Annotated in this window: 55 protein-coding genes and 1 other RNA gene (2 of these 56 running past the window's edge); 35 read left to right on the top strand and 21 right to left on the bottom strand. The window is 55.1% G+C overall.

Features of this window, described 5'->3' with window-relative positions; translation table 11 throughout:
• On the top strand, positions 1–782 hold the 3' portion of the coding sequence (locus AAC060_RS11190) for a HAMP domain-containing sensor histidine kinase (protein WP_339826158.1). 538 nt of this gene lie to the left of the window's left edge; 782 of the gene's 1,320 nt are visible here — the last part of the coding sequence; the start codon falls outside the window, past its left edge; the stop codon is at positions 780–782.
• Here the strand turns inward: AAC060_RS11190 and AAC060_RS11185 are convergent.
• Positions 779–1,063, bottom strand: a complete 285-nt coding sequence (locus AAC060_RS11185) for a chorismate mutase (protein ID WP_339826156.1) — start codon at positions 1,061–1,063, stop codon at positions 779–781. The two genes, AAC060_RS11190 and AAC060_RS11185, sit on opposite strands and share 4 nt — an antisense overlap.
• A gap of 115 nt (positions 1,064–1,178) precedes the next feature.
• Between AAC060_RS11185 and AAC060_RS11180 the strand changes: the two genes are divergently transcribed.
• Positions 1,179–2,192 (top strand): polyprenyl synthetase family protein, encoded by a 1,014-nt coding sequence (locus tag AAC060_RS11180; protein ID WP_339826153.1) that lies wholly within the window; start codon positions 1,179–1,181, stop codon positions 2,190–2,192.
• A 24-nt stretch (positions 2,193–2,216) separates the two neighbouring features.
• Entirely contained in the window at positions 2,217–2,495 is a 279-nt protein-coding gene (locus AAC060_RS11175) for an ETC complex I subunit (protein WP_339826150.1), read from the top strand.
• A gap of 27 nt (positions 2,496–2,522) precedes the next feature.
• On the opposite strand, the gene AAC060_RS11170 is transcribed toward AAC060_RS11175, so the two are convergent.
• The 4 genes from AAC060_RS11170 to AAC060_RS11155 are packed head-to-tail and all read right to left on the bottom strand — an operon-like array spanning position 2,523 to position 5,126.
• On the bottom strand, positions 2,523–3,014 hold the full coding sequence (locus AAC060_RS11170; protein WP_339826353.1) for an NUDIX hydrolase: 492 nt from the start codon (positions 3,012–3,014) through the stop codon (positions 2,523–2,525).
• A gap of 29 nt (positions 3,015–3,043) precedes the next feature.
• Positions 3,044–3,721, bottom strand: a complete 678-nt coding sequence (locus AAC060_RS11165; RefSeq protein WP_339826148.1) for a hypothetical protein — start codon at positions 3,719–3,721, stop codon at positions 3,044–3,046.
• Positions 3,721–4,506, bottom strand: a complete 786-nt coding sequence (locus AAC060_RS11160; protein ID WP_339826351.1) for a TPM domain-containing protein — start codon at positions 4,504–4,506, stop codon at positions 3,721–3,723. Before AAC060_RS11160 ends, AAC060_RS11165 begins: the two co-directional genes overlap by 1 nt.
• A gap of 29 nt (positions 4,507–4,535) precedes the next feature.
• Positions 4,536–5,126 carry a LemA family protein gene (locus tag AAC060_RS11155; protein WP_339826146.1) on the bottom strand — a complete coding sequence of 197 codons (591 nt, stop codon included), beginning with the start codon at positions 5,124–5,126 and terminating at the stop codon, positions 4,536–4,538.
• A gap of 144 nt (positions 5,127–5,270) precedes the next feature.
• On the opposite strand from AAC060_RS11155, the gene mscL reads away from it, so the two are divergent.
• From mscL to ssrA, 4 genes are all read left to right on the top strand, one after another.
• Positions 5,271–5,696 carry a large conductance mechanosensitive channel protein MscL gene (gene mscL, locus AAC060_RS11150; protein WP_339826143.1) on the top strand — a complete coding sequence of 142 codons (426 nt, stop codon included), beginning with the start codon at positions 5,271–5,273 and terminating at the stop codon, positions 5,694–5,696.
• Positions 5,697–5,969: 273 nt separating this feature from the next.
• A complete protein-coding gene (locus AAC060_RS11145; RefSeq protein ID WP_339826141.1) occupies positions 5,970–6,200 on the top strand; it encodes a hypothetical protein in 231 nt (76 codons plus the stop codon).
• Positions 6,201–6,364: 164 nt separating this feature from the next.
• On the top strand, positions 6,365–6,631 hold the full coding sequence (locus tag AAC060_RS11140; RefSeq protein ID WP_339826139.1) for a hypothetical protein: 267 nt from the start codon (positions 6,365–6,367) through the stop codon (positions 6,629–6,631).
• A gap of 69 nt (positions 6,632–6,700) precedes the next feature.
• Positions 6,701–7,091, top strand: a transfer-messenger RNA (tmRNA) gene (ssrA, locus tag AAC060_RS11135).
• 91 nt (positions 7,092–7,182) lie between these two features.
• Here the strand turns inward: ssrA and AAC060_RS11130 are convergent.
• The 5 genes from AAC060_RS11130 to AAC060_RS11110 all read right to left on the bottom strand — a co-directional run bounded on the left by AAC060_RS11130 (position 7,183) and on the right by AAC060_RS11110 (position 11,478).
• The gene (locus AAC060_RS11130; RefSeq protein WP_339826137.1) at positions 7,183–7,413 is read right to left on the bottom strand and encodes a hypothetical protein; all 231 of its coding nucleotides are present in this window, start codon (positions 7,411–7,413) and stop codon (positions 7,183–7,185) included.
• Positions 7,414–7,511: 98 nt separating this feature from the next.
• Entirely contained in the window at positions 7,512–8,774 is a 1,263-nt protein-coding gene (locus AAC060_RS11125; protein ID WP_339826135.1) for an N-succinylarginine dihydrolase, read from the bottom strand.
• The gene (locus tag AAC060_RS11120; protein ID WP_339826133.1) at positions 8,771–9,781 is read right to left on the bottom strand and encodes an arginine N-succinyltransferase; all 1,011 of its coding nucleotides are present in this window, start codon (positions 9,779–9,781) and stop codon (positions 8,771–8,773) included. The genes AAC060_RS11125 and AAC060_RS11120 overlap by 4 nt, the downstream gene beginning before the upstream one ends.
• The gene (locus AAC060_RS11115) at positions 9,778–10,986 is read right to left on the bottom strand and encodes a hydrolase (protein ID WP_339826131.1); all 1,209 of its coding nucleotides are present in this window, start codon (positions 10,984–10,986) and stop codon (positions 9,778–9,780) included. Before AAC060_RS11115 ends, AAC060_RS11120 begins: the two co-directional genes overlap by 4 nt.
• A gap of 69 nt (positions 10,987–11,055) precedes the next feature.
• A complete protein-coding gene (locus tag AAC060_RS11110; RefSeq protein ID WP_339826129.1) occupies positions 11,056–11,478 on the bottom strand; it encodes a hypothetical protein in 423 nt (140 codons plus the stop codon).
• Positions 11,479–11,652: 174 nt separating this feature from the next.
• Between AAC060_RS11110 and AAC060_RS11105 the strand changes: the two genes are divergently transcribed.
• Positions 11,653–13,758 carry a malate synthase G gene (locus AAC060_RS11105; protein ID WP_339826127.1) on the top strand — a complete coding sequence of 702 codons (2,106 nt, stop codon included), beginning with the start codon at positions 11,653–11,655 and terminating at the stop codon, positions 13,756–13,758.
• On the opposite strand, the gene rsmA is transcribed toward AAC060_RS11105, so the two are convergent.
• From rsmA to lptD, 4 genes are all read right to left on the bottom strand, one after another.
• Positions 13,755–14,582: a 16S rRNA (adenine(1518)-N(6)/adenine(1519)-N(6))-dimethyltransferase RsmA gene (gene rsmA / locus AAC060_RS11100; protein WP_339826125.1), complete on the bottom strand. Its 828-nt coding sequence runs from the start codon at positions 14,580–14,582 to the stop codon at positions 13,755–13,757. The genes AAC060_RS11105 and rsmA overlap by 4 nt on opposite strands.
• Positions 14,579–15,586, bottom strand: coding sequence for a 4-hydroxythreonine-4-phosphate dehydrogenase PdxA (gene pdxA / locus AAC060_RS11095; RefSeq protein WP_339826123.1), 1,008 nt, complete (start codon positions 15,584–15,586; stop codon positions 14,579–14,581). Before pdxA ends, rsmA begins: the two co-directional genes overlap by 4 nt.
• Entirely contained in the window at positions 15,586–16,950 is a 1,365-nt protein-coding gene (locus AAC060_RS11090; RefSeq protein WP_339826121.1) for a peptidylprolyl isomerase, read from the bottom strand. The genes pdxA and AAC060_RS11090 overlap by 1 nt, the downstream gene beginning before the upstream one ends.
• Before the next feature lie 98 nt (positions 16,951–17,048).
• Entirely contained in the window at positions 17,049–19,262 is a 2,214-nt protein-coding gene (gene lptD / locus AAC060_RS11085) for an LPS assembly protein LptD (protein ID WP_339826119.1), read from the bottom strand.
• Between the two features lie 268 nt (positions 19,263–19,530).
• Here lptD and AAC060_RS11080 point away from each other — a divergent pair, with 268 nt between their 5' ends.
• The 5 genes from AAC060_RS11080 (at position 19,531) to AAC060_RS11060 (ending at position 23,595) form a co-directional block, all read left to right on the top strand.
• Positions 19,531–20,988, top strand: coding sequence for a leucyl aminopeptidase (locus tag AAC060_RS11080; protein WP_339826117.1), 1,458 nt, complete (start codon positions 19,531–19,533; stop codon positions 20,986–20,988).
• A 44-nt stretch (positions 20,989–21,032) separates the two neighbouring features.
• Positions 21,033–21,470 (top strand): DNA polymerase III subunit chi, encoded by a 438-nt coding sequence (locus AAC060_RS11075; RefSeq protein WP_339826115.1) that lies wholly within the window; start codon positions 21,033–21,035, stop codon positions 21,468–21,470.
• Between the two features lie 106 nt (positions 21,471–21,576).
• Complete coding sequence (locus AAC060_RS11070) at positions 21,577–22,083, top strand: hypothetical protein (protein WP_339826112.1); 507 nt, start codon at positions 21,577–21,579, stop codon at positions 22,081–22,083.
• Between the two features lie 86 nt (positions 22,084–22,169).
• Positions 22,170–22,592, top strand: a complete 423-nt coding sequence (gene ndk / locus AAC060_RS11065; RefSeq protein WP_339826110.1) for a nucleoside-diphosphate kinase — start codon at positions 22,170–22,172, stop codon at positions 22,590–22,592.
• Positions 22,593–22,827: 235 nt separating this feature from the next.
• Positions 22,828–23,595 (top strand): SDR family oxidoreductase, encoded by a 768-nt coding sequence (locus AAC060_RS11060; RefSeq protein WP_339826349.1) that lies wholly within the window; start codon positions 22,828–22,830, stop codon positions 23,593–23,595.
• An 81-nt stretch (positions 23,596–23,676) separates the two neighbouring features.
• On the opposite strand, the gene AAC060_RS11055 is transcribed toward AAC060_RS11060, so the two are convergent.
• Entirely contained in the window at positions 23,677–24,174 is a 498-nt protein-coding gene (locus tag AAC060_RS11055; RefSeq protein ID WP_339826107.1) for a nuclear transport factor 2 family protein, read from the bottom strand.
• 83 nt (positions 24,175–24,257) lie between these two features.
• Here AAC060_RS11055 and AAC060_RS11050 point away from each other — a divergent pair, with 83 nt between their 5' ends.
• From AAC060_RS11050 to AAC060_RS11040, 3 genes are all read left to right on the top strand, one after another.
• On the top strand, positions 24,258–25,031 hold the full coding sequence (locus AAC060_RS11050; protein ID WP_339826104.1) for an SDR family oxidoreductase: 774 nt from the start codon (positions 24,258–24,260) through the stop codon (positions 25,029–25,031).
• Positions 25,032–25,362: 331 nt separating this feature from the next.
• Complete coding sequence (locus AAC060_RS11045; RefSeq protein ID WP_339826102.1) at positions 25,363–27,108, top strand: diguanylate cyclase; 1,746 nt, start codon at positions 25,363–25,365, stop codon at positions 27,106–27,108.
• A gap of 302 nt (positions 27,109–27,410) precedes the next feature.
• The gene (locus tag AAC060_RS11040) at positions 27,411–27,992 is read left to right on the top strand and encodes a LuxR C-terminal-related transcriptional regulator (RefSeq protein ID WP_339826099.1); all 582 of its coding nucleotides are present in this window, start codon (positions 27,411–27,413) and stop codon (positions 27,990–27,992) included.
• A 177-nt stretch (positions 27,993–28,169) separates the two neighbouring features.
• Here AAC060_RS11040 and purN read toward each other — a convergent pair whose 3' ends face one another.
• On the bottom strand, positions 28,170–29,135 hold the full coding sequence (purN, locus tag AAC060_RS11035; RefSeq protein WP_339826096.1) for a phosphoribosylglycinamide formyltransferase: 966 nt from the start codon (positions 29,133–29,135) through the stop codon (positions 28,170–28,172).
• Complete coding sequence (gene purM / locus AAC060_RS11030) at positions 29,128–30,234, bottom strand: phosphoribosylformylglycinamidine cyclo-ligase (RefSeq protein ID WP_339826093.1); 1,107 nt, start codon at positions 30,232–30,234, stop codon at positions 29,128–29,130. The genes purN and purM overlap by 8 nt, the downstream gene beginning before the upstream one ends.
• A gap of 62 nt (positions 30,235–30,296) precedes the next feature.
• Here purM and AAC060_RS11025 point away from each other — a divergent pair, with 62 nt between their 5' ends.
• The 4 genes from AAC060_RS11025 to AAC060_RS11010 are packed head-to-tail and all read left to right on the top strand — an operon-like array spanning position 30,297 to position 35,917.
• Positions 30,297–31,583, top strand: a complete 1,287-nt coding sequence (locus AAC060_RS11025) for a heavy-metal-associated domain-containing protein (RefSeq protein WP_339826091.1) — start codon at positions 30,297–30,299, stop codon at positions 31,581–31,583.
• 12 nt (positions 31,584–31,595) lie between these two features.
• Positions 31,596–32,213 carry an ATPase gene (locus AAC060_RS11020; protein ID WP_339826089.1) on the top strand — a complete coding sequence of 206 codons (618 nt, stop codon included), beginning with the start codon at positions 31,596–31,598 and terminating at the stop codon, positions 32,211–32,213.
• A 39-nt stretch (positions 32,214–32,252) separates the two neighbouring features.
• Entirely contained in the window at positions 32,253–34,400 is a 2,148-nt protein-coding gene (locus AAC060_RS11015; protein ID WP_339826347.1) for an RNA degradosome polyphosphate kinase, read from the top strand.
• A 26-nt stretch (positions 34,401–34,426) separates the two neighbouring features.
• Positions 34,427–35,917 (top strand): Ppx/GppA family phosphatase, encoded by a 1,491-nt coding sequence (locus tag AAC060_RS11010; protein WP_339826087.1) that lies wholly within the window; start codon positions 34,427–34,429, stop codon positions 35,915–35,917.
• A gap of 13 nt (positions 35,918–35,930) precedes the next feature.
• Here AAC060_RS11010 and rnd read toward each other — a convergent pair whose 3' ends face one another.
• Positions 35,931–37,121 (bottom strand): ribonuclease D, encoded by a 1,191-nt coding sequence (gene rnd, locus AAC060_RS11005; protein ID WP_339826084.1) that lies wholly within the window; start codon positions 37,119–37,121, stop codon positions 35,931–35,933.
• Between the two features lie 73 nt (positions 37,122–37,194).
• Between rnd and AAC060_RS11000 the strand changes: the two genes are divergently transcribed.
• Both AAC060_RS11000 and AAC060_RS10995 read left to right on the top strand, forming a co-directional pair.
• Entirely contained in the window at positions 37,195–37,527 is a 333-nt protein-coding gene (locus AAC060_RS11000) for a hypothetical protein (RefSeq protein WP_339826081.1), read from the top strand.
• Positions 37,527–39,041, top strand: coding sequence for an FAD-binding protein (locus AAC060_RS10995; protein ID WP_339826079.1), 1,515 nt, complete (start codon positions 37,527–37,529; stop codon positions 39,039–39,041). Before AAC060_RS11000 ends, AAC060_RS10995 begins: the two co-directional genes overlap by 1 nt.
• Positions 39,042–39,070: 29 nt before the next feature.
• Here the strand turns inward: AAC060_RS10995 and AAC060_RS10990 are convergent, their stop codons facing one another.
• Positions 39,071–39,967 carry a metallophosphoesterase gene (locus AAC060_RS10990; protein WP_339826077.1) on the bottom strand — a complete coding sequence of 299 codons (897 nt, stop codon included), beginning with the start codon at positions 39,965–39,967 and terminating at the stop codon, positions 39,071–39,073.
• A gap of 71 nt (positions 39,968–40,038) precedes the next feature.
• On the opposite strand from AAC060_RS10990, the gene AAC060_RS10985 reads away from it, so the two are divergent.
• The 6 genes from AAC060_RS10985 (at position 40,039) to AAC060_RS10960 (ending at position 46,155) form a co-directional block, all read left to right on the top strand.
• Positions 40,039–40,923 (top strand): diacylglycerol kinase family protein, encoded by an 885-nt coding sequence (locus tag AAC060_RS10985; protein WP_339826072.1) that lies wholly within the window; start codon positions 40,039–40,041, stop codon positions 40,921–40,923.
• A gap of 65 nt (positions 40,924–40,988) precedes the next feature.
• Positions 40,989–41,270 carry a hypothetical protein gene (locus tag AAC060_RS10980; RefSeq protein ID WP_339826069.1) on the top strand — a complete coding sequence of 94 codons (282 nt, stop codon included), beginning with the start codon at positions 40,989–40,991 and terminating at the stop codon, positions 41,268–41,270.
• A gap of 194 nt (positions 41,271–41,464) precedes the next feature.
• On the top strand, positions 41,465–43,249 hold the full coding sequence (gene aspS / locus AAC060_RS10975) for an aspartate--tRNA ligase (protein WP_339826067.1): 1,785 nt from the start codon (positions 41,465–41,467) through the stop codon (positions 43,247–43,249).
• A gap of 102 nt (positions 43,250–43,351) precedes the next feature.
• A complete protein-coding gene (locus AAC060_RS10970) occupies positions 43,352–44,212 on the top strand; it encodes an alpha/beta hydrolase (protein WP_339826065.1) in 861 nt (286 codons plus the stop codon).
• A 58-nt stretch (positions 44,213–44,270) separates the two neighbouring features.
• Positions 44,271–45,218, top strand: coding sequence for a hypothetical protein (locus AAC060_RS10965; RefSeq protein WP_339826063.1), 948 nt, complete (start codon positions 44,271–44,273; stop codon positions 45,216–45,218).
• A gap of 151 nt (positions 45,219–45,369) precedes the next feature.
• Positions 45,370–46,155: a polyphosphate kinase gene (locus AAC060_RS10960; protein ID WP_339826061.1), complete on the top strand. Its 786-nt coding sequence runs from the start codon at positions 45,370–45,372 to the stop codon at positions 46,153–46,155.
• 120 nt (positions 46,156–46,275) lie between these two features.
• Here AAC060_RS10960 and AAC060_RS10955 read toward each other — a convergent pair whose 3' ends face one another.
• A complete protein-coding gene (locus AAC060_RS10955; protein WP_339826059.1) occupies positions 46,276–46,881 on the bottom strand; it encodes a hypothetical protein in 606 nt (201 codons plus the stop codon).
• Positions 46,882–47,036: 155 nt separating this feature from the next.
• Here AAC060_RS10955 and AAC060_RS10950 point away from each other — a divergent pair, with 155 nt between their 5' ends.
• Both AAC060_RS10950 and AAC060_RS10945 read left to right on the top strand, forming a co-directional pair.
• Positions 47,037–48,332, top strand: a complete 1,296-nt coding sequence (locus AAC060_RS10950; RefSeq protein ID WP_339826057.1) for an HD-GYP domain-containing protein — start codon at positions 47,037–47,039, stop codon at positions 48,330–48,332.
• 151 nt (positions 48,333–48,483) lie between these two features.
• Entirely contained in the window at positions 48,484–49,212 is a 729-nt protein-coding gene (locus AAC060_RS10945) for a CPBP family intramembrane glutamic endopeptidase (RefSeq protein ID WP_339826055.1), read from the top strand.
• 65 nt (positions 49,213–49,277) lie between these two features.
• Here the strand turns inward: AAC060_RS10945 and AAC060_RS10940 are convergent, their stop codons facing one another.
• Entirely contained in the window at positions 49,278–51,257 is a 1,980-nt protein-coding gene (locus tag AAC060_RS10940) for a lytic transglycosylase domain-containing protein (RefSeq protein WP_339826052.1), read from the bottom strand.
• 114 nt (positions 51,258–51,371) lie between these two features.
• Here AAC060_RS10940 and dapA point away from each other — a divergent pair, with 114 nt between their 5' ends.
• From dapA to recA, 5 genes are all read left to right on the top strand, one after another.
• Positions 51,372–52,247 carry a 4-hydroxy-tetrahydrodipicolinate synthase gene (gene dapA, locus AAC060_RS10935; RefSeq protein WP_339826050.1) on the top strand — a complete coding sequence of 292 codons (876 nt, stop codon included), beginning with the start codon at positions 51,372–51,374 and terminating at the stop codon, positions 52,245–52,247.
• A complete protein-coding gene (gene smpB, locus AAC060_RS10930; RefSeq protein WP_339689488.1) occupies positions 52,247–52,729 on the top strand; it encodes an SsrA-binding protein SmpB in 483 nt (160 codons plus the stop codon). The genes dapA and smpB overlap by 1 nt, the downstream gene beginning before the upstream one ends.
• Entirely contained in the window at positions 52,722–53,351 is a 630-nt protein-coding gene (locus AAC060_RS10925) for a DUF2062 domain-containing protein (protein ID WP_339826047.1), read from the top strand. The genes smpB and AAC060_RS10925 overlap by 8 nt, the downstream gene beginning before the upstream one ends.
• The gene (locus AAC060_RS10920; RefSeq protein WP_339826044.1) at positions 53,341–55,782 is read left to right on the top strand and encodes a response regulator; all 2,442 of its coding nucleotides are present in this window, start codon (positions 53,341–53,343) and stop codon (positions 55,780–55,782) included. Before AAC060_RS10925 ends, AAC060_RS10920 begins: the two co-directional genes overlap by 11 nt.
• 147 nt (positions 55,783–55,929) lie before the next feature.
• Positions 55,930–56,701, top strand: partial view of a recombinase RecA gene (gene recA / locus AAC060_RS10915; protein ID WP_339826041.1) — the 5' portion only. Its footprint extends 320 nt past the window's final position; 772 of the gene's 1,092 nt are visible here — the first part of the coding sequence; the start codon lies at positions 55,930–55,932; the stop codon falls past the right edge of the window.

Genomic DNA, 56,701 nt, shown 5'->3' with positions numbered 1-56,701 from the left:
TGTGGCCGCTGCGCAAGATCCGCATTGCCATCGCAGCGATGCGGACCGGGCAACAGCGTCGGGTGGTCGAACCGATGCCGAATGAAGTGACGCCCATGGTCGATGAACTCAACGCTTTGCTCGACCATAATGAAAAGCAGGCAGAGGAGGCGCGGCGGCACGCCGGTAATCTGGCGCATGCGCTGAAAACCCCGCTCACCGTGATCATGAACAGTGCCACCGCCAAAGCCGACGATCTGGCTGATACAGTGATTCGCGAAGCGGGCGTGATGCGGCGGCAGGTCGACCACCATCTGGCGCGCGCGCGGGCTGTGGGCAGGCGGGGCCATGCTCACAGCCGGGCCAAGGTCTGGCAAAGCCTGCAAGCCGTAGAACGCGCGGTCGGACGTCTCTACCCGCATGTCCGAATCGATATTGATGGCGACAAGGATGCGGTTGCCTCGGTCGAACGTCAGGATCTTGACGAGATGATTGGCAATCTCGTCGAGAATGCCGCCAAATATGGCGGCGGGAGTGTATTTATCACCGTCGAAACCACCAAGAAATTTGTCGAGTTGCTGATCGAGGATGACGGGCATGGGATTCCCGAGAAAGATCGCCAGCGCATATTCGATCGCGGTGCCCGGCTCGACAGCGGCAAGCCCGGCACGGGGCTCGGCCTCGCCATTGTCCGGGATGTCGCAGAAATTTACGAGGGTTCGGTATCGCTGGAGGAGAGCGAGGATCTCGGCGGTTTGCTGGTACGCTTGCGACTGCCCAAGTGCGAGATCGTCGAGGGTTAGTCGGTTTCGCCGCGGATCCGTTCGTGGTGGCGAATTACTTCATCGATGATGAAACGCAGGAATTTTTCCGAAAATTCGGGATCAAGATTGGCGTCGCTGGCCAGCTGGCGCAGACGGGCAATTTGTTCCTGCTCTCGACCCGCGTCGGCCGGCGGCAGATCATTTTTGGCTTTATATTCGCCAACCGCCTGGGTCACCTTGAACCGTTCGGCGAGCATGAACACCAGCGCCGCGTCGATATTGTTGATGCTTTCGCGAAATTGTTGCAGCTTTTCGTCCATGTTTCGTCGCCCGATTATCACCACTTCGGATTTTGTCCCAGATGAGCGGGGCGCAACCGAACCGGTCCTGATTTCACTTGCCTTATCCCTAGTGACTTGCCACATCCGGTGCAACATGTCAGCAACGGTCCATCATCTCGGGCGGGATTCCGCACCATCGCTTGAACCCCTCATGTCACTGGTCGCCAGCGATATGAATCAGGTCAACAGCGTGATTCTCGATCGAATGCAGTCCGAAATTCCCCTTATTCCGAAACTTGCGGGTCATCTGATTGCCGGTGGTGGCAAGCGCATGCGCCCGATGCTGACCCTCGCGGCGGCAAAGCTGATCGGATATCCGGGCGACCGTCATTTTAAACTGGCCGCCGCGGTCGAGTTTATTCATACTGCTACTTTGTTGCATGATGATGTTGTCGATGGTTCCGACCTGCGGCGCGGAAAAGCAGCTGCAAATCTGATTTTTGGCAATCCGGCCACCGTATTGGTGGGCGATTTCCTGTTCAGCCGGGCTTTCGAACTGATGGTCGAAGACGGATCGCTGAAGGTTCTCAAGATTCTTTCCAACGCCTCGGCCGTGATCGCCGAAGGCGAGGTCAATCAGCTGACCGCCCAGCGCAAGATTGATACCAGCGAAGATCGTTACCTCGATATCATTGGGGCAAAAACAGCTGCATTATTTGCCGCTGCCAGCCGGATATCTGCGGTTGTGGCCGAATGTGACGAAGAAGCCGAACTGGCGCTCGACAGCTACGGCCGCAATCTCGGCATTGCATTCCAGCTGGTCGATGACGCGATCGATTATAGTTCTGATCGCGAAACCATGGGCAAGGACGCCGGTGATGATTTCCGCGAAGGCAAGGTGACCCTTCCGGTTATATTGGCTTATGCACGGGGCAGCGAGGAAGATCGCAAATTCTGGAAAGATGCCATCATCGGCCATAAATCCTCGGATGAGGATCTTGCGCGCGCAACCGACCTGCTGCGTTCGACCGGCGCGATTGATGACACGATGTCGCGAGCGCGCCATTATGGTCAGCGCGCGATCGATGCACTGGGTATATTCACTTCCGGAAAAGCCCGTGAAGCGATGACCGAAGCAGTTGAATTTGCTATTTCCCGCGCTTATTGAGCCGGTTCAGGACAGGAACAGAAAATGGCCGCAAGAATTTATCAAATCCCCAGAAATGCGATGCAGTCCGGCAGGGCTTTGACCGACAAGTGGGTGCTGCAATTTGAGCCGTCAGAAGCGCGCAAACCCGATCCCCTGACCGGTTGGGCAGGCTCTGGTGATACTCAGCGGCAGGTGGAACTGAGCTTTGATAGTTGCGATGCCGCTAAAGCCTATGCCGACAAACATGCGATTGATTATGCGGTAATTCCGACACCGCATAAGACCCTGAAAATTCAGGCTTACGCTGATAATTTCCGCTAAATCGCGCTTTATTTTGCACGGTTCTGTCTAAGAAAACGGGAAGAACAGCAAAAGTTTTACGTCGATCGCAAGGCCGGCCTGGCGTTTTGTTTCAATAAAATCATTGAGCGCGGTCAGCGCAACCCGGTGGACAATGATATCCTCTCCGTCCACTCCGCCACCGTCGCTGACTTTGGTCAGTCCGCTCGCCTTGAACAGCGAGAAACTCTCGGACACCATTCCCGGCGAGGAATAAAACTCGCCGCAATCCTCTATTGTCGCAGCACGATAGCCGGTCTCTTCTTCCAGTTCGCGGATCGCCGCTATCGACCCGTCTTCTTCGCTATTGTCATCATGATCGCCAACCAGCCCGGCAGGAAGCTCGATACAGGATTTCCCCAGCGGAACGCGATATTGCTCGACGAGGAGGACATGGCCGTCGTCAATCGCGAGAATTACGGCGGCGCGGATGCCGCGGCTGCGCGAGACATATTCCCATTTGCCTTCGCGCTTTGCCGTGATGAACCGGCCTTCCCACATGATCTCGGTTTTTGCGCCGTTGTCGGTGCTCAAAGTTCGATCAATCTGTCGGGCAGTTCATTCGGGTTCTGATCGGTCTTGGGGAAATGTTCGGACAAGACAACGCCCATCTGGCGGACGGCTTCGGCCATGCCTTCGCCCGGTGTGCCGGCGCGTACCAGATCGATCATCGCAACCATTGCGTCGCCCCAAATGGCGGGTTCTACCTTTGCGACAATGGCTTCGTCGGCCACGATTTCCGCGCGATGTTCGCGCATCGACAGATAGAGCAATATGCCGGTGCGCCCAACCGTCCGGTGATCGGTAGAAACCCGGAACAGTGATATCGCCCGTTTGCGCACACGCGCTTTTTTTATCGGTGCCGGGATCAGGATGAAAAGTAACGGCTTCCAGATCAGGATAAGGCGCGTCCCGAAGAACTTCAGCGCGGTGAAAACGAACAAAGCCCAATAGGGCAGGGCGGATATTCCGCTCCAGCCGCCGGTAAACCAGTCGATGATGTTCAAATAGATTTGCGGGAACAGGCTGACCACGAGCAACGCGGTAAGCGCGACCAGTCCTGATATAACCCAGGTTACATCACCATAATGGTCGGATTCGCCGGTCACGATGGTGACGATTTCGCCATCGGTCGATTTCTCGGCCAGCGAGACTGCGGACGTGACGGCCTTATGGTCGTCGGGTGTAAACTGGTTCACTTTGCTCATTACCAGCCCCCCGATGCGCCGCCGCCGCCAAAACCGCCGCCGCCTCCGCCAAAACCGCCGCCACCGAAGCCGCCGCCGCTACTGCCGCCACCACCCCAATGTGATCCACCCCCCCATATGACCACCGGACCGGCTCCATGACGATAACGTTTACCACCGCGATTGGAGAACATTGGAATGATCACAAAGAAGATAAGAATGAAGATCCAGAAAATCCCGAGGCCGATATTCTCGCCATCGCCCTTGCCAGCTTGCTGTTCGGCCTGTTGTGCGAAGGCGCGGGCTTCTTCCTCTGGAAGAGCCAGTTGGGTCGATATGCGATCGACCCCTGCGATTATGCCTGCGGCCATATCACCGCTGCGAAATTGCGGAAGAATATCATTCTGTATGATGATGCTCGACAACGCATCGGTCATGATGCCTTCCAGACCGTAGCCCACTTCGACGCGAACCTTGCGCTCATCGGGTGCGACCAGCAGGATCAGGCCATTATCCTTTTCGGTCTCGCCTTCGCCATCCTGACCGATGCCCCAGGTTCGCCCGAGCTGATAGCCATAGTCGGCGATATCATAACCTTCGAGACTGTTGACCGTCGCGACAACCAGTTGCCGATTGGACTCGGTTTCCAGCGCAGCCAGCTTTGCCGTGAGTGCAGCTTCTTGCGCAGGATCGAGCAAATTAGCCTGATCGACAACGCGACCAGTGAGTTCAGGGAAGCTTTGGGCAAAGGCGGGGCTGGCGATCGCCAAAAAGGCAATCACCAGACCGAAAAGGACCGTCTTCAATGGCAGAATGGACCGAAGTGCAATCACCCTTAAAAGCTAACTTTAGGCGCTTCGTCAGCGCCTTCTGTGGTTGCTGCAAAGGGTTCCATTGGCTTGGCGCCGTGGATAATTTTCGCGCCGATAATATCCGGGAAGGTCCGGATCGTGGTATTATACTCACGAACCGCTTCGTTATAATCGCGGCGAGCGACATTAATCCGGTTTTCCGTGCCTTCCAGCTGGCTTTGCAGCGCGAGGAAATTCTGGTTGGACTTGAGGTCGGGATAGGCTTCGACGGTCGCCATCAGGCGCCCTAGCCCTTGAGACAGTGCGCCTTGTGCTGCGGCAAATTCCTGAACCTTCGCGGCGTCGCCAAGATCATCGGCGCTGAGCTGAATGGAAGATGCCTTCGCCCGGGCTTCAACAACGGCTGTCAGGGTGTCCTGCTCTTGCGTCGCAAAGCCTTTCACGGTTTCCACCAGATTGGGAATCAGGTCGGCACGGCGCTGATAGGTGCTTTCGACATCGGCCCATTTGGCTTTTGCATTTTCTTCCGCCGTCGGCACGCTGTTGATTCCGCAGGCGCTTAGCGACAAGGCCACGGCAGGAACCACCAGAAATTTGATCAGTTTATTCAGCATGTTTGAAATCCCTCCATCCACACGGCGATACGCCGCACCACTTTGTAAAAATAGGTATCTACTGCCACTTTTGCAACGACTTCCCTCGACTATTTTGGGTTTTTCATGCATTTACACGCCTTTAGAAATTGGAAGGTAAGTCATATGTTAAACGAGTTTAAGGCCTTTATTATGAAGGGCAATGTGCTCGATCTGGCGGTAGCCGTCATTATCGGTGCGGCTTTTGCGACGATTACCACTTCATTGACCGAAGATGTAATCATGCCGATTGTCAGCGCCATATTCGGCGTACCCGATTTCTCCGGAATGTTCATTCTGCTCGGATCGCCACCCGCCGATTATGCCGGTGCTATGACCGATTATGCCGCGCTGAAGGAAGCGGGTGTTCCGATGCTCGGCTGGGGCCAGTTCCTGACCGTCGTGATTAATTTCGTCATTCTGGCGTTCATCATCTTCATGATCGTTCGCTATGCCAATAAGATGATGAAGAAGGCGGAAGAGGAAGCCGCTGACCCTGGACCAAGCGAAATTGATCTGCTGACCGAAATCCGGGACAGCCTGAAAAAATAGCAATTCAGAATCTCCAATATCGCCCCTTTTGCTGCGTGGTTTGTGTAACACAAAACATGCATCGCAAAAGGGGCGATATTTGTTTCTGAAGCCTGCAGATTTACGTGGCGCGTGCCATAAATGCACACCGAAATATGAATAATATTGTTTATCTTACAATGAGATAAATGATGATCGCATTTTTTGAGATACATTCGGATTTTTCGATCCTATAGGCTCGCTCGGCTGGATTGATTCTCAGCCAATTTGAACGACTATAGGGGACTAATTATTATGCGTAAATTCGCTGTTCTGGCTGCATCAGCAGCCGTATTCGCTTTGAGTGCCTGCAATGCTCCAGCTGAAGACGCTGTAGTAACTGACGAAGTTGCAACCGAAGAAGTTGCACCTGCTGAAGACGCTATGGTTACTGAAGAAGTTGCTCCGGTTACTGAAGAAGCAACTGCTGAAGCTGCTCCTACCGACGCTGAAGCTGCGCCTGCAGACGCAGCCGTTACCGAGTAAGCTACACTAGCCGAAATTCCCTTGGGGGAACTAGAGGAGGGTCAACCGGGCAACTGGTTGGCCCTTTTTTTGTTTTTTTATATGATCGGGAACCATTCTTTCCTCGACAGGTTGATATCGCCGAGGAGACATTTTTTGCTCCTTCTAATTGACGAGGGATTATTATGCGTAAATTGATGATTTTGACCGCTTCTACTGCTGCATTGGCGCTAAGCGCCTGTGCACAGGAAGATACCAGCGGTGCAGAAACCGAAACCGAAATGCAGGCTCAGGAAGCCGAAATGGAAGCAGATCGGTTGGACGAAGCTGCTGATGCGGCTCCGACTGAAGCCGGCGAAGAAATGATGGAAGATAAAGCCGCCGCAATGGAAGATAAGGCTGACGTCCTGGAAGACAAAGCCGATGCGGAAGAAGGCGCTCTCGCCCAGTAATTACGAATTCCCTTTGGGGAACTAGAGGAGGGTCAACCGGGAGACCGGTTGGCCCTTTTTCTTGTCTGTGCACTGTTCATTCAGATTTATATCCCTATATAGGGACTGTCCGTTTCGGCGGACTATGGTGATAAATGATGGCGTGTAATAGACACTACGGACCCGGGGGCAGTACCCGGCGGCTCCACCATTTCAGGTGATTTGCAGCAATGCAGGACGCCTTTGTTGATGGGGCCGAATTAGGATCGACGGGTGTTCAAAAACGTTATTTTTGCCCGGCCTGAGTATGCCGTGATTGCTCAAAACCTATAAGTGCAAATGATAATGAAGCACTCGCTATCGCTGCCTAACCCATTGACCTCACGGTCATAAGTTAGAAAGCTACGCGCGGTTGAACCCACCGGGCAACAGAAGGGAATTCAGCGGTTTGGAAGGCACCGGGCAACAGAAGCCTTCCACTTTATCCAATATGACAGCAGAATCGCAGGGATCGTTCGAGAAGTGGAGGGTCGGGAGATAGCCATGTCGTTATCGTGGGGCAGCGGGATGATTTAATATTCGGACCCGTAAGTTCTGTGCAACTCGATCGCTTCGATCATCTTGGCGCCGGCCATGAAAACCGCGCCGGTCGTTGCCAGAAACAGCATTTTTCCACCCCATCCGGGATATTGGGCCAGATAGATCTGGCCACGCGCTACCGCACCAGTGGCAAGGGCATAGGTGATCAGAAAAACCTCAAATTTCGTTTTGATAATGAACAAACGTCTGATTTTTCTCCACATGTAATTCTAGTAGCAAGCCCCGTGCCAATCCCAGAAATGCGACGTTTCCTGCCGTAAAATATAGTAAACTGTAAGTTAATCCGACATTAGGGCAGCGGTTAGCCAGCCAGTTCGGATAATCCGCAAACTTCGAGCAGTCGGCTTCTGGCCTTGCCAATGGCAGCGGCAAGGTCCGGGGCGGAGAGCTGATCCGGATGGATCGCTTCCGGCCAAGATTCAGCTATCACTTTTTCAATTTGGTCGAGTTTCTGCGGCGTGGCCATGAAGCGCTCGTCAACCGTCAAGGGGTCGGCAACGACACGCAAGCGCAAACAGGCGGGGCCACCGCCGTTTGCCATCGATTGCCGGACGTTGACCGGGCAGAGCGTGCGGATGGGGCCGTTGCCTGACACGAGCTCGGTCAGATAGTTCCAGACGGCATCATTCTCTCGTGCTTCGGTCGGCAGGATCAGGGCCATGCCAGCAGCCTCGGGAAGTGTCACCAATTGGGCGTTGAAAAGATAGGATTTAATTGCATCTTCCAGACTGACCTTGTCGGCGGGAACGATGACAATCTCAGCGTCCGGCATTTTGCTCCGGATTGCGTCATAGAGCGCCTCGGGCCGTTCGAAGGCCTGTTCATGGGTGAACAACACCCGCTCGTTGGCCACTGCCACGACATCATTGTGGAACGCACCCGCTGCGATGGCGGTTTCCGCTTGCTGCGCGAAGATTACGCGCTCCTGGCCCAAGCCATGTATCCGCGCCACCGCCTTGCTCGCCTCGATATGCTGGCGGGCAGGAAAAGGTCCGCCGCTTTTGCCATAGACATATATCTCGATACCGGCAGCATCATGGGTGGAGCATAAGCGCATATGGTTGGCGGCGCCTTCGTCTCCGAACGGGGATGGGACGGGAGCGTGAACCGAAAAATACTCGTCGTTGGCAAAAGCCAGTTTCAGCTGTGCCAGCGTTCCCGGCCATTCATGGCTGCGGTGCGGCATGGTTTGCAGATTAGCGACTGTGAGATGGCATTTGCCGTCTGGAGCATCAGGAGCGGGCGAAATGGTTGCGGCATTGGCCGCCCACATCGAGGACGCGGAGAAGGCTGCTGCCCGCAAATGCGGTTCTGCGTCCGCAACTGTCGTCCCGAGCGCCGCTAACCAGCTCTCGTTCGGCCGGTCGAGCGGCATGAAAAAGCCCTGTGCCAATCCCAGATCGAGATTGTGCCGCATCTTGGCGATACCCTGCAACGCCGCTTCCCGCGGATAGGCGGTGGCTCCGGCATTGGTCGAAGAGGCAATATTGCCGAGGCTCAGCCCGGCATAATTATGGCTTGGGCCGATGATACCGTCAAAATTGATTTCAACGAGAGCGGTCATCGCGGGATATACCGGATTTTATCACCGACCGAGAGACCAATATTGACGGCCGCCTGTTCGTTGATCGTCACACCATCATCATTTTCGTCCAGCATTGCATAAGTTGCCTGAAAGCTGGCCAGACTGCCGCGCGAAATAATCACTTTCGTTTTGCCTTCGGCAAAAGCGGTGATTTTTGCCGACTTTGCATTGCGTATGCTGGTCACGTCGTCGGTCTTGGCAATCATCGTCGGGCCACCGTCAAAAATATCGACATAGCCGTCATAGGAGAAATTCTCGTTCTCCAGCATCCGCATGGCGGCACGTCCGTTAGGGTGGGGGATGCCAATCGCGGCTCGCGCAGATTCGCTGAGCATGGCTGTATAGATCGGGTGTTTGGGCATCAGGTCGGCGATGAACTGGTTGCCGTGGATGGCGTTGAAATAATCGGCTTCCTGAAAACTCATGCCAAAGAACCGACCGGCGAGCCCGTCCCAGAAAGGTGATCCGCCCGCTTCGTCAATGATGCCGCGCAGTTCGGCAAAAATCTTGTCGCCGAAGCGGTCGCGATGTTCCTTAATGAAGAGATAACGGCTGCGGGCCAGCAACATGCCAAGGCCGCCGGCGCGCTCGCCGGGGTGCAGAAACAGGCCGCCGACTTCGCTCGCCCCTTCAAGGTCGGTGACAAGGCCCAGCATCTGGGCGCTGAACGTCCGGTCCAGTTCCTTGCTGGTTTGCGACAGGGTGCTCAGGCGATAGGAATAGAAGGGCCAGGTCTGGCCAACTTTGGTGAACAATTGTGAGGTCCCCCGCACCGCTCCGGTTTCGACATTCTCCAGCACCATGACAAACAGATCATCGCCATGCGCATTGCTGTCGCTCTGATAGGCGCGCTCGGATCGTTCCAGTTTCTGGGTCAGCGAGTCCCGGTCTGCCGGCAGGTTGGTAAACCCGCCGCCGGTCAGTTTCGCCATTTCGTAAAGATGCTGCAGATCATCGACCCGCGCTGCGCGTATCCGGAAACTCATAATCCTCCCTTTTCGGCGATCCGCATGATCGTCAGCGCCGATAATTGTGTCCGTTCGACCAGACTTTCCGTTATCAGAAATTCGTCGGAGCTGTGGATCGCCCCACCGCGCACGCCCATCGTATCCACAACCGGGATACCGCAGGCTGCGATATTATTGCCGTCGCATACACCGCCGGTCCCACGCCAGTTGATGTCGAGACCGAGTTCGGCGCCGCATTGCTTCACCAGGCCGAAAAGCCTCTCTGCCTGAGGATCAATCGGTTTGGGCGGGCGGCCAAAGCTGCCGTGGCAATGGACGCTGAGATCATGCAGTTTCGCGATCTCTTTCACGATCTGATCAAGAGCGCATTGCGCCAAGGCTTGATCTTCCAATGACTTGGGCCGGAAATTGACTCGCAATATCGCATGATCTGGAACAGCATTATTCGGGCCGCCGCCATCTATTTTGGCCGGATTTACGCTGAGACCATCGCGATGCAATGCTTTCAGCCGCAAGGCCATGTCCGCTGCCGCGATCAGCGCGTTGCGCCCTTCATCCGGGTTGCGCCCTGCATGAGCGCTTTTGCCGGTAAATATGATCGAGAAATTGCCGCTGCCGCCACGCTCTCCGGCCAATGTGCCGTCGGGCAGGGCGGGTTCATAGGTCAGGGCAGCGGTCTTGCCCTTGGCCAGTCGCTTGATCCGCGAGGCCGATGATCCCGAGCCGACTTCCTCGTCGCTGTTGATCATCACGTCATAGCCGATCCGGCTGGCATATTCGCTTTGCTCGAGCAATTGTAGCGCGCCGAGCATGACCGACAAGCCGCCCTTCATGTCGGCAAGGCCGGGGCCGTTCAAAATGCCGCTTTCCAGTTCGACGATTTGTTGGAACGGGTGATCTGCCGCAAAGACAGTGTCCATATGGCCGGTCAACAGCAGGCGCACCGGCGCTTCGGGGCGAACAGAGGTGACCAGGTGCTGGCCGCGCTGGACCTGATCTGCCGTGCCATCGGCGCGCACCGCCTCGACTGGTGCGGGATCGATCAGGCTGGTCTCTCCGGGCAAAACCGAAAATGCATCTGCCAACAATCCGGCAACGGTTGCCAGGCCATCGAGATTGGTGGTGCCGCTGTTGATTTTTGCCCATTCAACTGTGCGCGGCAGAAGTGGCAGGCTGACGGCGCTCTCCAGCATCTCTTGTTCGGGGAAGGAATCTGCTTTCATTTGAAACCGATAGCATTTCGAGCCATTAATCGTAACCCGTTTCTCTTCGACTTCCTGAATCCCGGCTCATCAGCTTTGCGCTTCCTCGACGAGCGTCTGGAAGCCGGTGCGTATTTCTGCCCAGACCGTTAGTTCCTCCGCGCTCGTTTCCGGTATAGTGTCCGAAATGATCGTGATGGCGGCGTCGATTAGTCCCGCGAACCATTCTGTTGAAACGTTCAAGGCATGTTTGTGATGAGGAACGGTGCTGCCGAACATGATCCGGATTTCCTCTGGTCTTTCATACCAGTTCAGCAGGCAATAAATCACGCTCTCAACCATTTCTGCTTCAAGTTTGACGCTATTGCCGAGGCCATGGTCCTGAAAAGATATTTTTGCCCCGGGATGGCTGGCATAATATTGCGTCATGACGGGCTCCGTTATATCACCCAAAATGGTTGCGGCCCGTTCAAGACTGGCTTCCAGAAGTTCGTTTTTTTGTTTCGTTTGCATACGCCCCGATTCCTGAACCTATAAGATTACGTCCGCAATGACTCAATTCTGCCATTTACAAAACGGATGCACAACGTCATATCCCGCCGTAATTCCTCCCCGGACTATCTGCAAATCGGCACTGATACTCGCTTTCAGCATCGAAAAGTGCCTTATCATTGAAGAGGAAATCCCATGTCCAATTATGTCAGCCAGAATGGTATCCAGATCGCGCAGGAGCTGTTTGATTTTGTGAACGACCGCGCTTTGCCGGGAACCGGCGTTGCTCGCGCGAAATTCTGGAACGAATTTGCTGACCTGCTTGGCCATTTCGCCCCCCGCAACGCGGAGCTTCTGGCAAAGCGGGAGGATATTCAGGCGCAGATTGATGCCTGGCATATCGAGCATAAGGATCAGCCGATTGATCAGACCGAATATCAGGCGTTTCTGAAGAGCATCGGTTATCTGGTTGAAGAACCAGCGGCCTTTTCCATCGCAACGGAAAATGTCGATCCGGAAATCGCGACCATGGCCGGACCGCAGCTGGTGGTACCTTCGCTCAATGACCGTTTTGTTCTGAACGCTGCCAACGCGCGTTGGGGAAGTCTTTACGATGCCTTCTACGGTACGGATGCGCTGGATGCGCCTCCAGCCAAACCGGGCGGCTATGATCCGCTGCGCGGGTCTGCCGTCATCAAAGCGGCAAAAGCCTTTCTCGACGAAGCCTTTCCGCTTTCGACTGGATCATGGAATGATTATGCGGGCGGTGAGCCAGCCTTGGCTGATCCAGCGCAACTGGTGGGCCGGAATGGCCAGTCGCTGCTGCTCAAACATAACGGACTGCACGCGGAAGTCGTGATCGACCCGGCGCACCCGATCGGCAAGGATGATCCCGCCCATATCGCAGATGTCCTGATGGAAGCGGCGCTGACCACGATCATCGATATGGAAGACTCGGTCGCAGCGGTAGACGCTGAAGACAAGGTGCTGGCCTATAGCAACTGGCTTGGCCTGATGCGCGGCGATCTCGATGCGTCCTTTGAAAAGGGCGGCAAGACGATCGAACGCAAGGCCAATCGGGATCGCGACTATGCTGATCTGGACGGCAAGGCTTTCACATTGCCGGGCCGCAGCCTGATGTTTGTCCGCAATGTCGGCCATCTGATGAGCAACCCCGCAGTCTTGCTGGCCGACGGGTCGGAAGCGCCGGAAGGATTGCTTGACGGTGTTTTCACCAGCCTGATCGCGATGCACGATGTTAAGGGACTGGGCGAACTGCGCAACAGCCGCGCCGGATCGATCTATATCGTGAAGCCGAAAATGCACGGGCCGGAGGAATGCGGCTTTACCAATGATTTGTTCGATGCGGTGGAGGACCTGCTTGTCCTCGACCGCCACACCATCAAGGTCGGTGTGATGGACGAAGAGCGCCGGACGTCGGCCAACCTCGCGGCCTGTATCCATGCGGTGAAGGACCGGGTCGTGTTCATAAACACCGGCTTCCTCGACCGCACCGGCGACGAAATCCACACATCGATGCAGGCGGGCGCGATGCTGGCCAAGGGCGATATCAAGAAGAGCGACTGGATCACCGCCTATGAGCAGCGCAATGTCGCCATCGGTCTGGCTTGCGGCATGTCCGGCAAGGCACAGATCGGCAAGGGCATGTGGGCCGCGCCCGATATGATGGCCGACATGATGGAGCAGAAAATCGGTCATCCGATGACCGGCGCCAATACCGCCTGGGTACCGAGCCCGACCGCGGCAACGCTGCACGCGATCCACTATCACCGGGTCAATGTTTTCGACCGGCAGAAAGAGGTCGCAGCTGATGGCATTGCGTCGCTCGACAAATTGCTGACCATTCCCTTGGCCGATGGCCATAATTGGTCTGATGCAGAGATAGAACGCGAACTGGACAATAATGCGCAGGGCATATTGGGCTATGTTGTCCGCTGGATTGATCAGGGGATCGGCTGTTCCAAGGTCCCGGACATCAATGATGTCGGCTTGATGGAAGACCGTGCGACACTGCGGATTTCATCGCAGCATATGGCAAACTGGATGTTGCACGGCGTCTGTTCGGCCGCGCAGGTCGATGCCGCCTTGTTGCGGATGGCAGCTAAGGTCGATGGCCAGAATGAAGGAGATCCGCTGTACTTGCCAATGGCGCCGAATCCCGATGACAGCCTGGCTTTTCAGGCGGCTCGCGATCTGGTGTTCAAGGGCGTCGAGCAGCCGAGCGGTTATACCGAACCGTTGCTCCATGCTTATCGGCGGAAACTGAAAGCGGCTGGCTAGGAAAGTAATCTCGCCAGTTCGACGAATTCGGAAACGGCCAGCGTTTCGGGCCGGCGTTGGCTGTCAATGCCGGCCTGCTCGAGGGCTTCGAGTCCGCCGGGCAGTTTCTTGAGGCTTTGACGGAGCATTTTTCGCCTCTGACTGAAAGCGGTCTGCGTCAAAATCTCGAGCTTCGCAAAATCAACGCCCTCGGGCTGGGCCTTGGGAACCAGATGGACGACCGCCGACATCACCTTTGGTGGGGGTGTGAAGGCCGAACGGTGGACCGTCATCGCCAGCTTGGCCTGACTGCGCCACTGCGCCAATATGGAGAGGCGGCCATAAGCGCCGGAACCGGGTTCTGCGACGATCCGGTCGGCGACCTCGCGCTGGAACATCAAGGTCAGCGATTGCCATTGCGGAGGCCATTGCGGTGCCGACAGCCATTGGATGAGCAGCGCCGAGCCGACATTATAGGGCAGGTTGGAAACGATATGAAACGGCCCGTCAAACAGGCTGCCATGATCAAGGGCAAGCGCATCGTCATTGATCAGTTTCAGCTGATCGGGAAAGAAATCGGACAATTCCGCCAAGGCTGGCAGGCAGCGCTCGTCGCGTTCAACAGCGATTACCGACGCACCTGCTTGCAGTAAGGCGCGTGTCAATCCGCCAGGGCCGGGCCCCACTTCGAAGACCGATTGCCCGTCGAGCTTACCGGGAACCGCGGCAATCTTGTCGAGAAGCTGCATGTCGAACAGAAAATTCTGGCCCAGCGCCTTGCTTGCGGTCAGGCCGTGTTTCTTGATCAACTCCCGCAGCGGGGGCAGGATAATATGCTGGCTCAATGGCCGTGGATCTGTCGGTTGGTGACGGCAGTAGCGGCCATCTGGATCGCAGCAATCATCGATCGCGGATCGGCAATATCTTGTCCGGCGATATTGAATGCGGTTCCATGATCGGGTGACGTCCGGACGATAGGCAATCCCAGGGTGATGTTGACTCCATCAAAGAAATGCAGGGTTTTCAAAGGGATTAAGGCCTGATCATGATAGGGACACAGAGCGACATCATATTTGACCCGCGCTTCCTCGTGGAACATCGTATCTGCAGGGAGTGGATCGGTAATGTCCATGCCTTCCTGACGGAGTTCATCGATAGCCGGTTGCATGATCCGCTGTTCTTCATCGCCAAGATTGCCATTCTCGCCGGCATGCGGGTTGAGCCCCGCTATTGCAATGCGGGGTTTTTCTATGCCAAAATTGCGGATCAACGCTTTCTCGGCGGCGCGGGCACGAGCGAGGATCAATCGTCTGGTGATATGCTCGGGGACGTCTTTCAGCGCGATATGAACAGTCATGGGGACAACCCGCAATGTTGGCCCGGCCAGCATCATCAGGGCATTTTCCCGTGCTATTCCACAGCGCTCCGAGACAAATTCTGTCTGGCCGGGATAGCGAAAGCCGATCTTGTAGAGCTGGGACTTCGATATCGGCGCGGTGATTACTGCTCCCGCATCTCCAGAGCGTGTCAGTCCGCAGGCGATCTCGAGTGCATGAAGCGAGCATTGTGCGCCATCCAGCGATGCCTCTCCCGGCACGGCCGCCGCTGCTTCATGAATGTGGAAGACAGGCAATGCTTTGTCAAACATCTCGCGAGCCTGCATCGGCTGTTCAATTTTCCGGGCAGGAACACCGGGGAGATTCTCGAAATCGGCAAAATTGCCGATGGCAAAAAATGGTTTCAGACCGGCTTCTGCTCGCTGTTTCCAACTCTTGCCTATGATCTCAGGCCCAATACCCGCCGGATCGCCGCAAGAAACTGCAAACGGTTTGGCATTCCAGTCTGTCATTAATTATATTCGATGATCGCGTCGCGTCTCAGATCCCGCAAATAAATCTGGGCCCGTTTGTTGACGCGGTCATTTTCCAAACGAGACATGATGTCATCAAAAGACGGGGCTGAAGCATTTTGCGGATCATCGCGCCCGCACAGGATAAGTACGCGAACGCCATCCTCAACCGAACCAAACGGCTGGCTTGCTTGACCGATTTGTAGTTCCCCGATCGTTCCTTGCAAGGCGGCGGGCAGGTCGCGAAGTTTCACCTGGTCGTTGTCGACGACGCTGGCACCCAGTTGCGCAGCAACTTCATTGGCCGCTCCGCAGCCCTTGATGCTCTGTGTCGCCTTAGCAAATTTTTCGGCCTGTGCAGCAGCTTGTGATTCGGTGATCCCAGCCGGAAAGCTAATTGCCAATTGCTTTAGACTAAGCAGAGCATTGCGGGGATCCGCGGTAAGCACCTGCCGGGAGTCAATCAGATAGAGGATCGAGAAGCCGCCTGGTACGTCGATCGGTCCGACAACCTGTCCGACCTGCATCTGTTCAGCGGCATCAGCAAGCGTCTGTGGCAATTGAGCGGGACGGACCCAGCCAAGGTCACCGCCGGTTGCTGCGGTCGAGGCTTCCGAAAACTGCCTGGCATATGCAACAAAGGAACCGCCTGCGCGGATCTGCTCCAGGATATTTTGCATATTTTTGACGACCTGTTCCGCCGTTTCCTGAGAGGCAGACATATAAATTTCGCCGATACGAAATTCGCTTGTACCCTTGGAGGCGTTCAAGCGTTCTATAATGGTGTTTACCTCTTCATCACCGACGTTGATGAATGGCTGGATATTACGGCGAAGCAGACGGCTCCAAGCCAGCTCGCCCTTGATTTGGCGCTTCAGGGTATCGGTGGAAGAGCCTTGGGTCCTCAGATATTGATCAAACGCGCCGACGTCCTGTTTGAAATTCTGTTGGGCTACTTGGCGGAAAGTTGCTTCAACCTCTGCTTCTCCAATGTTGATTTCATTGGCCTCCGCTTCTTGAATCTGCAGCGTTTCATCGATCAGGTTTCGCAACACCTGAAGTCGCAAGCGCTGTATCTCTTCATCAGAAACTTCGCCGCCATTGGCTGCGATAATCAGTGCCAGACGATGGCCGACATCGGTTCCGGTTATGATATCGCCGTTGACTATCGCTGTAGCGCGGCGAACATTCGGGTCATTTTTGCCGAATATTGTCAATTCGTCGGGAATATCCAACCCGGTTTGCGGCAACGAAGCATCTGCAACGGTTTGACTTGCGGATGGAGAAGCCCCTGCAATGGCAAGCGCAGCAATCAACGTTGCCTTGGTTTTAAAACCCTGAATTTTCATATTCAATAAATTCATTTCTTGTATCTTCTCAACTACTAAGAGTTATTTTCATGCGGCAAATACCAGTTGTCTGCTGAACCCAATATGAGCGGGTTACCGCGTTTGAAAGTCCTTTACACGCCCAGATTGCGCAAGGCCAGCCGGAACAGAAAAGTACTGCCGCGCTGGGCATCGCCGGTATCCTCATAGTCATAACGCCATGTGACGCCCATCGAGAGACAGCCGTCATCATAAGCGACACCAAGACGATGTCTCACTGGATCATAGCCGTCCGCTATCGAAAGAGGGTCCTCGCTACGATCCGTCAGATCGATGATGGCAGAGCCGAAAACGGACCAATATTTATCAATCTGATAGCGGCCGCCGATTCGAACCTCTTCGCGATCACTAAGATCTTCAAGTCCTGACCCGATATTGCGGTTTAGGCGCAGATATCCGATTTGAGCATAAGTGCTTTTCGAACCGACAGTCGCGTCGATCTCGTTGCGCCGTACAGCAAGATTGTCCTTGTCCAGCCGAAAGCGGTGTGTGAATTTCACGACGTCCTTGAACCGGACATTGGTCCGGCCAACGATATCGGAAAATCGATCGGACAGGCCTGTGCCGTCCGGGACGATATTATCGTTATTTTCCAGCCGATAGCTCTGGCCAACGATCATGTTCAGTTGCAGATTCGGACGATTGATTTCCCATTCTGCTCCATAGGTCGCCCGGACATTGTCCTCATAGCGATCATAGCCGGGAAAGCGGTTGAGAGCGAAAAGGTTGCTGTCTTCCAGATCAACGGCACGGGAATCTTCATTCGGAAGCGAGAGATTGGCCAAGCCCGGCGTCGCTACAATCTGAAAACGCGGTGTGATCGTCTGCGTGCCGCCAAAAGCCTCGCCGATGAGTGGCCATTTCACATCAATAGCAGCTGTCGCAATTGCCCTTGTCTGCCAACCGCCATTACCACGATAGATAGCAGTTTCGTTGAGCGCATTGTCGTCACTATGATATACATCGCCACGCACAAAACCGGTGAAGGTGATTTCTTGCCCCCAATCGGTGAGTTTTCTCAGATCCCAGCGGGCAGAGCCAAAGGCGCGTTGCGTATCCTGGCCCTCGCTGCGACCTATCGCCAGACTATTTGCCTGCAGCTGCAGGCGACCGCCCAGAATCGGATCGTCAAAACGCTTCCGATAATCAATGACAGGCAGAGCGACGGGAACCCGGTTTTGCGGATCGTCCACGCGTAGTGTCTGAAACGCCCAGCCAGCAAATGAAAAATAGCTGCTGTTGCTGATCCGTTCTAGGTTGATCGTTGAACGGAGGCTGTCGTCGTCACTGATATCGTAACGCCGCAGGAACGTGCGATCTGAGGCGATGCGAGCTGATTGGGAAACAGTCCATTTATCGTCGAGCCGGAACCGCCCGTTGGTCGCAAAATAGCCGCGAAAATCACTTTCGGCGTTGGGTATTGTCGCTGAGGCACCGGTCGCGATGCGCGAACTATATGTCGCATATCCGGTAATTTGAAATGCACCTTTTTCATCAAGGCTGCGAAACGTCCCGCTGACAAGGGGTGCAACATCGGTAAATACCTGCGCGGTGACGGTGGCATCCTGATTGGGAGCTATATTGAAATAATAAGGCACTGTTACGCCAACGCCGTTCACCGAGTCGAATTTAACACCCGGAACCAAAATGCCACTGCGGTTCTCGTCACTTATGGGGTGTGATAGGCCGGGCAAAGGTATGACGGGCAACCCAAAAATTTCGATGCGAGCGCCTTCATATTTTACTCGCTTTTTAACCGGATCGTAGATCACCTTAACAGCCTTGATCTGCCAGCTAGGGCTTTTCGGGCATCCTTCTTCGGTTGTCACTGCACACGCAGTATAGGCTGCATTATGGAGTGCAAGCGTACCATCTGCAAAACGTTCGCTTCGTTGCGCGGCCAATCTGCTGCCATCGTCAAGAACAAGCAGAAGATTGTCGATGGCCCCGTCTCGCAGGCTATCGGTCAATTCAATCCTGTCACCGTAAGCCACGTCACCATCGGGACTGATTGACCGGATGTTGCCCTCTGCGACGACCAATCCGGTTTTTCGGTTCCATACAACCTGATCAGCACGCAGCTTATAGCCGTCGCGATTGAGCATTACATTGCCCTGAGCGGTAACGACGTCGTTGGTGAAATCATAATCAAGCGTGTCAGCCTTGAATTCGATCTCGTCTTTTTGCTGATCAGAGGTCGTGATCGCGTCTACCGGTGTTTGGCCGATCGCCGGAACCGGCGCTACAGCAGCCAAGACTAGAGTGAAAAGGGCGGGTGAAGATTTCATCGACTGGCTCAACCTGCTTTTGGCCCCATTTCGGACAGTATTAAATATCGCGCTGTCCATCTTCCGAATGCCTATTGCACCAGTTTGCTTGGTCTGCAAATTTTCTTTGCCAGATTCTGATGAACAGATGCTTGACCCAAAAACCAAGACGGTGCAGCAACGCCCCACGATAGGATGAATGTCGACCGGATCAGGAATGAGTCGGTTCGACGAGTGGACCCATAAGGCTTTTCACTCTTCAAAACACAAAAATAAGGACAGTTTCCCGATGAATTTTAACTTTGCCAACGAGCGGCCTACGGATGCTGATGCGATCATCTTTGCGATCACCAAAAATGGTTTGAATGAGGTCGAGCTTAAACTGGAGCAAGCAAGCACCGTGAAAGCGGCTGCGCAAGCGGCCCGGTTTGAAGGGAAACTTGGCGAAGTTTTTGAAATTTTCGTACCCGAGGCAGGTACGGTTTTGCGGATAGTGTTGACAGGCTTGGGCAAAGGCAAGGCTAAGGATGCCGAATCTGCTGGTGGTTCAGCCATAGCCAAAATTCTTGCGTCCGGTGCCAAGCACGCCGTTATCGAACCATCAGGTCTGGACGAGGAACATCTGTCCCGACTGCTCTTCGGTGCAAAATTGCGCAGCTGGCGGCATGATAAATATCGTACAACCATGCCCGAGAAGCAGAAGGTCACGCTCGAGAAAATCACGGTACTTGATCAGGACATGGCAACCGCAAAAGCTTGGCAGGATCTTTCTGCTGTGGCGGACGGGGTTGCCCTGACTCGCGAACTGGTCGCGGAACCGGCGAACGCTATCTACCCTGAAAGCTTCGTCGCCCGTTGTGAAGAATTGAAAGAGCTTGGTGTCGAATTCACCGTTCTCGGCTGGGATGAAATGGAAAAACTCGGCATGGGCGCGCTGCTTGGCGTATCTCAGGGCTCGGAACGTCCACCACGTCTGCTCGCGATGCGCTGGGACGGCACCAATGGTGCGCAGAAGACACCGCTCGCTCTGGTCGGCAAGGGCGTCACGTTCGACACCGGCGGGATTTCATTGAAGCCGGGTGCCGGCATGGAAGAGATGAAATGGGACATGGGCGGCGCTGGAGCCGTTGCCGGAACCATGAAAGCGCTCGCTGGCCGTAAAGCCAAGGCGCATGTCGTCGGCGTTTGCGGGCTGGTCGAAAATATGCCGGACGGCAAAGCACAGCGCCCTGGCGATGTCGTGACCAGCATGAATGGCCAGACAATCGAAGTGATCAACACCGACGCCGAAGGGCGGCTGGTATTGTGCGACGCGATGCACTGGACACAGGAAACGTTCAAACCGGAAGTGCTAATCGATCTGGCGACCCTGACCGGTGCGATGATTATCGCGCTGGGTAATGAACATGCCGGTTGTTTCAGCAATGATGATGACCTCGCCGACGACCTCATCGATGCGGGTAAGGAATCCGGTGACCCGCTGTGGCGGCTGCCGGTTGGTCCAGCTTATGACAAGCTGATCAACTCGCCAATCGCCGATATGCAAAACGTCGGGCCGCGCGGGGCAGGGTCGATTACCGCAGCGCAATTCCTCAAGCGTTTTGTTAAAGATGGCGTGAAATGGGCGCATCTCGATATTGCGGGCATGGTGTGGGCAGATAAACCCAGCGCGGTTTGGGAAAAAGGCGCTACCGGTTTTGGTGTGCGTCTGCTCAACCAATATGTTGCTGACCATTTCGAAGATTGATCCGGTTATAATAATGCGGCGAATCTTGAGTCGGAAGTCATGCGGTGCGGGTTGATTTTTACCATCTGACTCGCGATCCAGCGGAGAAGCTGGTGCCGATGCTGGCGGGCAAGTCACTGGACGCTGGGAAACGGGTTTTGCTGTTGTCGCGGGACGAGGCTGGCTGTGTCGCGCTCAGTAATGCCCTGTGGCGCGATGACCCGACTAGCTTCCTTGCCCATGATTTCGGCGGATCAGAACGGCAGGCGGATCAGCCGATCCTGGTTTCCGATCAATGCGAGCCGGAGAACGGAGCTCCCTATATCATCCTTTCCGACGGCCTGTGGCGAGAAGCGGCGCTGGCGTTCGAGCGCGCATTCTTCCTGTTTACTGTTAACCAGATCGACCATGCGCGCACCGTCTGGCGGGAATTGACCGCTAATGATGTTGTCACCCCGCGCTACTGGAAGCAGGATGGCGGGCGCTGGGTAGAGGGCCCTTGACCCGGCTCGCTTAAATGCACCGCGATTTGCATGGTCGGGTTTGCGCTGGTCCGGATTGTCTCGTATATCGCGAACCGGTCGTGCCACCATTTCCGGAGCTTTCCCGATGCACAAATACATTGTCCTGCCGCTGAGCCTAGCAATTGCTGCCTGCGGGAGCAGCGACGAAGAAATGGCTGCAGGTTCGTTTGACAACGGCTATGGTGGAGCGGGCAGCTATGCCCCAACCGGGGAGGAAGCGAATAGCCAAACCGTCGTCAAGGCCAACCAGGGCATGGTGCGGATTGCAATGGGTGACAAGGCAGCCGAAGATCTGCCGATGGATATCAAACTCTATCCCGGCGCTGATATCCAGACCAGCATGGCGGGTGCTGGCGAGCGAAAATCCGGCGCGATGGTGGTCTTTACGACCAGCGATAGCGCAGAAGATGTTATAGACTTTTATCGCAAGGAATTGGAAAGCAAGGGAATCGGTTTCAAAAAAGAGATCAGGTCCGGCGACAAGCGGACGATTAGCGGTGAACGGACGAGCGGTGAGGGGGTTCATGTCTCCGTGACCAAATCGCCCGATGGTACCACGACCGCGACAATTATAGCCAGCGACGCCAGCTAGCTTTCAATCGAAAACTTGCCATGCTGCAGTGCAGCGGCTAAGGGCGGCCCGACTTTTGATTATCCCTACATTTATGGAGCATTATCATGGCCGTGACACGGACATTTTCGATCATTAAACCGGACGCTACTCGCCGCAATATTACTGGTGCTGTCACCAAGATGCTGGAAGAAGCCGGACTGCGCGTCGTAGCTTCCAAGCGTATCCACATGACCAAAGCACAGGCAGAAGGCTTTTACGCAGTTCACAAAGAACGTCCTTTCTTCGGCGAACTGGTCGACTTCATGATCAGTGGCCCATGCGTCGTTCAGGTTCTCGAAGGCGAAAATGCGATGCAGGCCAACCGCGATATCATGGGTGCGACCAATCCTGCTGATGCTGCTCCGGGCACGATCCGCAAGGAACTGGCCGAAAGCCTTGAAGCCAATACGGTTCACGGTTCCGATAGCGATGAAAATGCAGCGATCGAAATCGCCTATTTCTTCAACGAAGACGAAATCGTCGGCTAAGCCCCACGTATTTTGTGACGTTTAAAAACGCCCGGTTGCAAATATTGCGGCCGGGCATTTTTGTGGGTTATCGGGAAAAAGGGGGAGGCAAGCCGGTTCCACTCGCGACGACAAATTCTCGCCGCGAGATTTATCTGAAACTTCCTGACAACTGATAAAATTTGCGTGTAGCGTGCCCCCAAGAATCTACGCCCTATTTGAAGGAATTTTCCCCGTGCAAAACAATCTATTTTCCATGCATGACAAAGTCTGCGTTATCACTGGAGGTTCCAGGGGGTTGGGGAAAGCGATGGCACGCGCCTTCCTGGAGGCAGGAGCGAAAAGAGTATATATCACTGCTCGTAAACCCGAAGAATGTCAGCAGACCGCCGACGAACTGTCCGGTCTGAGCGAGAACGGCGAATGTGTGGCACTTCCCGGCGACATGAGCAGCGGGGAAGGTATTATTGGCTTCGCCAAGGCGCTGGCGGAACGGGAAGATCATATCGATGTGCTCGTTAACAATGCCGGCACCGGCTGGATGGCGCCGGTGGAAGAATTTCCCGAAATAGGCTGGGACAAGGTCATGGACCTTAACGTGAAGACGCCGTTCTTCCTCACCCAGCAGCTTTTGCCATTGTTGAAAGCAAGTGCGACGCCCGAGAAAAGCGCGTCCGTCATCAATATTGGATCGATAGCCGGAATTATGGGGAGTGCGGCAAGCGGCATTAGCTATGGTACGTCCAAGGCGGCCATTCACCAGCTAACCCGGAACCTTGCCAGCCTTCTCGCCGATGATAACATCCGGGTGAATGCCATTGCCCCAGGGCGTTTCCATTCAAAAATGACCATTTCAGTTGAGCAAGATAAAGAACAATATGAACGGGAAATCAAAATGATACCGCTGCACCGATGGGGGCATGATGAGGATATAATGGGACCGGCACTCTTGCTGGCGAGCAACGCCGGGGCCTTCATGACCGGCGAAATCATCACGGTCGATGGCGGGTATCTGCTAGTTTAGAAAAACCAACGGAGCAGACGATCCGGCTACATCCAGATCGTCTGCTCTGTGGACATGACAGCGCTCAAGGCGACAGAATAACTAGCTGTCTCCCGCGTGATTCCCCAGTGTTATCGCCGAACTGGTCGCTTCTTCTGAGCGTTCCCAGTCGTGGACTGCGTTGCGCCGAACGATGATCCAGCTGTCATCCCGTCTTTCCAAAGTGTCGCAATAGCGGCCGGCAACGATCCAGTCGATGGCCTTGCTGCTGCCGTTGCAAGCATGGAAATCCGGATTGCCAGCTTCGATATAGTGATAAGCGACAAAATTGGCTTCGGTGGTGGCGCTGTGGCCGTCCTCCGACAGCGCGATATGGATATTCGCGAGCGAGTGGTGGGTGCCGGGGATATTTTTCAGCGTTTCACTGGCAAAGCCGATAAATTCGTCCGGTGGACCTTCGTAATCGCCATGTTTGTGGACATGGTCATCGGCAAAGCAGGAGCGGACCAGCGGCCAGTCGCGGCGGTCGATGCCCTTGCAATAGCGATGCAGGACATCGCGGATTTCCTCGCGGGCCGACAGTTGCTCCAATGTGTACATTCTTGATATCTCCTAATTTTGTCAGTCGTTATTATTTGACTCCGGTTCTAGCCTGAAACCAATATCTGATGAGGAGATAAAGCATGGGCAGACTGCAAGGCAAAGTGGCAATAATAACAGGTGCGGCCAAAGGATTGGGTGAAGCCGATGCCCGGATGTTTGCGCGCGAAGGTGCGACAGTCATCCTGACAGATATGGATGCCGAGAATGGTAATCGCGTCGCGGGAGAAATTGGCGGCGCCGCCGAATTCCAGCTCCAGGATGTCGCTGATGAACAGGGATGGGAGGATTTGATTGCCGATGTCGTCTCCCGTCATGGGAAACTCGACATATTGGTCAACAACGCCGGTGTTGTTGAACCCGGAACGATCGAGACGCAGACCGCAGAGGAATATCGCTTTGTCATGTCGGTGAGCGCTGATGGCGCTTTTTTCGGCTGTAAATATGCAGTGCCTGCGATGAAAGCCTCGGGCGGCGGGGCGATTGTCAACATGTGTTCGATAGCGTCGATCGTCGGCGAGCCGATTGTGGTTGCTTATGCCATGGCAAAAGGGGCGATCGAAAGTCTGACCCGGAGCGTCGCCGTGCACTGCGCCAACAATAAATATAATATTCGCTGCAACAGCGTACACCCTGCCGGTATCCTGACTCCGATGGTCATGGACATCGGACCGAAAGTTATGGGGCGCGATGATCTACGCCCGGCAAGCGACGGACCGGCACCCAGCGCCCTTGGCGCTCCGGATGATATCGCCAATACCGTGTTGTTTCTGGCGTCGGACGAAAGCAAATTCATCAATGGGGCAGCCATTCGCGTCGACAATGCGAAGTCCGTGATGGAGGGCGTGGTTCCCTGATTCATTGATCGAGAGTGACGTCAGGATTGCCGCTCTCGATCTCATTTGAGTCTTTCTCTCGGCGCAGATTCAGGTCTGCGTCGCCGATAGTTTATGTCATTGCTCCGCGCGACAAGTGACCCTTAATCCGATCATTCGCTTTTCGACGATTGTCGGGCATAGTGAGCGTCATCCAGTGATACTGATCCTTCCTCGTCCTATTTGCTGAAATAGCTGACGCTGAACTCGTCTTGATGTGTAGTGATACGCCTGTTTACGTTGCGTAAAGGATGATACGCTAGCGTCCTTCCAGGGTCTAAAATCAAAGTTTCTGGAAATCGGCACGCTAATAATGATGAAATTGCGTTATCTGTTGTGGCTACTCCTGATCAGTCCGTTTTTTCTTGTGTCGCCCATGTCTCCGGCAATGGCAGAGCCGGCGGCCATAACGAATTTCAGCCACCGCATTTGTAGTCTGGCAGACCATGCTGAGGCCAGCCCTGAAGAGATATTGAAATTACGCTCGGCTTTTGATTGCGGTTCTGACAAGCTGGCCAAGAATACCGATATGTTATGGATGATCGCGGATATCGGCGATTTGCAAAAAGATATGGCGGAGCCGGTGATGCGCTTTCGCGCGGCGCGGCAAGGCGCGGTGACGCTGCATAGCATTTATCCCGATGGCAGCAGCCAGACAAAACTATATGATCAGGCCGAGATGACCGCACGCTGGCGCTCGCCTTATGCGGTCGCGCTGCCTCTGGTCAGCCGCGATGGCCAGCATCCAGAAACCGTGCTGATCGGTGCCGCCAATCCATGGGATCCATCCAACTGGAACGACATAGAATTGGTCGATGCCAAGGACGATCTGGCGCTGCATGAGCGCGGCGAACTGGTCAGCGTATTGGTTGCCGGGCTGCTATTCGCGCCATTGCTGCTGGATTTCGTGTTTTTCATCGTAATGCGCCAGCGGTTCATTCTCTACCATAGCTTGATGGTGGTCGCCATTGTGGTCAATCACATCTGCTGGTCGGGACAGATATTCGACCTCTTTCCTGCGGCGACGTTGGTTCAGCGATCATGGATTGCCTTTATCGCGTTGGCGACCCTGGCCTTTGGCGGATGCATGCTGATCCGCTCGCTTTGTAATCCGGACAAACTTGGTAAATGGGGTGCGTTTTCGCTAAAGTTTGTGGCCTGGAGCACTTTGGTCACGACTACTATCGTGATGATCTTTGCCGAGCAATTGTCGCTTACAGGCTCGCTGATATTCCACATTGCCTATGGTTTTATGGCCATTGTCGCGGTCGGCAATTTGCTGCGCTGCGCGATCAAAGGTGACAAAATGGCGATGCTGTTAATGATGGGCCTGTCTGGCGCAGGATTTATTGCAGTAAGCCGGATTATCCGCGCTTTTGGCTGGATCAACGATCTGCCGATTTTTGATTTCGGGTTTTACATCGCTATACTGGCGGAAGTAGTGGCGACCAGCATTGTCGTCGGATATCGAGTGACGGCTATGCGTCGCGAGCTGGATGACGCCCTGATGGTCAAGCAAGGGCTCGAAGATATTGCCTATACCGATGAGCTTACGGGCGTACCCAATCGCCGTGCCTTTTCCATGGCATTTTCCAAATTTGCCACGCTCAGGAAGAACCGCGATCAGATCTGGGCGTTGGGGATTATCGATATCGATAATTTCAAAAATGTGAATGACCGCCACGGCCATGACGTTGGTGACAAGGTATTGGTACAAGTGGCATCAATCATGAACAACCATTGCGGACATGGTGATTATCTCGCACGTTTCGGCGGAGAGGAATTTGCCATACTGATTTCCGGCAGAACCACAAATGATGTAGCGCGCTTCGCACAGGAGCTGGTCGACAGCTGCGCCGCACATGATTTCAGCGATGGCGAGGAGAATATCGGTCAAGTGACCATCAGTATCGGCCTGCACTTGTTGGATCGCGAGTCAGGTGGAGATTTGGAAACAAGCTTCCGGTTGGCCGACAAGGCGCTCTATGATGCGAAGAGAGCCGGCAGGAACCGGATCCGCTTTGCATCGCCCAACAAGCCCGAACTGATTGCTGCCTGAAATTAGGTTCGATCATGACAGTTTTTGTAATGTATGATTGTGTCTATAAATGACCGCAGGGCGTTAGTCGTTATTCTGATAAGGGCTCCAAAAAACGGATGATGATACGTCGTTTCATTCAAGATGCGCCGGTCCGTTAGCGGCCCGATAGCAGAAATCTCAACAGATCCATTAACGTTTGGCCCAACGGCTTGCCATGAACTGGGAAAATCGACTAGCTTAGCCAGATGGATCTAGAACAAAATACCGGCGGGGAAGGGCAGTTGGCGGTTTCCCAATCGGATATGCCAAAGGCTTCAGTCATGGCGTTAATCGAAAAAAGCCCGATTGCCTCGGTGGTCAGCAACCCCCGTCTTTCTGACAATCCGATTGTCGCAGTTAACGATGCGTTCCTGCAGCTGACCGGATATGATCGGGACTTCATTATTGGCCGAAATTGTAGGTTCTTGGCAGGGAAGGCGACTGAGCCTTGGCTGACAGAAGAAATTAGACGCGGTGTGCAGCAACGAAAATCTGTTCTCGTCGAGATATTGAATTACAAGAAGGACGGCACGTCATTTCAGAATGCAGTGCTGGTGGCGCCCTTGTTCGATGAGCAAGGCGAACTGGAATATTTTCTGGGATCTCAGGTCGAAATAGATGCCGAATCGCCAAGCTTGTCGAAGGCGCGCCGGATGCGGGCCGTCGCGATTGTTAAAGACCTGTCCAAGCGGCAACGGGAAGTGCTGCAATTTATCGCCAAGGGTTTGCTGAACAAGCAGATTGCCCATGAATTGGGGCTTAGCGAACGAACCATCAAGATGCATCGGTCGATTCTGATGCAGCGTCTCGACGTTCCCAGTGCTGCGGATATGGTGCGGCTGGCGGTAGAAGCGGGGATGTAGAATTGTCGGACATACGGCCTAAAGACCGTATCGATCTTGCGCTGGTGTGGAGCTAATGAGAAAATCGTATCGCGGGTTGGAGCTTCTTGCCCCATTTTGGTGCGTATTTAATTTTGGGCAGCAGATACTCCCTCCTCCTTGTTGTCCAAAGAGTTCTCGCCCGTGATACAAATTGCTCTAGAATTGATCCGCGATTGCGATCATTTTGGTTAACCTTTTGGGCGCGACGCGTTGCCAACTCTTGCGGAGCCAGTCGGCAATATGGTCCCAGTCTGTGCTGCCGGTATCCAGGCGGATCGCAATCCAGCCTGACTTTCCCAAAAATTTCGGCGAATAATAAAGGTCAGGATCAGCATCGATCAGCGCCATTTGTTCGTCCAGTCCGGATGTTTTAACCAGCAATCCGATGCTTTCCTCGCCATATAGTCTCTGGGTGAAATAGGCGAAATATTTGCCGTTCTTCTCGCCGCCGACGCGCCAGCCGGGTGATCCAAAGCTCAATCGTTCATAAGCCTCCTCGAGCACAAGCGCGCGGTCGCGTATCTGTTGCAATATCCAGTCGGGACTGGTCTCGCGGGTGACATAATGGGCGAGCGTTGCCGGATAAAGTTGATGCTCGGCAATCAGCGTCCGGCTGGCTAGACTGTCGGCGTCATCATCCGGCATGATGGCCACTTCTGTCTGGGCGAGGATCGGCCCGTCATCCAGTTCCGGGGTTACCAAATGCACGCTGCAGCCCGCGACCTTGTCACCGGCATCGATTGCGCGTTGATAGGTATCTAGTCCCTTATATTTGGGCAGCAGGCTCGGATGGATGTTGAGCATTTTATCTGCCCATTTGGTAACAAAGCCATCGCTCAAAATCCGCATATAGCCGGCCAGCACGACATATTCTGCACCGGAGCGAACGATCGCATCGTGCATGATGTCATCATGGTCTTCGCGCGCCATGCCCTTGTGGGGATGCGCGAAAGTAGTGATGCTCTCTGCTTCGGCCAGCCGCAAGCCGGGGGCCTCCGGATCATTGGACGCCACAAGCACGATGTCATAAGGACAGTCCGGGGATTTGGCGGCATAGACAAAGGCCGCCATATTGGATCCGCGGCCGGAAATTAATATCGCGATTTTGGCTTTTTCAGCCATTGTGGGTAGCGATCCAGTCGTCGGTCGCCGACCATGTTCCGCGATTGCCGGTTACCGAACAGCCTTTGGTACCATCACGGACATCTCCGACTCGGTGGACTTTTTCACCGGCAGCTTCGAGATCTGACGTAATCGCATCCACCTCGTCGGGCGAAACAGCCAATATCATCCCGATTCCGCAGTTGAATGTCCGTGCCATTTCCTCGGGCTCGATATTGCCCTGGGCTTGGAGGAAGGCCATCAGGCGGGGTTGTACCCAGCTTGCCGCATCGACATGGGCGTGTAGCCCCTCGGGCATGACCCGCGGGATATTTTCCAGCAAACCTCCACCGGTGATATGGGCGAGGGCCTTGATTCTGCCCGATTGCATCAACGGCAGCAGCGACTTTACATAGATTCGGGTCGGTGCGATCAATGCCTCGACCAATAATATGTCTGGGTTGAACAGGGCAGGGCGATCCATTTTCCAGCCCTTGTCCGCTGCGAGTCGGCGGACCAGTGAAAAACCGTTGGAATGAACGCCGGAAGATTCGAGGCCGAGCAGGATATCACCTGCAGCTACATTGGCTCCGGTCACGACCTTGTCACGCTCTACGGCACCGACGCAGAAACCGGCGAGATCATAATCGCCTTCGGCATACATACCGGGCATTTCCGCAGTTTCGCCGCCGATAAGGGCGCAGCCGGACATCTTGCAGCCTTCGGCGATGCCGGCCACAACCCGTTCAGTAATGCCGTTCTCCAGCTTGCCGGTGGCGAAATAGTCGAGGAAGAATAAAGGCTCTGCGCCTTGCACGATCAGATCATTGACGCACATCGCCACGAGATCGATTCCGACCGTGTCATGCCGGTTATAATCAATCGCGAGCTTGAGCTTGGTTCCTACGCCATCATTGGCGGCGACCAGAAGCGGGTCATCATAACCGGCAGCCTTCAGATCAAAAAATCCTCCGAACCCGCCTAGCTCGGCGTTAGCACCCGCGCGCGCGGTGGCTTTCGCCAGCGGCGCAATTGCTTTGATCAGGGCATTGCCCGCGTCGATGGAAACACCGGCTTTCGCGTAGGTGTAAGAATCTGGCTCATTTTGCTTTTCACTCATAACTTGAGCGATTAGACAACTCGCGGCTGGATTTCCACGCCATAATCGTCAAAAGGGCGCAAATGAGTATTTTGACTGACTTCAGGATCAAGATTGCCGCCATCATCGCGGCTGTAATGATGCTCGCCGTGGCGGTCGTCTATGCGCAGCTCGACGGCACAGAACGCGGAGTTGCACCGCTCGCCAGCACTGGCGACTTCGAGGTCATGGGCGTGAAAGTCGATGTCCATGGGGATAATGCCTTTGATGCCCGTAAAAAGGGGTGGGAAGAAGCGCAGCGCTTGGCTTGGAAGATGTTGTACAAAAGCACACAGGGCGGGGAAAGCGCCGGCCTGCCTGACGGGACGCTCAATACGATCGTCTCCGCGATCGTCGTTGAGCAGGAGCAGATCGGACCGAAGCGCTATATCGCAACACTGGGCGTGATGTTCGATCGGGCCAGAGCCGGCTCGATTCTGGGTGTTAGTGGCCGAAGATTGCGGTCTCCGCCGATGCTGGTCCTGCCGATCATGTGGAGCGGGGGATCAGCCCAAGTGTTCGAAAGCCGCACAGAATGGCAAAAAGCCTGGGCACGTTTCCGCTCCGGTGAAAGCGCGATTGATTATGTCCGCCCTTATGGATCAGATAGCGAATCGCTCGTATTAACCGCTGGGCAGGCTAACCGCCCGAGTCGGCGGTGGTGGCGGAATATATTGGATCAGTTTGGCGCAGCCGATGTCGTAATACCTATCGTCCGATTGACCTATATGTATCCCGGTGGGCCAGTTAAAGCGCGATTTACCGCACGTTATGGACCCGACAATAAATATATCGGCAGTTTTTCGCTGAAAGTGGACCGGAGCGAAGATATTCCCAAGATGTTGGATCAGGGTATCGTAAAACTGGATAATATTTATGCCAGCGCCCTGGCGCGCGGCATATTGAAAACAGACAAGTCGCTGATTGTAGAAGATCCCTTTAATCTTGACGATCTGGATCTTGCCGATTTCGATCTCGGTGATGATGTGGCGGACGAGGTTGGTGTTAGCGAAGCTGCTGCAAGCGTGGCAACCACCACTACATCAGAAACTGCCGGCGAAGCGCCTGGAGCAGGTCCAGCTGCCACGACCAGCGTTTCTTTGCAGTTTGATACGCCGGATGTTGGTGCGGTCGGGCGCGGAGAATCGTCGGTGCGGGCGATCCCCGGGGTCGCCTCTGCTTCGACATCCAGCCTCGCGCTTGGCGGTGTTTCGGTCATGAGCGTGACTTATAGGGGTGATATCGCGGCTCTTGCTCAGGCGCTGCGGTCCCAAGGCTGGCAAGTTCAACAGGGAGCAGGCACATTGCGTATCAGTCGTTCCGGACAGTAAGGAAACGAGACCGTGAGCCAGATAGCCTTACCGCTTGAACAAGGACCGCCGCCGGAACAGGACGGATATCTGGTGACCGCCGCCAACGCCGAAGTTCACCAGCAACTGCAAAATTGGCGGGATTGGACCCATCATACGATGATTTTGACCGGACCTGAAGCCTCCGGCAAAACGACGATGGCGGCGGCATTCAAGGCGGAAAGCGGCGGGCTTTGCCTTGAGGATGCGTCAGAATGCGAGGATACCGAGATATTCCATCTATGGAATCGAGCAAATAGCGAGAAAAGGCCGCTGCTATTATTGTCTGCTGAGCCAGTGGCGGAATGGGGTATTTTACTTCCCGATCTGAAATCCCGTCTCGCCGCATCGCTACATCTGGAAATTGGCGCGCCCGATCAAGCTATGATCGATGGTCTCTTTCAAAAATATTTTGCCGTCCGCGGATTAACGATATCCGAAGACGCTTTACGCTATCTGGAAAAGCGGATGACCCGGTCCTACGGAATGGTCCGGAAACTGGCACAAAAAATGGATGCGCTTGCGATTGAGACGAAAAAGCCGATAAACTTGGCTATTGTGAAATCCGCGCTGGGCTTTTTTGACACTGGTGATGAAAAGGTTGATGGATAAGCGATGGATGATCCAGTTGCAGAGACGCTCGACGAGGATATGTTACTCGGGGGTACTGGTAATCTCACGGAAGATGCCAGTCAGCGCTATTTTAATCGCGAAATAAGTTGGCTGGGCTTTAACGAGCGGGTTATCGAAGAGGCTGAAAATAGCGCCCATCCATTGCTGGAACGGCTGCGCTTCCTGTCGATTTCCGGTAATAATCTTGACGAATTTTTCATGGTTCGCTTTGCCGGATTGGTGGGCCAATATCGCCAGAAAATAGAGGAGCGGTCGGCCGATGGTCTGACCCCAACGCAACAGTTGGACGCCATAGCGATCCGCGCCGATACTTTGCTCGAACATCAGCAGCGTGTGTGGTCGGCTTTGTCTAAAACCTTGGCGGAAGAAGATATATTTGTTTCCACCGTCGACGCACTGATCGATGATTCCAAGGCTTGGCTCAGACAGCATTTTCTTGACCAGATCTTCCCGGTCTTGACCCCGCAGGCGCTCGATCCGGCCCACCCTTTTCCATTCATTCCCAACAAGGGGTTGAGTCTGGTTTTTGATCTGGTCAGGGAATCGGATAATCAGGGTATAAGAGAGTTGGTGATGATCCCTTCCGGTCTCCCCCGCTTCATTCGCTTGCCGGGAGAGTCGGCAATCTATGTGTCGGTCGAAACCGCTATTCAGGAATTTCCCGATATTCTATTCCCGGGCTATATCGTAAAAAGCAGCGGTTTGTTCCGGGTCATCCGTGACAGCGATATCGAAGTCGAGGAGGAGGCCGAGGATCTCGTGCGCTATTTCCGCAGCGCGATCAAACGCCGCCGTCGGGGCGACGTGATTCGTTTGGAAATGGGGCCTAAACTCGCCGAGCCAGTGGTCGCGATGTTACGCGAGCATTTGTTGCATGAAGGCGCGACCGAAAGCCGGATCAACGGTCTGGTCGGCATTGGCGATCTCGATATATTGGTCGATGAAGACCGTCCGGATCTTAAATTCACTCCTTATAGCCCGCGTTTCCCCGAGCGTATTCGCGATCATGGCGGTGATTGTTTTGCCGCTATTCGCGACAAAGACATATTGGTTCATCACCCCTATGAATCATTCGAGGTGGTAATCGAATTTTTGCGACAGGCCGCTGCCGATCCGGATGTCGTTGCGATCAAGCAGACGCTCTATCGTGCGGGTAAGCAATCTGCCATCATCCGGGCGCTGATCGATGCAGCGGAAGCCGGTAAATCGGTAACCGCGATCGTTGAACTCAAAGCACGTTTTGATGAAGAGCAGAACCTGCTCTGGGCGAGCGCGCTGGAGCGAGCCGGCGTACAGGTCGTTTACGGGTTTATCGAATGGAAAACCCACGCGAAAATATCGATGGTCGTGCGCAAGGAGCAGGAAGGCTATCGCACTTACTGTCATTTTGGTACCGGCAATTATCATCCGATTACCGCCAAAATCTACACCGATCTCAGCTTTTTTACGGCAGATCCCCGGGCGGCTCGGGATGCGGCACAATTGTTCAACTATATCACCGGCTATGTCGAACCCAAGGAACTGGAACTGATCTCGATGTCGCCGCGGAATATGCGCAAAGATTTGATGGGACTGATCGACAAGGAAATCGACAATGTCCGTTCTGGCAAGCCGGGTATGATCTGGGCGAAGATGAATTCCCTTGTCGATCCGGCGTTGATCGAGAAATTATATCAGGCGAGCAATGCCGGTGTCGAAATTGATCTGGTCGTTCGGGGCATTTGTTGCCTGCGTCCGGATGTGCCGGGCATGTCGGATCATATCCGGGTAAAATCGGTGGTTGGCCGTTTTCTGGAACACAGCCGTATATGGGCCTTCGGCAATGGCAGGGAATTACCGAATGACGGAGCAAAGCTCTATATTTCGTCGGCTGACTGGATGCCGCGTAACCTGGACAGGCGCGTGGAATATATGATGCCGATTACCAACAAGACCGTTCATGACCAGATATTGGATCAGGTCATGGTTGCCAATTTGATTGATGACGAACAGAGCTGGGAATTAAATGCCGACGGCAGCTACACAAGAGTGAAGCCTTCCGACAAGCCGTTCAACCTGCATCGCTATTTTATGACCAATCCGTCACTTTCCGGACGCGGCAAGGCGCTTAAGAAAAGCAATGCGGTTCCCCGGCTCAGCTTGCGCCGCCGCAAGGAAAAAGCGTGACCGAAGTCCCCGGAACAGGAGGATCAGTGTCAAATTTTCTTCAGAAGAAAAAAAGGCAATCCAACCGGCGTACTGCCATTGTCGATATAGGCTCCAACTCTATTCGTCTGGTTGTTTATCAAGGGCCGGCGAGGGTCCCTGCGACTTTGTTCAACGAAAAGGTCATGGCGGGACTGGGACGCGAATTGTCGACAACCGGTGCGATTGGCGAGGATTCGATGGCGCTCGCAGTGCGCGGCCTGAAACGTTTTCATCGCCTGTGCACAGATATGGAAGTCGATAGTATATTGGCCTTCGCCACCGCTGCTGTGCGCGATGCCAGCAACGGTGATGACCTGCTGAAGGCCGCCCGCGAGATCGGCTATGATGTGGCGGTGCTAAAGGGCGAGGAGGAAGCGGAACTGGCGGCGCTGGGCGTTATTTCCGGAATACCGGATGCAACCGGTATCGTGGGAGATCTCGGTGGCGGTAGCCTGGAGCTGGCGATGATTGAGAAGGGCAAAGTGCTCGACCGCTATTCATTCCCGCTCGGCGTGTTCAGGGTTGCGGATTCGCGAGCCCAGGATACGGATGGCCTGAAGACGCAGATACGGAAAATGCTCAAAAAAACCGGTTGGGAGAAGCAGGCGCAGCAGCTGCCTTTCTATCTCGTCGGCGGATCGTGGCGTTCACTGGCCCGGCTGGATATGTTTGACAGCAATTATCCGCTCCCGGTCATTCACAATTACGAAATGGAACCTCGACGCGCGCAGCGGCTGGTCAGGCGGCTGGCTCAATTGAACAGGGACAAACTGAAGAGTGTGCCAGGTCTTTCTGCATCTCGCATCCCGACGCTCAATGATGCCGCATGGCTTTTGTCCATGCTCGTGCGCTATCTGAACAGCAGCAAGATGGTTGTTTCTGCATATGGCGTGCGAGAAGGTATGTTGTTCCAGAACATCAGCAAACATGAAGCCGCGCATGACCCGTTGTTGCTCGCGACGGAAGACGCCGGAACCGCTCAAGCCCGTTTCCCCGCGAACAGCAAATTGCTGGGTGAGTGGATTAGCGAGATTTTTTCCGACGATCCGGCTGAATGGCACCGTATTCGTCAGGCCGCCTGCAATTTGGGCGATGTTGCCTGGCGCGCGAACCCCAATTTTCGGGCTGAGCGCGGGCTGGAGATCGGATTGCATGGCAACTGGGTCGGTATCACCGGCTCGGAACGTGAGATGCTGGGGCAGGCGCTGTTTACTAGTTTCGGGGGCGGCAATCATATCTTTCCCGGTGGCGGACAGCTAGCCGATGAACAGGCAACGAAGCGCGCCATTTGCTGGGGACTGGCCATGCGGTTGGGACAGCGGCTCAGCGGCGGCACCCGCAATCCGCTGGAACAGACACAGATCCGGAAATCGGGCAAGAAACTGGAGCTGACGGTTGCCAGTGACTTAATGGACCTTTACGGCGACGCGGTGGCCAAGCGGCACGCAAATCTGGCGAATATGATGGGACTGGAACCGGTCATTACGGGAGTCTAGTGCGACACCGTAGCTATTCGCTTATCGGTGCGTCGCCCTCTTGCTGGTGGGTCATTTTCAATTTGCCATCCTTGACCGTGAAGCTCACTCGGCCTTCGACCAGATCCAGTGCGTCGCGGCCAAATTCTTCATAGCGCCAGCCTTCCAAGAGCCCGACGCCTTCGCGTTCTCCGGCGACGATGCTTTCAAGATCATCGGCGCGCGCGAGCAAGCGGGAGGCGACGTTCATTTCTGCTGAACGGATTTTGAGCAATAGCTTCAGCAGATCTGTGACCAAAGCGTTGGATTTGCCATTTTTGGGGCGACGACCAATTTTCAACGGCAGATCATCCTTGGACAGCGGCTCGGCCTGTTCGATGATATCCATCAAGCGCGCACCGATATCATTGTTCTTCCAGCCAGCGGAAAGTCCACGGACTTGCCCCAGCTTGTTTTGATCCTTGGGAGGGTGCGCGGCAATATCCGCCAAAGTTTCATCGCGCATGATCCGTCCGCGCGGCAGGTCCTTCGACTGTGCTTCGCGTTCGCGCCATGCGGCGAGTGCTTTCAGCCTTCCTAGCATGTCGAGATTGCGGCCCTGCGACTTGACCCGCAGCCAGGATTTCTCTGGATCATTTACGTAATTGTCAGGATCGGCGAGCTTTTCCATCTCGGCATTGATCCACATGCCACGACCGGTCTCGCGCAATTTTTCCAGCATCATCGGGAAAATTTTGGCGAGATGGGTGACGTCGGCCACGGCATATTCCAGTTGGCGAGCATTGAGCGGGCGCCGCGACCAGTCGGTGAAGCGTGCACCTTTGTCGAGCGTGATCCCGAGCCAGCTGTCGACCAGATTGGCATAGCCGATCTGTTCGCTCTGGCCGATCGCCATCGCCGCAATCTGGGTGTCGAAAATCGGATGCGGGGTCTTGCCGGTAATATTGTGGATGATTTCGACATCCTGTCCACCGGCGTGGAAAATCTTGAGCACATTTTCATTATTGACCAGCAATTCCATCAGCGGCCCCAGATCGACGCCCTTGGCGAGGGGATCAATAGCGGCAGCTTCCTTGCCGTCCGAGATCTGGATGAGGCAGAGAATTGGCCAATAGGTATTCTCGCGCATGAACTCGGTATCAACTGTCACGAAATCCGCAGTCGCAAAGCGGGTACAGATATCGGCGATGTCCTGATTGTCGGTCAGCAAATTATGGATGTGCATTTTTATCCTATACAGCGGGCGGGTCATCGCGCAAACAATTCGTGGACGCAGGATAAAAATGAGGGGGGGAACCATGGCATTTTGGTCACTGATTCTAATAGCGATATTGGTATTGCTGGTGCTTGGACAGGCAATGTCGCTTTGTGGGGACGCCTGTCTGGCGGTCGCTGATCCACGGCCGGTCGGCGGAAAGACTATAGAAATCACCATATTGGCCTGGGGTTTTGCCTCGCGGCGCGGACGATCTTTGCAAGTCGATGATTGTTCGCAGCTTGGCATCAACGACATGCGCTTCTTCATGACCCGCAAGGCGATATTGGTCTGTCTGGTGACTTTCGGGTTCGTACGGCAGGTGAGTATCGCCTATCGCTGCTATGCTGGCGATTTTGACGTGGGAGAAGCCTGATGGCGCGAGTCATCCATCTCGGCCAGCAAGTCTGGACCAACTATCATCAAACCGCAGCGTGCAATCTCAGGGACCGGATTGAACTGGCGAACGGCGAAGAGGTAAACGGTCGGGCGCATCTGAAGGGCGTTGCAGAAACGGTATTGGCTCTGCTGAAGGAAGCAAAACGCTGTCAGATCCCGGTGCGGCCGATTGGAGCGGGCTGGTCACCATCGCCGATCAATGTGGTGGAAGACGGTTGGCTGGTCGAGACTTTGCGGCTCAACCGGACCTATAAATTGTCGGCCAAAGATTTGCATCCAGATTGCGATCTCGGTGCGGAATCGCTGTTGTTGGTGCAGGCCGGAGCTACTGTCGATGAAGTCTACGAAAGTGCCGAGGAACTGGGGCGATCGCTGCGAACCGGCGGGGCCAGCAACGGACAGAGCTTTGCCGGGGCGTGCGCCACCGGAACCCATGGCAGCGTCTGGCAGGAGGGTGGCATTCAGGATCATGTCCGTGCGGTACAATTGGTGACAGCGGAGCGGATATTGTGGATATCGCCGGAAAAAGCAGTGCTGTCGGATGTGTTCATCGCGCAGACCGGTTCGGAGATCATCCGCGATGACCGGATATTTGCCGCCGCCCAGATTCATGTCGGGGCGATGGGCTTTGTCACCGCGATGCTGATCGAAACCGATCCGATCTATATGGTGCAGAATATCCAGAAGGCAGCGAAGATAAAGCGCGAGCATATCGACTGGCTGTGCCGTGGCGAGTTCAAGGAATTTTCCTGCGAATTCGGACTGAATGAAGAGCCTTATTTCCAGCAGCTTATAATGAATCCTTTCGACCCTTTCGACAAAAAATGTCTGCTGCGTTTTCTGTACAAGCGGCCCTATGACGCCAGCATAAAGCCCCCACCACCGGGGGACATGGGAGCCGGCTATGACGCCTTGACCCTACTCGGCAAGGCGATGGCGGAAAGTGACTGGTTCAAGGGAGAGATATTGCAGCTGGCGATGGAGAAAGCCTATCCCGACAATCGCGACGTTGATGATCCGCCGGCTGTTGCCACCTGGGGGCATACGACCGAAGAGCACGCGCCGATTGCTAGCCTGTTCAACGGATCCGTAACAATGGATCGCAGTAAGCTTAGCGAAGCCTTTGATTTGATTATCGATAGTTTCCGGCGCGGGGGAGGGGGCACGGTCGTGACACTGCGCTTCGTCCGCAAAGCCCAAGGCCTGCTCGCACCCGCGCACTGGCCGGATAACGTCGTGATCGATTTCGACGGGCCGAACGTCGAATCCAGTCATCAAGGTTACAAGAAAGTCGTCGAAGCGCTCGATGATGCTGGGATTGCTTTCACCCGCCATTGGGGGAAAACCAACAATCTCGACGAACAGCGGGTGAAGCGCGATTATGAGCAGAATTTCGCAAACTGGAAATGGGCACAAGCGCAAGTGATGCCGGACCCGACCGACCGGCGGGTTTTTGCCAATGACGAATTGGTCAAGCTGGGGCTGATATAGGCTATAGCTTCCCGTCACCGTTCGGATTTTCAGCGATCGACGGCGGTCAATTGCGCGTTTGCGGCGGGGAAATATTCGGTGGTCTGTTCGTGGGTGGACAGCTCTTCCGAATGCCATTGTTCTTCCTTGAGGGAAAACCCGACATGGCTTGCGCGCTGGAATTCTTCGCCATTCCAGACGATCACCTGCAATTCCATCCGGTCGCCTTGCTCGACGTGGAGCCAGTTGAAGCTTTGCGGTTCCTGGTTGCGCAGACGGGTCGAGGTGGCGGTACCCGCCTGGATCACCAAAGTCGGGCCGGCTTCGGCGACCATTTTGGTGGCGGCTTCGGCATAGGTGCGGTGGAAATGGCCCGCTAGCGTCAAATGAATGCCGGCGTCGGCTATCGCCTGAAGGGCATCTTCGTGCCGACCCACGGCTTCGCTAAGCTCGTTGCCTTGGCCAATGGGCAGTTCAAACAACGGGTGGTGGGTAACCAGAATTCGCGTTTTACTGGGCGCAACGCCTGTGAATCGCTGGCGAATGAGCCCCATCTGGTCGCGGTTGATCCGGCCGTCCTTGATCGTGAGGGATCGGGCGGTATTGATTCCCAATATGGCGGCTTCGTCTGTTTCCACCCAAGGACACAGATCTTGGGCAATGTGGCGCTTGTACCGGCCTAGCGGCGAAACGAAGCGCCGGAAAACATCATATAGGGGAATGTCATGATTGCCGGGGATGACCAGCAATTTGTGCCCGTTTTGCCTCAGTGCCCGGAGGTAGTCGGCGGCATCCTGAAATTGACCCTCGCGCGCGCGTTGGGTCAGATCACCGCTGATGATGACGAGATCGGGCTGTTTTTCTTTCAGCCAGTCGATCGTTGCTGCAACGATGTTCGGGTCATTTGCGCCAAAGTGAATGTCAGATAAATGTGCGATCCGGGCCATGCAGGTCTAACGGTTGAAACTTAAAGAAGTTTCATCGTGCATCCAAACATTCGCCGCGGCGTATTCTCTCCATGAAAAACAATTCTCTCCCTCGGGACGCCATTCTCGTTATTAACGCCGGATCCCGAAAGGGAGAGGATCTCTTCGGAGAGGCGAAGGCAAAGCTCGCTGAAGCCGGCGTCAATCTGCTCGACGCACAGGCCGTAGAGAATCCTGACAATATTCAGGAAATTGTCCGGCAAGCGGTTCAGAACGCCCCGATGGTTATCGTCGGCGGGGGTGATGGTTCGCTTTCCGGTGTGGTGGACGAATTTGTCGGTACCGGTTGCGTCTTCGCCATATTGCCGCTGGGGACCGCCAATAGTTCGGCGCGAACGCTGGGCTTGCCGCTCGATCTGGAGGGGGCGATCGACGTCATCGCGCACGGGCATCGCAAGCCGATTGACCTTGGCATGATCGATGAGGATTATTTTGTAAACGCTGCATCCCTGGGCCTTTCCCCGATCATCGGGGAAACGGTGCCGCATGATTTGAAGCGCTATCTGGGCCGCTTTGGCTATCTGTTCTGGGCCCTGAAATGCCTCATCGGCTTCCGCCCCTTCAGGCTGATGATCGATGATGGCGAAGAAAAGCATGCACTATGGTCGACCGAAGTGCGGATTTTGAACGGACCCTATCATGGCGGTCTGGAATTGTCCGACGATGCGGAAATCGACAGCGGACAGATCGTGATCCAGGCCGTGGTCGGCAAGAGTAAAATCCAGCTTATGTGGGACTGGTTTGCAAAAGCGCTCAAGCTGAGAGACCGGAACGCCAACACGCGTGAATTTTCCGGAACATCCTTTCAGTTGGAGACCATACCGAAGCTGAAGATTTCAATCGATGGCGAAGTGCTGGCAACCACGCCAGTCCAGGTCCGCGTTGCGACGGATGCAATAGAGGTCGCTTGTCCATAAGGGGCGGAACTATCCTGCGATGGCCGCGTAATTCTATTATGACACAACATAATGGAGAGTCCCCCATGGCGAAGATTGACAAGAAAAAAGCCGGACATTCGCACGAATATGAACGGTTGAACCCCGGGGCAGCACCCGGCACTCCGCACCGGCCGGACAGTTCCTACGGCATGGATAAGGGCAAGGCCGGCGGGACGTATGGAGACGCCGACAATGTGCCGGAAAACAAGGACGACGATACGACCCCCGGCGGCAAAGCCTCGGAAAAGGTGAGCGACCGTCCCAATGTATCCACGGTTCGGCCCGACGACTATCCGCTGAAGGATCGCAAGGATAGCCAAGCTTGAGCGTTTAGCAGCGCTATCGTACGCCGCCGACTCCTTGCGCGTGGTGCGCGACAGCCTTATCCCGCCCAAAATGCCGCATCAGGCGCGGCGCACCGCCTGTTCCAACAATCTCAAGCCTTGACAAATGGCCCGCAGACCTGTGTTACGCGTGCAATCTTTCCATCCGGGAAAGCACCCAATTCCAAAGGTCCATCATGCACGCATATCGCACCCATAACTGTTCCGCGCTCCGCTCTTCGCACGTCGGCGAGGAAGTCCGTCTGTCCGGCTGGATTCATCGCAAGCGCGATCACGGCAATCTGCTGTTTGTCGATCTGCGCGACCATTTCGGTCTGACCCAGATTGTCAGCGAAACCGGTAGCGAGGCGTTCAAGACGCTCGACGGCGCACGGGTTGAGTCGGTGGTCACGGTAACCGGCAAGGTCGTCGCCCGCGATGATGAAACGATGAACAAGAATCTGCCGACCGGCGACGTTGAACTGGTCGCCGATACGGTCAGCATGCAGGGCCCGGCCGACGAATTGCCGATGCCGGTCTTTGGCGAGCAGGAATATCCCGAGGATATCCGCCTGCGCTACCGCTTCCTCGACCTGCGGCGCGAATCTGTTCACGCGAACATGATGCTGCGCTCCAAGGTGATCGCAAGTCTGCGCAACCGGATGACCGAACAGGGCTTCACCGAATTCCAGACGCCGATCCTGACCGCCTCTTCACCGGAAGGCGCGCGCGACTATCTCGTACCGAGCCGCGTCCATCCCGGCAAATTCTATGCGCTGCCGCAGGCGCCGCAGATGTTCAAGCAGATGCTGATGGTCGCCGGCTTCGACCGCTACTTTCAGATCGCGCCTTGTTTCCGCGACGAAGACGCCCGCGCCGACCGTTCGCCGGGCGAGTTTTACCAGCTCGATTTCGAAATGAGCTTTGTCACCCAGGAAGATGTGTTCCAGACGCTGGAGCCGGTTCTTGCTGGCGTGTTCGAAGAATTTGCCGATGGTCGCTCGGTTACTCCGGCTGGCGAATTTCCGCGCATTCCGTACAAGGAATCGATGCTGAAATATGGCAATGACAAGCCGGACTTGCGTAACCCGATCATCATCCAGGACGTCAGCGAGCATTTCAAAGGCTCCGGTTTCGGTCTGTTCGACAAGATCACCTCGACCGGTGGCACCGTGCGCGCCTTTGTCGCGCCGGAAGCGGGCAAGAACAGCCGCAAATTCTTTGACGCGATGAATGACTGGGCGCGTAGCGAAGGCTTCGCCGGTCTCGGCTATATCAACATGAAGGAAGGCGCCGCTGGCGGACCGATTGCCAAGAACCATGGTGAAGAAGGCACGACGAAACTGCTCGCTGATCTAGGCTGTGGCCCTGATGACGGTGTGTTCTTTGCTGCTGGCAAGGAAGCCGAAGCGGCCAAGCTAGCCGGTCTGGCACGGACGCGCGCAGCGGAACAGCTCGACCTGATCGACAAGAATGCATTCAAATTCTGCTGGATAGTCGACTATCCGATGTTCGAATATGATGACGAGCTGAAGAAAATGGACTTTTCGCACAATCCATTCTCGATGCCGCAGGGCGAGCTGGACGCGCTGGAAAATCAGGACCCGCTCGATATTCTCGCATGGCAATATGATATTGTCTGCAACGGTATCGAACTGTCCTCCGGCGCGATCCGGAACCACCGGCCCGACATCATGTACAAGGCGTTTGAAATTGCCGGTTATACCAAGGAGCAGGTCGACACCGAATTTTCCGGCATGATCAACGCGCTCAAATACGGCGCGCCGCCGCATGGTGGTTCGGCTCCCGGCGTCGACCGGATCGTGATGATGCTGGCAAATGAACCGAATATTCGTGAGGTCGTATTGTTCCCGATGAACCAGAAAGCCGAAGATTTGATGATGAGCGCGCCGAGTCCGGTGTCCTCCAAGCAGTTGCGCGAACTGCATATTCGTGTGGTTGAGCCGCCAAAGGAAGGCTAGTCTCGAGAATATAGCCAGCTCCGTTCGTGTCGAGCATAGTCGAGACACGTGGGGATGAGATGCATGTCTCTCGACTTCGCTCGAGACGAACGGAGTTATGAATTGACCAGTATCAATCCCGAAACACATCATTTCGCGTCTTCTCATGGCGATATCTGTTATTTCGAATGGGGCGATGCTGGTGACGGTCCGTCGATCTTGCTGCTCCACGCCACCGGCTTTCATGCCCGTTGCTGGGACCAGGTCGTTGCTGCCTTTCCGGACGGTACCCATGTCATTGCGGTCGATCAGCTCGGCCACGGACGAAGCGCCGCACCGATCATCACCGACTGGACCGATGTTGCGGGCGCGACTGCCGAACTGGTGCAATCGCTCGGGGTCCGCTTCGCCGTTGGCGCGGGGCACAGCATGGGCGGCAATTGTCTGGTGCAGGTCGCAGCGCGATTGCCGGACCTGTTCGAGCGACTGGTGCTGATCGACCCGGTGATCATGGATCGGGCCGCCTATCAAAATCCCGCAGATTTTAGTGCTACCTATGAGATGGTCGCCAAGCGCCGCAACAGCTGGGACGGACCGGATGCGATGATCGAACGATTTAAGGACCGGCATCCATACAAGCTATGGGACCCGGCAGTGCTCCGTGACTATTGCGAATATGGACTGCTCCCGGACGGTGAGGGCGAGTTCGAACTGGCCTGTCCACCTGCGACCGAAGCATCTATCTACGCGACCAGCACCACGGTCGATCCTTGGCCGATGATTGACGGCATCACCCAGCCGGTAACCATTTTGCGTGCGCGGCAGATAGACCAGGATGGCGCTTTTGATTTTGCCGGTTCGCCGACGCCGGCCGGACTAGCGGACGAATTTGCGGATGGCACCGATATCTATCTGCCCGATCTCACTCATTTCATGTCGATGCAGGCCCCCGAGCGGATTGCAAAATTGATCATCACAGGTTAGCAGGTAAACCATAGTAAATTCGATATTTGTTGACGATTGAACATCGGGGGGGATGGGCATGACCAAATTTTTAAACGGTATGATCGCCGTTTTGACCGCAATATTGTGTCTTTCCACCGCCGCGCAGGCCGAGGTTCTGACTATTGAGGGGATGACACCGGCCAGCTCGCCGGAATTCGCTGAAATTCAGTCCATTTCAATCGAGCGTTTTGGTGGCCCGGACGGCCGCGCGCTGGCATTTGAACTGGAAGACAGTCTTTCTGCAGCCACGGTTTTTGGCCAGCCCTATTTTGATATTATCGGCGGACGGTCTGCGGTGCAGTCAGATGCAAGCCTTTCGGGCAATGTTACCGCAGGCGTCGAGCAATATGATACGGTCGCGAAGCGGCGTCGCTGTGTAAAGCGCGGTGAAAAGGACAAATGCGTCACCTATAAGGACATCAAGGTTGATTGCCTGACCCGCACGATCGATTTTCGGGCGCAGGTCAGAGCTACACGATATAGTGATGGTCGCAGCATTTATACGGAGAGCTTCCCGGATAATAGGGAACAGACGGTATGTCTCGGCGATGACGAAGAGTTTGCGAGCAGCGAGTCGGTGATCCGGTCTATGATATCCGAGACTGCCGACGCTATCCGCAATGATCTGGCTCCGAGAGAATATCGTGTAGAAATCAGAATCCTGGAAAGCCGCAAGGGGATGACCAAGGTCGAAGGAAATTTCTTCAAGGCGGCAATCAAGATGACCAAGAGCGATGCCACAGAGGCTTGCCGGATGTGGGACGAAGCGGCGCGGAACGGGCAGGTTCATATCTCGCTGACATTTAATAGGGCTCTTTGCGCGGAACAGCGCGGTGATCTCGATGCTGCATTGGTCCTCTATGACGAGGCGGACAGAATATCGCCCGGCAAGCTTGAAGTGATCGAATCGATAGACCGCACGAGCGCCCATCGGCGAGCGCTGGATGAATGGGAATTACGGCAGTCGGGACGCCGTGAAAGTTAAAACGCGCCAACAGGGTTAACCGGTTGGTTCATTCCCATGTATTATAGTATAGCACGAAGCTTAGATGGCGGCGTTCCCCGAGCGTCGGGCGACGACGGATGCAGCCACCAACCCTGAACCCCGGGGGCAATTGCGGGACGATGGAGCACAAATGACCATAAAACTGTCCGATTATGAATCCGGCGACAAATTTGATGGTGATTATAGTGATGCACTGAAGGCGCTGCAGGATCGGCTCGCGCATATTCATTTCAAGCATATCATCCACGGCAGCCGGTCGATCCTTGTGTTCGAAGGCTGGGATGCGGCAGGCAAGGGCGGTGCTATCCGCCGGATGACCGGGGAATGGGATCCCCGCTATTATGATGTCTGGCCGATTGGAGCCCCGACCAAGGAAGAAAAAGATCGCCATTTCCTCTGGCGCTTCTGGCAGAAGTTGCCGGGTAGCCGCGAAATCGGTGTGTTTGATCGCAGCTGGTATGGGCGCGTGCTGGTCGAACGGGTCGAGAGTTTCTGTACGCCGACAGAATGGAAACGCGGCTATGACGAGATTAACGAGTTTGAAGCGCAGCAAATCGACGGCGGCACCAATCTGGTGAAGCTCTTTTTCCACACCACGCAAGAAGAGCAGGATAAACGCCTCACCAAACGGCTCGACACGCCGCACAAGCGCTGGAAAATCACCGCCGAGGATTTTCGCAACCGCGAAAAGCGCGATGACTATCTGGATGCGATGCATGACATGTTCGAAAATACCAACACGCGCTGGGCACCTTGGAAGGTGATCGACGGCAATGACAAAAAATCCGCGCGCATCGCGGCCATGACTCATGTCGCCGATACCCTGGAAGCGGCGTTGCCCAAGGAATTGCCGGAGGCCGATCCCAAACTGGTGAAACTGGCAGAGAATGCATTTGGCTATGAGGCCAAGGATTAGTCCATTAATCTGTCGAGCAATGGTTCGGGCAAGTTTCAATTCGACCGTCATCAAGCATGACGGCCGAATCTTTATATACCCGCGAAACTAAGCTAATCCTTCTGGCTTAACTGCTGCATGTCATTTCGCGGGGCGAGCAGAAAGCCAGATTGCGCAACCGGCAAATAATGTCGCAACAGAGCCGCTTGCTCCGGAAAAGGGCACTGACCCGAGCCCCAAACGGACGGCTGCGATGTTCAGGACAATGGCGATCACGCCGGCAAGCATGCTGACCAGGCCGACCACTTTGCCGAAAGTCTTATCATTGCGAAACAGCGACAGTCCGAAAATCAATGCAACCAACCCCAGGATGGCCTTGGCGAGATTATAGAACAGAAATGATCCCGCAAGCAGGGTGCCCATAAGGGGTGCAAACTCGGCACCTGCCTTGGTGGCCGGTAAGAACATCGACAATCCAATGCCCGACTGGAGGATGTTTATCAGTCCGGATACCAGCAGTGCAGCCCAACCCCATTGCATGTCCGAAGACCGGACCAGACCGACGAGCGACGCAATAGTAATGCCGGTAAACAACAGAATTTCCGTGGTCCAGATCGTTGATCGCAGAGGCCAGCCGTCGACAATGCCAACGCCGCTAAGGGTCGCCAGATATAGTGATTGGGTGGCTACGGTCAGCAGAAGCAGGATCGATACAAATATCGCTATATTGCGCGTCGTCTGTGGCATAAATTCTCCGGACATCTCAAAGGTTCGAAGGCTATTCAAGCGGGTAGGATGTTTCGTTACAGCCCAGATTAAAAAAAACGGATTGCCGACTGAAGCGGCATCCGGTTTCGCCGTTAATAGCAGGTAATGAGGAGCGGGATTGAAGGAATTGGCAGATGCTGCGTAAAATCCAGACGCGCCAACTCGAGTTGGGAATGTTCATCCATTCCATGGAAGGCTCGTGGTTTGACCACCCGTTTTGGCGATCAAGGTTCCTGCTCGATGACCAAGCGCAGATAGAGCAAATCGTGTCCAGTGACGTGGCCCGGGTTACAATCGATGAATCGCGTGGCAAGAAATTGTCACCATCTTCGAAACCGTTGGCAATCCTCGAAGGGGGCGAAGCGAAGGTCTATTCGCCAAAACTGGTAGAGGCGCTGGAACGTTCGGCTATTGACCGACCCCGATCATATTTGCGGGATGTTACCCAACCGGCCTTCAATCGACTGACGTCGCGCGAGCGGACAGCGGAACTCCGCAGAGCATCCGCCACAATCAAGCGGTCGCGAGCGGCGGTGATGGCTCTGTTTGAAGACGCGCGTCTCGGAAAACCGGTCAAGTCGCGTAAACTGACCCCTCTGATCAAACAGATATCCCGATCGGTGAATATCGATCCAACAATCATCCTCAATATCGCCCTTATCAAAACCAAGGAAGAATATAGCTATTTGCATTCGGTCTCGGTCTGCGCCCTGATGATTAATCTGGCCCGTAAAATGGGATTTCCAGAGCGGCAAATGCACGATATCGGGATGGCCGGTTTTTTGCATGATGTCGGCAAGACTGCGATTCCGGACAGTATATTGTCGAAGCCAGGCAAGCTCGACGAGAGCGAATGGAACGTGATCCGCAGTCATCCGCAGCAGGGACACGATATCTTGTCAGCATCGGAAGGCGTCAGCGGCATCGTGCTGGAGGTCTGTCTGAGGCATCACGAAAAAATGGACGGAACGGGATATCCGGGAGGAATATTTGCCGCGGATCTCAGCATCTTTACCCGTATGTCGAGCATCTGTGATGTCTATGATGCGATCACTTCGCAGCGGCCCTATAGCGCCCCGCTTTCAGCATCACAGGCACTCGCAGAAATGATGTCTTGGTCGGGTCACTTCGACCCACTCATCTTTTGTGACTTTGTCGATAGCCTGGGCATATTGCCTGTCGGAACGCTGGTGCGCCTCAATCATGATGAACTTGCCGTCGTGATTGGAGAGTCGCCCTCCCACTATTCCGAGCCAATTGTACGAAGTTTTCACTCCCTCGATACGAATCTCGCGATTGCCCCCCAGGATATCGACCTCGGTCTGGAAAGATCAAGAAAGTTGCTTGCAGTGGAAGATCCCGAAGACAGAGGCTTTCCGGACTGGTCGAGTTTCTCCGCGCTGCTGCTGAGCAAAGCGCCGGACTCCTGACCTCCTCGGAGGCAGGCAAAGCTACCTGACTGGCCTGAGAAGTGCAGCAGGCCGGTATCGGCAATCCCGCTACCTTCTTGCCAAGCTTTGCTGGACTAATCGCGGCGGATATTTGTTGACAGTATTGTATGCATAATACACCTTCGTGTATATGAAATTATTGCCGAATATCGAGATCGAAGCCAGTCAACCGCAACGCTGGATCATTCTGGCCGAGATATCGGGTTTTGTCGCCTTCGCTTTGCTCTCCAAATATTTGATGAGCTTGGTGTTCTGGCGCTACGCAGGTCCTGTCTCGCTGTTGCTGACGCTCGCTCTGGTTACGCTGTATATGCGCAGGATCGGCATCGACTGGCCCTCTTTGGGTTTGCGCCGACTGCCCGGTATCAAGGCCAAGTTGATGGTTATACCGCAAGCGATGCTGGTATTTGTCGCTTTCGGTATCGTGGTTGCGTTGACGACCAAAGGAGGGCCCGCGATCGGGCTGGATTTCATGTCCGATGTGCCGCAGGGTGTGGAGGATCGATGGAGCGGTGTCGCAGGAAACCTTCCTATGTTCTTGTTATGGCTGGTGATTGTCTGGACCGCAGCAGCTTTTGGTGAGGAGATGTTCTTCCGGGGCTATCTTATCAGCCGACTACAGACTGCTTTTTCCGGCTACAGATTTGCTCCTGTTCTCGCCGTCATCCTCCCTGCGATTTTTTTCGGATATGGTCATTTTTACTATCAAGGCTGGCGTGGCGCGATCGTAACCGGTGGTATAGCACTGGCTTTCGGCACTATGTTCCTGTTGCTGAAACGCAATCTCTGGCCAGTGATCCTGTTGCACGGTATCATCGATACGCTGACATTCACCGCGCTTTATATGCAGTGGGAATGATGTTGCGGGGCGCTATCGAAACCTGATCATGGCTCTAGCCAGAGAAGCGGTTTGCATCGTTGCGATCAACCCTTGTAATTTTTCCCGATATAACGAGTTAGCGGCGTATCGCTCCGGATCGTCGGGCCGCGCGGGTTTTTCGTGTCGTAGACGACCGCATTTTCCAGCACGCGCTTGACGTAATTGCGCGTTTCGGAAATCGGAATATCCTCGATCCACTGGACCCAGTCGATACCGCCCATGCGCGGATCGCCGTTGGCGCGGATCCATTTGTTCACATTGCCGGGACCAGCATTATAGGCCGCGACGGCGAGCGGGTAGCTGCCGCCATAATAATCCATCATCCGTTGAATATAGCCGCTGCCAAGCTTGATATTATATTGAGGATCATCGGTCAGCGATGAGAGATTGTATGACAGGTTTGCCTTTCCGGACTGTTCGCGAGCGGTGCCTGGCATCAACTGCATCAGGCCGCGGGCACCTGCATGACTGATCGCGCCTTCGGCAAATTGGCTTTCCTGACGGGTGATCGCATGGATCAGGGTCCAGGTACTTTCATGGCCGAAAGGTACGGGCATCGTCGGGAATGCGGTTTCATCAATCGCGCCAATCCCGGAGCCCAGCGCGCTGATCCCCTTGATCACGCCAAGATCGCGTGCACCGATGCGGGTAGAAAGGTCGCTGATCAGCATATAGTCTTTCGCGGTCTTTGCATTGGCCGCCAGCGCGCGGTGAAAGCGGATCTGTTCACGCCAGGGACCGGTGCGCACCGAAGCTTTTACGGCGACGACCAGCGGGTCAACGTCATAGGCGGCACGGTCGGCATCGGTGATTTCGACATTCGGTTTGCGGTTGAACACAGGCAGAGGACGGCCGAGCCGTTCCAGAGACAATTGACCGTAGAAATAGTCAGGGAATTTGGCTGCTTTCTCGAAATAGGCATTGGCTTGCTCGGTCTTGCCCGCTTCTGCTGCTGCGCGACCGGCCCAATAATAGCCTTTCGAGGTGATATTGGGTGAATCATAGGATTGCGCATAGAGATCGAACATCGGGATCGCTTTGGCAGGCTGGCGCATGCCGTTCAGCGCAGAAGTGCCGGCGATCCACGCGAGATCGGAATATTTGTCGCGCACGCGGCTATTCTGGTCGGCTATCCGTGTCGGCGTGTCATAGGCATCCTCGATTTTCGAGGCGATATCATAGGCCATCGTCCATTGCCGGTCATTGGCTGCTGTTTCGGCGTTAAGCAGCATCGCTTCGAACCAGGTGTCGGGCATGGCCGGTTTGACCCGCAGCGGCAACCGAGTGGCCAGCAACTGACGCGCTGCATAGCTTTGGCCGCTGTTGCGCAGATAGCGCGCGCGATCCGCCAGATAGCCGGCATCGTCACGGGCAATGGCACCGACCGCGCTGGCCTGTGCGTTCGCGTCGGACGATTCGGTGAGTTGCGCCAGACGGGCTGCGAACACCGCGCGTCGGGCAGGAGAGGTGAAGGACAGCTGGCCCGCGGCATCGCGGGTTGCTCGCGCCCACAGGAGCGCATCCATCCGGGCATCATGATCGTCGATGGTCAAAACCGAGCTGAACCGCGATATCAGGGCGGCTTCATCGTCCTCGGTCAAAGTTCCGCCACGCCAGGCCTGTCGCGCCATAGCAGTGGCTTTGTCACTCATTCCGCTCGCTTGCAGGGCGACCGCATATTTGGCGGCGCCGGCATTGGTGGTCGGTGGGAATCTGTCAAAATAGGCAAGCACGCGGCTCGGCGAGAAACTGTTTATATTGATCGCTTGCTCGGCGTTGCGTTGCATCCGCGTATCTTCCGGCCATCCCGGATAGGTGACCAGAAAACCGGCATAATCTTCAAAGGAATAATTGTCGGACTGGCTGAGCACCCGCCAGCGTTGAAGCCCGAGAACGGCATTGCCGGCGGTCGGATCGGAGAGTCCGCTTTCGCTCCCTTGCCAGCCTAGCTGTTCGGCAGCCATGCACGTTACGGGGGATAAAAGCAGCGCCGTGATGACAATTCTTGATACCATGCTGGACATTTTAGGGGTAGGCTCCTTATCAGGCGCTGAACGGCGAACTATATCACCGTTAATGTTTAAAGTAACTTGGCGGTGGCTTTGCCAATTTCCAAGCTAAATATAAAGGATTATTCCATGTTTTCCGGCTCCATCCCGGCTCTGGCGACCCCCTTTCGCGACGGATCGTTTGCCGAAGACCAGTTTCGCGCACTTGTTGACTGGCAGATTGACCAGGGCAGTAGCGCTCTCGTGCCCTGCGGGACCACAGGTGAAGCATCGACCTTGTCCAATGCAGAGCATCATCGGGTTATCGAAGTGTGCATAGAACAGGCGGCCGGCAGGGTGCCGATCATCGCAGGTTGTGGGTCCAATGATACCACCAATGCCCTGTTGCATCTTACTTTCTCGAAAAAATGCGGTGCAACTGCCGGTCTGGTGGTGGCGCCTTATTACAACCGTCCGAATCAGGAAGGGATTACGGCCCATTTTACGACCCTGACCGAGAGTATTGATCTGCCTCTGGTGCTATATAACGTACCGGCGCGCACCGTCACGGATATCCAGCCCGAGACCGTTGCGGCCCTGTCAAAATTGCCCGGTATCGTGGCAATCAAGGATGCCAGTGGCGTTCTCGACCGGGTCACCGAACATCGCCTAAATTGTGCTGATGATTTTATACTCCTGTCCGGGGTCGACGAACTGTCGCTGGCGTTCAATGCTGCCGGTGGTGTTGGCTGTATTTCGGTAACCGCCAATGTTGCCCCTAAATTATGCGCGGAGTTTCAGGCGGCCTGTGCTGCGGGCGACTATGCCAAAGCACGCGAGTTGAATGATGTGCTCTATCCGCTGCACAAATCTCTATTCTCCGACGCTTCTCCGGGCCCGATCAAATATGCATTGTCCCGGGTCCTGCCGGACTTCTCGCCAGACCTGCGCTTGCCGATGACACCTCCGTCCGAAGCCAGCCGCAAAGCTGTGGATGCCGCCCTGGAAGGGGCAGGTCTAATCTAATGGCAAAACCGCGGCCGGTGGAATTTGACAAGCAGAAGATCGTCGCCGAAAACCGGCGCGCGCGCTATGATTATTTTCTCGAGGAACATTTCGAGGCCGGTATCATGTTGACCGGAACAGAGGTCAAATCATTGCGTTTCGGATCGGGAGCCATCGCGGAAAGCTATGCCGAGGTTAAGGACGAGGAAGCCTGGCTGATCAACTCCAATATTCCCGAATGGAGCCATGGCAACCGTCATAATCATACGCCGACCCGTCCCCGCAAGCTGCTGCTGAAGCGTCGCGAGATCAACAAATTATATGCGGCCGTGATGCGCAAGGGAATGACCGTTGTGCCGCTGTCGATCTATTTCAACAGCAAGGGCAAGGCAAAGCTCGAATTGGCGCTGGCCAAGGGTAAAAAGGCTCCGGACAAGCGGCAGACCGAAAAAGATCGTGACTGGAAACGGCAACAGGGCCGACTGATGCGCGAGCATGGATAATTCCGATTTTGATCCTCCGCCGAAAGATTGGGGCGCGCGAACAATCAAACGCTTTGGGGTTTGGCTGGACAAAAAAATGCCGACCCGGGCGAGCATGGCCAAGAATAGATATTTGAAGCCAATCGCGCACCGGTTTTTACGATCAGATCTGTGGCATTTTAATCGTCGGTCCGTCCCGCGCGGGGTGGCGCTTGGAATGTTGGCAGGCTTTCTGATTCCCTTGGGCGGGCAGACTTTTGTAGCATTGTTCCTGGCTTTACCCATTCGCGCCAACGTGCCGATTGCTGCTGTAACCACATTTATCACCAATCCGTTCACTTATCCGTTCTGGATCGCCGTTGCCTATCAGATCGGTAAACAGCTATTGCAGATTGAACCGGGTGCATCCGGCCAAGCCGTTCACGAAGTTGTCGATACGCAATTTGTGAGCGAAGTTGCTCAATGGCTGGGTTGGCTTGGGCGCGAAGCGGCGGTAACGTTCTTTGGATTTGCGGTGTTGGGCGTTGTTTTCGCGGCGGTCGGATATGTGGTCAGTAGCTTTGGCTGGCGCTGGTGGATCGGTCGGAAAAGGCAGTCGGTACTGGAAAAACGGCGTTTGGAACGGTCGGGCGATGGCCAGTAAAGCTCAAAATGATAGCGGGTTGTTGAACCACAGTACCCGCAAGTCGTTGATTGGTGTACGGATAAGAGCGGCGGTGCTGGTTGTGGCGGTGGCGGCTTCGGCCGGGCTGCTATACTGGCAAGTGCAGAATATCGCTGTGATCAGCGCCTTTGTCGCTCTGGTAGTCAGCATGACAGCTATTGCCTATTTTTTGCGTCCACAAGCCGAAGAGAACGATCGGCATTATGCGGATCCCGGCGATTGGGCGGTTACGCGGATGGTTGCCGACCAGTCGGAAATCGGTCTGGCGATTACCGACCGGGCTGGTCGACTGGTCTGTGCCAACGAGCTTTTTACCAAATGGTTCAATGGTCCGGCCGTTCCACCCGAACTGCCATTGCAAGCCGGCGGTAACGAGCTTCTCGCGACCGCTGGCCGCACAGCGTGGAGGGATGGCCGCGGCTATGCGGAAGGTCTGAAACGCGGGGTCGCTGAATATAGCGCGAAGGTTGTCCGCACGGGGCAGGGCGATGAATATCTCCTGTGGCAGATGATACCGCAAATACAGGCGGATATCCTGGATGACATGATCCGCCTCGTCAGTGGCGGCGGTGGCCGGGCATTTTCAGAATCCGGTATTTTGGCCAGTGTCATTGGCGGCGAAGGACGTATCCGCGCGTCCAACCAGGCCTTTGCCTTGCGCGCAACCGGTCGGGTTGATGCCAATATAGCTGGCCGCAATTTCATCAATTTCCTGCGTTCCGACGATAAGGGCACGATATTCTTTGAACGCGAAGGACGGCACGGCACGCCGGTCCGTCTGTTCCACGTTCCGTTAGACCGGGAAAAGGAAAAGGCTCCTGCGTTGATTCTGATGATCGACGATGATGGTGGGATGGTCGAACGCGGCAAAGCGCTGGAACAGGTTGAATCGATGTTATCGCTGTTGCCGCTGGGCTTGGCGCTGATCGACCGTGACGGTCGTTTCCTCTTCTTCAACGAGGCCTTCGCCAAAACCGCAGGCATCGAGGAAAAGGAACAGCCGCTCTATCCTGGCGATCTGATGATCCGTGATGATAAGTCGGCGGTTGCCGATGCCGTGCGTCGCTACGCCAGCGGGCCGCCACTGGCAGGCGATCTGGCGGTGCGTTTGCGCAATGGCGGCGAAGAGTCGGTCGCGCTGGGTATTGCCGGCGTTCGAGGACTGGGTGAAGCGGCGGTGCTGCTGTCGATCCGGGACAATAGTGAAGAATCGAAATTAAAGAGTCAGGTCGCGCAGGCTACGAAAATGCAAGCCGTAGGGCAGTTGGCCGGGGGCGTTGCCCATGATTTCAACAATATCCTCACCGCTATCATCGGTCATTGTGATCTGATGCTGCTGCGCCATTCGCCGGGTGACAGCGACTATGATGATATCCAGCAGGTCAAGAATAACAGCAACCGGGCGGCGGGCCTGACCCGCCAATTGCTTGCTTTCTCGCGCCAGCAGACTCTGCGGCCGCAAGTGCTCCAGCTGCCAGATGTGGTGGCGGACGTGTCGAACCTGCTCAAGCGGCTGCTCGACGAGACGATCGAGCTGGAAGTCCGCCATGGCCGCAATCTTGGTCTGGTCCGCGCAGATCCGGGCCAGCTAGAGCAAGTGATCATCAACCTTGGTGTAAACGCGCGGGATGCCATGCCGCAGGGCGGCAAGATTTCGATTTCGACCCAGGCAGTGGTCGCGTCCGACGTTCGCGCGCTGAAAAGCGATATCCTGCCCGTCGGCGACTATACTGCGCTGATCTTCGCCGACTCCGGAAGCGGTATTCCACCGCATGTCATCGGCAAGATTTTTGAACCGTTTTTCACCACCAAGGCGGTGGGCAAGGGTACCGGTCTTGGATTGTCGACGGTTTACGGGATCATCAAACAGTCCGGCGGCTATATTTTTGCCGATTCGAAACCGGGTGAGGGCACCACTTTCTCGATCTATTTCCCGGTTCACCATCCGACTGCGGAAGACGTCGCGCGCGCTAGCCTGAGTTCGCCGCCGGTCAAGGCGACGGCTAGAAAAGAATTGTGGGGAAGTGCCCATATTCTGCTGGTCGAGGACGAGGATATGGTCCGCGCCGTCGCGGAGCGGGCTCTGATCCGTCAAGGCTATACGGTTGTGACCGCCAGCGAAGGCGAGGAAGCCTTGGGGCTGTTGGCCGCTCAGGTCGATGAAGAGCAGAAGTTCGACATTATCGTATCAGATGTGGTGATGCCGAATATGGATGGTCCGACCATGGCCAAGCATGTCCGCAAACAATATCCGGATCTGCCGATATTGTTCATGTCCGGTTATGCCGAGGAGCAGTTGCGCAAGTCGATCGATCTCGACAAGGTGAATTTTCTTCCGAAACCGTTTTCGGTGGCGCAAATAGCAGAAGCGGTAGGAGAGACTCTGGCCGAACATGCTAAGCCCGACTAGAAAATGGCGGTATTTCGATTTATTTTCAATAAACTAGCCTCTCAATAAAAAAATTATGTTCCCCTCTTGTTCTATGAGAACAAATGCGGTACATCATCACAATCATTGATTGATGATAGTTAAGCATTTAGCGAAGGGGACAGGCAAATGGCCGGCAATTTAAAAGTCGTAGAATCGGATAATCAGTTGAACTCATCAGACAGACAAAAAGCACTAGACGCCGCGTTGGCGCAGATCGATCGTGCCTTTGGTAAAGGCTCGGCCATGAAGCTGGGCCAGCGCAAGGCGCTAGAAATAGAAGCTATCTCCACCGGTAGCCTCGGACTGGATATCGCGTTGGGAATCGGGGGATTACCAAAAGGCCGCGTGATCGAAGTTTACGGACCGGAAAGCTCCGGCAAGACCACGCTTGCGTTGCACGTGATTGCCGAAGCGCAGAAAAACGGTGGCACTGCTGCCTTTGTCGATGCGGAACATGCGCTCGACCCGGTCTATGCCAAGGCATTGGGCGTCAATACCGACGAGTTGATCATTTCCCAGCCCGACACCGGTGAACAGGCGCTGGAGATTGTTGATACATTGGTGCGTTCCAATGCGATTGATATTTTGGTTGTCGATTCGGTCGCTGCTCTGGTTCCGCGCGCTGAAATCGAAGGCGAAATGGGTGATACCCATGTCGGCCTGCAGGCCCGTTTGATGAGCCAGGCGCTGCGCAAGCTGACCGGTTCGATAAGCCGGTCCAAATGTATGGTGATCTTCATCAACCAGATCCGCATGAAAATCGGCGTGATGTACGGCAATCCGGAAACCACCTCGGGCGGCAATGCGCTGAAATTCTATGCATCGGTCCGGCTCGACATCCGCCGCACCGGCCAGATCAAGGAACGCGACGATATTGTCGGCAACACCACCCGTGTCA

Source organism: uncultured Parasphingorhabdus sp. (assembly GCF_963975555.1).
Classification (GTDB): domain Bacteria; phylum Pseudomonadota; class Alphaproteobacteria; order Sphingomonadales; family Sphingomonadaceae; genus Parasphingorhabdus.
This window is presented reverse-complemented; position numbering and strand designations above follow the sequence as displayed.

What these genes read in the sequence shown, in the direction of transcription:
- AAC060_RS11185 (WP_339826156.1), bottom strand. Translation starts at nt 1,063, where the DNA reads ATGGACGAAAAGCTGCAACAATTTCGCGAAAGCATCAACAATATCGAC.
- AAC060_RS11180 (WP_339826153.1), top strand. Translation starts at nt 1,179, where the DNA reads ATGTCAGCAACGGTCCATCATCTCGGGCGGGATTCCGCACCATCGCTT.
- AAC060_RS11175 (WP_339826150.1), top strand. Translation starts at nt 2,217, where the DNA reads ATGGCCGCAAGAATTTATCAAATCCCCAGAAATGCGATGCAGTCCGGC.
- AAC060_RS11170 (WP_339826353.1), bottom strand. Translation starts at nt 3,014, where the DNA reads ATGTGGGAAGGCCGGTTCATCACGGCAAAGCGCGAAGGCAAATGGGAA.
- AAC060_RS11165 (WP_339826148.1), bottom strand. Translation starts at nt 3,721, where the DNA reads ATGAGCAAAGTGAACCAGTTTACACCCGACGACCATAAGGCCGTCACG.
- AAC060_RS11155 (WP_339826146.1), bottom strand. Translation starts at nt 5,126, where the DNA reads ATGCTGAATAAACTGATCAAATTTCTGGTGGTTCCTGCCGTGGCCTTG.
- mscL (WP_339826143.1), top strand. Translation starts at nt 5,271, where the DNA reads ATGTTAAACGAGTTTAAGGCCTTTATTATGAAGGGCAATGTGCTCGAT.
- AAC060_RS11145 (WP_339826141.1), top strand. Translation starts at nt 5,970, where the DNA reads ATGCGTAAATTCGCTGTTCTGGCTGCATCAGCAGCCGTATTCGCTTTG.
- AAC060_RS11140 (WP_339826139.1), top strand. Translation starts at nt 6,365, where the DNA reads ATGCGTAAATTGATGATTTTGACCGCTTCTACTGCTGCATTGGCGCTA.
- AAC060_RS11130 (WP_339826137.1), bottom strand. Translation starts at nt 7,413, where the DNA reads ATGTGGAGAAAAATCAGACGTTTGTTCATTATCAAAACGAAATTTGAG.
- AAC060_RS11125 (WP_339826135.1), bottom strand. Translation starts at nt 8,774, where the DNA reads ATGACCGCTCTCGTTGAAATCAATTTTGACGGTATCATCGGCCCAAGC.
- AAC060_RS11120 (WP_339826133.1), bottom strand. Translation starts at nt 9,781, where the DNA reads ATGAGTTTCCGGATACGCGCAGCGCGGGTCGATGATCTGCAGCATCTT.
- AAC060_RS11115 (WP_339826131.1), bottom strand. Translation starts at nt 10,986, where the DNA reads ATGAAAGCAGATTCCTTCCCCGAACAAGAGATGCTGGAGAGCGCCGTC.
- AAC060_RS11110 (WP_339826129.1), bottom strand. Translation starts at nt 11,478, where the DNA reads ATGCAAACGAAACAAAAAAACGAACTTCTGGAAGCCAGTCTTGAACGG.
- AAC060_RS11105 (WP_339826127.1), top strand. Translation starts at nt 11,653, where the DNA reads ATGTCCAATTATGTCAGCCAGAATGGTATCCAGATCGCGCAGGAGCTG.
- pdxA (WP_339826123.1), bottom strand. Translation starts at nt 15,586, where the DNA reads ATGACAGACTGGAATGCCAAACCGTTTGCAGTTTCTTGCGGCGATCCG.
- AAC060_RS11090 (WP_339826121.1), bottom strand. Translation starts at nt 16,950, where the DNA reads ATGAATTTATTGAATATGAAAATTCAGGGTTTTAAAACCAAGGCAACG.
- lptD (WP_339826119.1), bottom strand. Translation starts at nt 19,262, where the DNA reads ATGAAATCTTCACCCGCCCTTTTCACTCTAGTCTTGGCTGCTGTAGCG.
- AAC060_RS11080 (WP_339826117.1), top strand. Translation starts at nt 19,531, where the DNA reads ATGAATTTTAACTTTGCCAACGAGCGGCCTACGGATGCTGATGCGATC.
- AAC060_RS11070 (WP_339826112.1), top strand. Translation starts at nt 21,577, where the DNA reads ATGCACAAATACATTGTCCTGCCGCTGAGCCTAGCAATTGCTGCCTGC.
- ndk (WP_339826110.1), top strand. Translation starts at nt 22,170, where the DNA reads ATGGCCGTGACACGGACATTTTCGATCATTAAACCGGACGCTACTCGC.
- AAC060_RS11060 (WP_339826349.1), top strand. Translation starts at nt 22,828, where the DNA reads ATGCATGACAAAGTCTGCGTTATCACTGGAGGTTCCAGGGGGTTGGGG.
- AAC060_RS11055 (WP_339826107.1), bottom strand. Translation starts at nt 24,174, where the DNA reads ATGTACACATTGGAGCAACTGTCGGCCCGCGAGGAAATCCGCGATGTC.
- AAC060_RS11050 (WP_339826104.1), top strand. Translation starts at nt 24,258, where the DNA reads ATGGGCAGACTGCAAGGCAAAGTGGCAATAATAACAGGTGCGGCCAAA.
- AAC060_RS11045 (WP_339826102.1), top strand. Translation starts at nt 25,363, where the DNA reads ATGATGAAATTGCGTTATCTGTTGTGGCTACTCCTGATCAGTCCGTTT.
- AAC060_RS11040 (WP_339826099.1), top strand. Translation starts at nt 27,411, where the DNA reads ATGGCGTTAATCGAAAAAAGCCCGATTGCCTCGGTGGTCAGCAACCCC.
- purN (WP_339826096.1), bottom strand. Translation starts at nt 29,135, where the DNA reads ATGGCTGAAAAAGCCAAAATCGCGATATTAATTTCCGGCCGCGGATCC.
- purM (WP_339826093.1), bottom strand. Translation starts at nt 30,234, where the DNA reads ATGAGTGAAAAGCAAAATGAGCCAGATTCTTACACCTACGCGAAAGCC.
- AAC060_RS11025 (WP_339826091.1), top strand. Translation starts at nt 30,297, where the DNA reads ATGAGTATTTTGACTGACTTCAGGATCAAGATTGCCGCCATCATCGCG.
- AAC060_RS11015 (WP_339826347.1), top strand. Translation starts at nt 32,253, where the DNA reads ATGTTACTCGGGGGTACTGGTAATCTCACGGAAGATGCCAGTCAGCGC.
- rnd (WP_339826084.1), bottom strand. Translation starts at nt 37,121, where the DNA reads ATGCACATCCATAATTTGCTGACCGACAATCAGGACATCGCCGATATC.
- AAC060_RS11000 (WP_339826081.1), top strand. Translation starts at nt 37,195, where the DNA reads ATGGCATTTTGGTCACTGATTCTAATAGCGATATTGGTATTGCTGGTG.
- AAC060_RS10995 (WP_339826079.1), top strand. Translation starts at nt 37,527, where the DNA reads ATGGCGCGAGTCATCCATCTCGGCCAGCAAGTCTGGACCAACTATCAT.
- AAC060_RS10990 (WP_339826077.1), bottom strand. Translation starts at nt 39,967, where the DNA reads ATGGCCCGGATCGCACATTTATCTGACATTCACTTTGGCGCAAATGAC.
- AAC060_RS10985 (WP_339826072.1), top strand. Translation starts at nt 40,039, where the DNA reads ATGAAAAACAATTCTCTCCCTCGGGACGCCATTCTCGTTATTAACGCC.
- AAC060_RS10980 (WP_339826069.1), top strand. Translation starts at nt 40,989, where the DNA reads ATGGCGAAGATTGACAAGAAAAAAGCCGGACATTCGCACGAATATGAA.
- aspS (WP_339826067.1), top strand. Translation starts at nt 41,465, where the DNA reads ATGCACGCATATCGCACCCATAACTGTTCCGCGCTCCGCTCTTCGCAC.
- AAC060_RS10965 (WP_339826063.1), top strand. Translation starts at nt 44,271, where the DNA reads ATGACCAAATTTTTAAACGGTATGATCGCCGTTTTGACCGCAATATTG.
- AAC060_RS10960 (WP_339826061.1), top strand. Translation starts at nt 45,370, where the DNA reads ATGACCATAAAACTGTCCGATTATGAATCCGGCGACAAATTTGATGGT.
- AAC060_RS10955 (WP_339826059.1), bottom strand. Translation starts at nt 46,881, where the DNA reads ATGCCACAGACGACGCGCAATATAGCGATATTTGTATCGATCCTGCTT.
- AAC060_RS10950 (WP_339826057.1), top strand. Translation starts at nt 47,037, where the DNA reads ATGCTGCGTAAAATCCAGACGCGCCAACTCGAGTTGGGAATGTTCATC.
- AAC060_RS10945 (WP_339826055.1), top strand. Translation starts at nt 48,484, where the DNA reads ATGAAATTATTGCCGAATATCGAGATCGAAGCCAGTCAACCGCAACGC.
- AAC060_RS10940 (WP_339826052.1), bottom strand. Translation starts at nt 51,257, where the DNA reads ATGTCCAGCATGGTATCAAGAATTGTCATCACGGCGCTGCTTTTATCC.
- dapA (WP_339826050.1), top strand. Translation starts at nt 51,372, where the DNA reads ATGTTTTCCGGCTCCATCCCGGCTCTGGCGACCCCCTTTCGCGACGGA.
- smpB (WP_339689488.1), top strand. Translation starts at nt 52,247, where the DNA reads ATGGCAAAACCGCGGCCGGTGGAATTTGACAAGCAGAAGATCGTCGCC.
- AAC060_RS10925 (WP_339826047.1), top strand. Translation starts at nt 52,722, where the DNA reads ATGGATAATTCCGATTTTGATCCTCCGCCGAAAGATTGGGGCGCGCGA.
- AAC060_RS10920 (WP_339826044.1), top strand. Translation starts at nt 53,341, where the DNA reads ATGGCCAGTAAAGCTCAAAATGATAGCGGGTTGTTGAACCACAGTACC.